The sequence below is a fragment of the Kitasatospora sp. NPDC054768 genome, from assembly GCF_053612025.1.
In genome coordinates this window covers 1-55,917 of sequence record NZ_JBSHBN010000039.1, presented here as the reverse complement: position 1 = coordinate 55,917, position 55,917 = coordinate 1, and the positions used below count along the sequence as shown (strand labels likewise).

The 55,917-nt window shown below is 73.0% G+C and carries 53 protein-coding genes and 3 riboswitches; of the genes, 33 read left to right on the top strand and 20 right to left on the bottom strand.

From position 1 onward, the window contains the following. The first annotated feature begins 26 nt into the window (after positions 1–26). From ctaC to ACWGKU_RS14785, 4 genes are all read left to right on the top strand, one after another. Positions 27–881 carry an aa3-type cytochrome oxidase subunit II gene (ctaC, locus tag ACWGKU_RS14800; RefSeq protein ID WP_452179425.1) on the top strand — a complete coding sequence of 285 codons (855 nt, stop codon included), beginning with the start codon at positions 27–29 and terminating at the stop codon, positions 879–881. Further along, the gene (ctaD, locus tag ACWGKU_RS14795; protein WP_380545989.1) at positions 878–2,653 is read left to right on the top strand and encodes an aa3-type cytochrome oxidase subunit I; all 1,776 of its coding nucleotides are present in this window, start codon (positions 878–880) and stop codon (positions 2,651–2,653) included. The genes ctaC and ctaD overlap by 4 nt, the downstream gene beginning before the upstream one ends. Beyond that, on the top strand, positions 2,653–3,069 hold the full coding sequence (locus ACWGKU_RS14790; protein ID WP_359897049.1) for a cytochrome c oxidase subunit 4: 417 nt from the start codon (positions 2,653–2,655) through the stop codon (positions 3,067–3,069). Before ctaD ends, ACWGKU_RS14790 begins: the two co-directional genes overlap by 1 nt. A 206-nt stretch (positions 3,070–3,275) precedes the next feature. Then, complete coding sequence (locus ACWGKU_RS14785) at positions 3,276–4,532, top strand: L,D-transpeptidase (protein WP_401056290.1); 1,257 nt, start codon at positions 3,276–3,278, stop codon at positions 4,530–4,532. A 19-nt stretch (positions 4,533–4,551) separates the two neighbouring features. Here ACWGKU_RS14785 and ACWGKU_RS14780 read toward each other — a convergent pair whose 3' ends face one another. The 5 genes from ACWGKU_RS14780 to ctaE form a co-directional block, all read right to left on the bottom strand. Further along, positions 4,552–4,923: a GntR family transcriptional regulator gene (locus tag ACWGKU_RS14780; RefSeq protein ID WP_401052947.1), complete on the bottom strand. Its 372-nt coding sequence runs from the start codon at positions 4,921–4,923 to the stop codon at positions 4,552–4,554. Positions 4,924–5,041: 118 nt separating this feature from the next. Then, on the bottom strand, positions 5,042–6,703 hold the full coding sequence (gene qcrB / locus ACWGKU_RS14775) for a cytochrome bc1 complex cytochrome b subunit (RefSeq protein WP_359897054.1): 1,662 nt from the start codon (positions 6,701–6,703) through the stop codon (positions 5,042–5,044). Beyond that, positions 6,700–7,752: a cytochrome bc1 complex Rieske iron-sulfur subunit gene (gene qcrA, locus ACWGKU_RS14770; protein WP_380545985.1), complete on the bottom strand. Its 1,053-nt coding sequence runs from the start codon at positions 7,750–7,752 to the stop codon at positions 6,700–6,702. The genes qcrB and qcrA overlap by 4 nt, the downstream gene beginning before the upstream one ends. Before the next feature lie 8 nt (positions 7,753–7,760). Next, the gene (qcrC, locus tag ACWGKU_RS14765; RefSeq protein WP_359897057.1) at positions 7,761–8,570 is read right to left on the bottom strand and encodes a cytochrome bc1 complex diheme cytochrome c subunit; all 810 of its coding nucleotides are present in this window, start codon (positions 8,568–8,570) and stop codon (positions 7,761–7,763) included. Between the two features lie 187 nt (positions 8,571–8,757). Continuing rightward, on the bottom strand, positions 8,758–9,378 hold the full coding sequence (gene ctaE, locus ACWGKU_RS14760) for an aa3-type cytochrome oxidase subunit III (protein WP_049651835.1): 621 nt from the start codon (positions 9,376–9,378) through the stop codon (positions 8,758–8,760). A 396-nt stretch (positions 9,379–9,774) separates the two neighbouring features. On the opposite strand from ctaE, the gene ACWGKU_RS14755 reads away from it, so the two are divergent. From ACWGKU_RS14755 to ACWGKU_RS14745, 3 genes are all read left to right on the top strand, one after another. Then, a complete protein-coding gene (locus ACWGKU_RS14755; RefSeq protein WP_359897059.1) occupies positions 9,775–10,200 on the top strand; it encodes a response regulator in 426 nt (141 codons plus the stop codon). A 119-nt stretch (positions 10,201–10,319) separates the two neighbouring features. Further along, the gene (gene trpD / locus ACWGKU_RS14750) at positions 10,320–11,396 is read left to right on the top strand and encodes an anthranilate phosphoribosyltransferase (RefSeq protein ID WP_401055594.1); all 1,077 of its coding nucleotides are present in this window, start codon (positions 10,320–10,322) and stop codon (positions 11,394–11,396) included. Positions 11,397–11,504: 108 nt separating this feature from the next. Further along, positions 11,505–11,623: riboswitch (SAM riboswitch) on the top strand. A gap of 51 nt (positions 11,624–11,674) precedes the next feature. After that, the gene (locus ACWGKU_RS14745) at positions 11,675–13,060 is read left to right on the top strand and encodes an aminotransferase class V-fold PLP-dependent enzyme (protein WP_452179424.1); all 1,386 of its coding nucleotides are present in this window, start codon (positions 11,675–11,677) and stop codon (positions 13,058–13,060) included. 3 nt (positions 13,061–13,063) lie between these two features. On the opposite strand, the gene ACWGKU_RS14740 is transcribed toward ACWGKU_RS14745, so the two are convergent. Both ACWGKU_RS14740 and ACWGKU_RS14735 read right to left on the bottom strand, forming a co-directional pair. After that, a complete protein-coding gene (locus ACWGKU_RS14740) occupies positions 13,064–13,345 on the bottom strand; it encodes an Lrp/AsnC family transcriptional regulator (protein WP_049651832.1) in 282 nt (93 codons plus the stop codon). Continuing rightward, positions 13,342–14,169: a rhomboid family intramembrane serine protease gene (locus ACWGKU_RS14735; RefSeq protein ID WP_387689195.1), complete on the bottom strand. Its 828-nt coding sequence runs from the start codon at positions 14,167–14,169 to the stop codon at positions 13,342–13,344. The genes ACWGKU_RS14740 and ACWGKU_RS14735 overlap by 4 nt, the downstream gene beginning before the upstream one ends. Positions 14,170–14,370: 201 nt before the next feature. Here ACWGKU_RS14735 and ACWGKU_RS14730 point away from each other — a divergent pair, with 201 nt between their 5' ends. From ACWGKU_RS14730 to ACWGKU_RS14705, 6 genes are all read left to right on the top strand, one after another. After that, positions 14,371–14,634: a hypothetical protein gene (locus tag ACWGKU_RS14730; protein ID WP_380545977.1), complete on the top strand. Its 264-nt coding sequence runs from the start codon at positions 14,371–14,373 to the stop codon at positions 14,632–14,634. 105 nt (positions 14,635–14,739) lie between these two features. After that, on the top strand, positions 14,740–16,206 hold the full coding sequence (locus ACWGKU_RS14725) for an NYN domain-containing protein (RefSeq protein ID WP_452179423.1): 1,467 nt from the start codon (positions 14,740–14,742) through the stop codon (positions 16,204–16,206). A gap of 198 nt (positions 16,207–16,404) precedes the next feature. Beyond that, entirely contained in the window at positions 16,405–17,442 is a 1,038-nt protein-coding gene (locus tag ACWGKU_RS14720; protein ID WP_359897070.1) for a C40 family peptidase, read from the top strand. 338 nt (positions 17,443–17,780) lie between these two features. Next, positions 17,781–17,934: riboswitch (cyclic di-AMP (ydaO/yuaA leader) on the top strand. A 10-nt stretch (positions 17,935–17,944) separates the two neighbouring features. Next, a complete protein-coding gene (locus ACWGKU_RS14715) occupies positions 17,945–19,081 on the top strand; it encodes a C40 family peptidase (protein WP_401045190.1) in 1,137 nt (378 codons plus the stop codon). Between the two features lie 239 nt (positions 19,082–19,320). Beyond that, positions 19,321–20,367 (top strand): C40 family peptidase, encoded by a 1,047-nt coding sequence (locus ACWGKU_RS14710; protein WP_401045193.1) that lies wholly within the window; start codon positions 19,321–19,323, stop codon positions 20,365–20,367. Positions 20,368–20,549: 182 nt separating this feature from the next. After that, the gene (locus tag ACWGKU_RS14705) at positions 20,550–21,581 is read left to right on the top strand and encodes a hypothetical protein (protein ID WP_380545971.1); all 1,032 of its coding nucleotides are present in this window, start codon (positions 20,550–20,552) and stop codon (positions 21,579–21,581) included. Here the strand turns inward: ACWGKU_RS14705 and ACWGKU_RS14700 are convergent, their stop codons facing one another. Further along, on the bottom strand, positions 21,582–22,952 hold the full coding sequence (locus ACWGKU_RS14700; RefSeq protein ID WP_359897078.1) for a glycosyltransferase 87 family protein: 1,371 nt from the start codon (positions 22,950–22,952) through the stop codon (positions 21,582–21,584). Between the two features lie 214 nt (positions 22,953–23,166). On the opposite strand from ACWGKU_RS14700, the gene ACWGKU_RS14695 reads away from it, so the two are divergent. Continuing rightward, complete coding sequence (locus tag ACWGKU_RS14695; RefSeq protein ID WP_359897079.1) at positions 23,167–24,303, top strand: glycosyltransferase family 4 protein; 1,137 nt, start codon at positions 23,167–23,169, stop codon at positions 24,301–24,303. A gap of 85 nt (positions 24,304–24,388) precedes the next feature. On the opposite strand, the gene ACWGKU_RS14690 is transcribed toward ACWGKU_RS14695, so the two are convergent. After that, positions 24,389–26,182 (bottom strand): AMP-dependent synthetase/ligase, encoded by a 1,794-nt coding sequence (locus ACWGKU_RS14690; RefSeq protein WP_452179422.1) that lies wholly within the window; start codon positions 26,180–26,182, stop codon positions 24,389–24,391. Between the two features lie 336 nt (positions 26,183–26,518). Between ACWGKU_RS14690 and ACWGKU_RS14685 the strand changes: the two genes are divergently transcribed. The 5 genes from ACWGKU_RS14685 to ACWGKU_RS14665 all read left to right on the top strand — a co-directional run bounded on the left by ACWGKU_RS14685 (position 26,519) and on the right by ACWGKU_RS14665 (position 30,821). After that, positions 26,519–26,953 (top strand): SRPBCC family protein, encoded by a 435-nt coding sequence (locus ACWGKU_RS14685; RefSeq protein WP_359897082.1) that lies wholly within the window; start codon positions 26,519–26,521, stop codon positions 26,951–26,953. A 26-nt stretch (positions 26,954–26,979) separates the two neighbouring features. Continuing rightward, the gene (locus ACWGKU_RS14680; RefSeq protein ID WP_452179421.1) at positions 26,980–28,152 is read left to right on the top strand and encodes an ArsA family ATPase; all 1,173 of its coding nucleotides are present in this window, start codon (positions 26,980–26,982) and stop codon (positions 28,150–28,152) included. A gap of 140 nt (positions 28,153–28,292) precedes the next feature. Then, the gene (locus ACWGKU_RS14675) at positions 28,293–28,733 is read left to right on the top strand and encodes a DUF5304 family protein (RefSeq protein ID WP_401053724.1); all 441 of its coding nucleotides are present in this window, start codon (positions 28,293–28,295) and stop codon (positions 28,731–28,733) included. Between the two features lie 191 nt (positions 28,734–28,924). Beyond that, entirely contained in the window at positions 28,925–29,869 is a 945-nt protein-coding gene (locus ACWGKU_RS14670) for an ROK family glucokinase (RefSeq protein WP_401053723.1), read from the top strand. 127 nt (positions 29,870–29,996) lie between these two features. Further along, positions 29,997–30,821: an endonuclease/exonuclease/phosphatase family protein gene (locus ACWGKU_RS14665; protein ID WP_401053722.1), complete on the top strand. Its 825-nt coding sequence runs from the start codon at positions 29,997–29,999 to the stop codon at positions 30,819–30,821. Here ACWGKU_RS14665 and ACWGKU_RS14660 read toward each other — a convergent pair. After that, positions 30,818–31,564 carry a hypothetical protein gene (locus tag ACWGKU_RS14660; protein ID WP_401053720.1) on the bottom strand — a complete coding sequence of 249 codons (747 nt, stop codon included), beginning with the start codon at positions 31,562–31,564 and terminating at the stop codon, positions 30,818–30,820. The genes ACWGKU_RS14665 and ACWGKU_RS14660 overlap by 4 nt on opposite strands. Before the next feature lie 10 nt (positions 31,565–31,574). Beyond that, positions 31,575–32,369 carry an alpha/beta hydrolase gene (locus ACWGKU_RS14655; RefSeq protein ID WP_359897094.1) on the bottom strand — a complete coding sequence of 265 codons (795 nt, stop codon included), beginning with the start codon at positions 32,367–32,369 and terminating at the stop codon, positions 31,575–31,577. Positions 32,370–32,570: 201 nt separating this feature from the next. Between ACWGKU_RS14655 and ACWGKU_RS14650 the strand changes: the two genes are divergently transcribed. The 3 genes from ACWGKU_RS14650 to ACWGKU_RS14640 are packed head-to-tail and all read left to right on the top strand — an operon-like array spanning position 32,571 to position 35,354. Further along, positions 32,571–33,386, top strand: a complete 816-nt coding sequence (locus ACWGKU_RS14650) for a lysophospholipid acyltransferase family protein (RefSeq protein WP_452179420.1) — start codon at positions 32,571–32,573, stop codon at positions 33,384–33,386. Positions 33,387–33,435: 49 nt separating this feature from the next. Continuing rightward, positions 33,436–34,662 (top strand): MacS family sensor histidine kinase, encoded by a 1,227-nt coding sequence (gene macS, locus ACWGKU_RS14645; RefSeq protein WP_359897098.1) that lies wholly within the window; start codon positions 33,436–33,438, stop codon positions 34,660–34,662. Continuing rightward, a complete protein-coding gene (locus ACWGKU_RS14640; RefSeq protein WP_401050011.1) occupies positions 34,659–35,354 on the top strand; it encodes a response regulator in 696 nt (231 codons plus the stop codon). Before macS ends, ACWGKU_RS14640 begins: the two co-directional genes overlap by 4 nt. Positions 35,355–35,418: 64 nt before the next feature. On the opposite strand, the gene ACWGKU_RS14635 is transcribed toward ACWGKU_RS14640, so the two are convergent. Next, positions 35,419–37,356 (bottom strand): anthranilate synthase family protein, encoded by a 1,938-nt coding sequence (locus ACWGKU_RS14635; protein ID WP_452181079.1) that lies wholly within the window; start codon positions 37,354–37,356, stop codon positions 35,419–35,421. A gap of 242 nt (positions 37,357–37,598) precedes the next feature. On the opposite strand from ACWGKU_RS14635, the gene ACWGKU_RS14630 reads away from it, so the two are divergent. Together ACWGKU_RS14630 and ACWGKU_RS14625 are read left to right on the top strand one after the other, a co-directional pair. Continuing rightward, positions 37,599–39,008 (top strand): class II 3-deoxy-7-phosphoheptulonate synthase, encoded by a 1,410-nt coding sequence (locus tag ACWGKU_RS14630; RefSeq protein ID WP_380357613.1) that lies wholly within the window; start codon positions 37,599–37,601, stop codon positions 39,006–39,008. A gap of 160 nt (positions 39,009–39,168) precedes the next feature. Further along, a complete protein-coding gene (locus tag ACWGKU_RS14625) occupies positions 39,169–39,447 on the top strand; it encodes a (2Fe-2S)-binding protein (RefSeq protein WP_452180507.1) in 279 nt (92 codons plus the stop codon). Positions 39,448–39,484: 37 nt separating this feature from the next. On the opposite strand, the gene bfr is transcribed toward ACWGKU_RS14625, so the two are convergent. Beyond that, on the bottom strand, positions 39,485–39,964 hold the full coding sequence (gene bfr, locus ACWGKU_RS14620; RefSeq protein WP_380551976.1) for a bacterioferritin: 480 nt from the start codon (positions 39,962–39,964) through the stop codon (positions 39,485–39,487). 241 nt (positions 39,965–40,205) lie between these two features. Here bfr and ACWGKU_RS14615 point away from each other — a divergent pair, with 241 nt between their 5' ends. After that, a complete protein-coding gene (locus tag ACWGKU_RS14615) occupies positions 40,206–40,835 on the top strand; it encodes a sulfite oxidase-like oxidoreductase (RefSeq protein ID WP_359897107.1) in 630 nt (209 codons plus the stop codon). Positions 40,836–40,869: 34 nt separating this feature from the next. Here ACWGKU_RS14615 and pknB read toward each other — a convergent pair whose 3' ends face one another. From pknB to thiO, 4 genes are all read right to left on the bottom strand, one after another. Next, entirely contained in the window at positions 40,870–42,651 is a 1,782-nt protein-coding gene (gene pknB / locus ACWGKU_RS14610) for a Stk1 family PASTA domain-containing Ser/Thr kinase (protein WP_452180513.1), read from the bottom strand. An 86-nt stretch (positions 42,652–42,737) separates the two neighbouring features. Beyond that, positions 42,738–43,535 carry a thiazole synthase gene (locus ACWGKU_RS14605; protein WP_452180508.1) on the bottom strand — a complete coding sequence of 266 codons (798 nt, stop codon included), beginning with the start codon at positions 43,533–43,535 and terminating at the stop codon, positions 42,738–42,740. Positions 43,536–43,538: 3 nt separating this feature from the next. Continuing rightward, a complete protein-coding gene (gene thiS, locus ACWGKU_RS14600) occupies positions 43,539–43,778 on the bottom strand; it encodes a sulfur carrier protein ThiS (RefSeq protein WP_380551970.1) in 240 nt (79 codons plus the stop codon). After that, positions 43,775–44,950 (bottom strand): glycine oxidase ThiO, encoded by a 1,176-nt coding sequence (gene thiO / locus ACWGKU_RS14595; protein ID WP_452180509.1) that lies wholly within the window; start codon positions 44,948–44,950, stop codon positions 43,775–43,777. Before thiO ends, thiS begins: the two co-directional genes overlap by 4 nt. Positions 44,951–44,953: 3 nt before the next feature. Continuing rightward, positions 44,954–45,066, bottom strand: a riboswitch (TPP riboswitch). A gap of 83 nt (positions 45,067–45,149) precedes the next feature. On the opposite strand from thiO, the gene ACWGKU_RS14590 reads away from it, so the two are divergent. Genes ACWGKU_RS14590 through thiE form a run of 3 tightly spaced genes read left to right on the top strand, consistent with a single transcriptional unit; the run spans position 45,150 to position 47,419 of the window. Beyond that, entirely contained in the window at positions 45,150–46,358 is a 1,209-nt protein-coding gene (locus tag ACWGKU_RS14590) for an NAD(P)/FAD-dependent oxidoreductase (protein ID WP_452180510.1), read from the top strand. 42 nt (positions 46,359–46,400) lie between these two features. Further along, on the top strand, positions 46,401–46,766 hold the full coding sequence (locus tag ACWGKU_RS14585) for an Rv2175c family DNA-binding protein (protein WP_189915099.1): 366 nt from the start codon (positions 46,401–46,403) through the stop codon (positions 46,764–46,766). Then, positions 46,766–47,419, top strand: a complete 654-nt coding sequence (thiE, locus tag ACWGKU_RS14580) for a thiamine phosphate synthase (RefSeq protein ID WP_359897114.1) — start codon at positions 46,766–46,768, stop codon at positions 47,417–47,419. Before ACWGKU_RS14585 ends, thiE begins: the two co-directional genes overlap by 1 nt. A 57-nt stretch (positions 47,420–47,476) precedes the next feature. Here thiE and ACWGKU_RS14575 read toward each other — a convergent pair whose 3' ends face one another. Beyond that, positions 47,477–48,607, bottom strand: a complete 1,131-nt coding sequence (locus tag ACWGKU_RS14575; protein WP_359897116.1) for a polyprenyl synthetase family protein — start codon at positions 48,605–48,607, stop codon at positions 47,477–47,479. Between the two features lie 196 nt (positions 48,608–48,803). Here ACWGKU_RS14575 and metF point away from each other — a divergent pair, with 196 nt between their 5' ends. Together metF and ACWGKU_RS14565 are read left to right on the top strand one after the other, a co-directional pair. After that, positions 48,804–49,718 carry a methylenetetrahydrofolate reductase [NAD(P)H] gene (gene metF, locus ACWGKU_RS14570; protein ID WP_359897118.1) on the top strand — a complete coding sequence of 305 codons (915 nt, stop codon included), beginning with the start codon at positions 48,804–48,806 and terminating at the stop codon, positions 49,716–49,718. A gap of 204 nt (positions 49,719–49,922) precedes the next feature. Then, positions 49,923–50,798 (top strand): hypothetical protein, encoded by an 876-nt coding sequence (locus ACWGKU_RS14565; protein WP_452180511.1) that lies wholly within the window; start codon positions 49,923–49,925, stop codon positions 50,796–50,798. A 49-nt stretch (positions 50,799–50,847) separates the two neighbouring features. On the opposite strand, the gene ACWGKU_RS14560 is transcribed toward ACWGKU_RS14565, so the two are convergent. Both ACWGKU_RS14560 and ACWGKU_RS14555 read right to left on the bottom strand, forming a co-directional pair. Beyond that, positions 50,848–52,365, bottom strand: coding sequence for a phytoene desaturase family protein (locus tag ACWGKU_RS14560; protein WP_401051457.1), 1,518 nt, complete (start codon positions 52,363–52,365; stop codon positions 50,848–50,850). Positions 52,366–52,387: 22 nt separating this feature from the next. After that, positions 52,388–52,996, bottom strand: coding sequence for a DUF4126 domain-containing protein (locus ACWGKU_RS14555; protein ID WP_387694812.1), 609 nt, complete (start codon positions 52,994–52,996; stop codon positions 52,388–52,390). A 616-nt stretch (positions 52,997–53,612) separates the two neighbouring features. Between ACWGKU_RS14555 and ACWGKU_RS14550 the strand changes: the two genes are divergently transcribed. From ACWGKU_RS14550 to ACWGKU_RS14540, 3 genes are all read left to right on the top strand, one after another. Beyond that, a complete protein-coding gene (locus ACWGKU_RS14550; protein WP_401055113.1) occupies positions 53,613–54,161 on the top strand; it encodes an SAV_6107 family HEPN domain-containing protein in 549 nt (182 codons plus the stop codon). A gap of 67 nt (positions 54,162–54,228) precedes the next feature. Then, positions 54,229–54,981: a methyltransferase domain-containing protein gene (locus ACWGKU_RS14545; protein ID WP_359897125.1), complete on the top strand. Its 753-nt coding sequence runs from the start codon at positions 54,229–54,231 to the stop codon at positions 54,979–54,981. A gap of 498 nt (positions 54,982–55,479) precedes the next feature. Continuing rightward, a complete protein-coding gene (locus tag ACWGKU_RS14540) occupies positions 55,480–55,869 on the top strand; it encodes a DUF3040 domain-containing protein (protein WP_452180512.1) in 390 nt (129 codons plus the stop codon). The last annotated feature ends 48 nt before the right edge of the window (positions 55,870–55,917 follow it).

Here is a 55,917-nt window from a genome sequence, read left to right as displayed (position 1 = left end):
CGGGCGAGACTTCGGGAAGGCGCTACGTGAGTCCCAACGGCTCCGACCGCTCGCCGCGGCGCACGATGCGGCGGAAGCTGCCTCAGGCGCTGGCACTGGGCCTCGTCATCGCGACCGCCACCGGCTGCTCGGCCAACGACCTCCCCAGGCTTGGCCTCCCGAGTCCCGTCACCCAGGAAGGGCCCTTGGTCCTCCAGATGTGGCAGGGCTCCTGGATCGCGGCGCTGGTGGTCGGCGTACTGATGTGGGGTCTGATCATCTGGAGTGTGATCTTCCACCGGCGCAAGCGCACCGGTGTGGAGATCCCTCCGCAGACCCGGTACAACGTGCCCATCGAGGCGCTCTACACCGCGGTCCCCATCATCATCGTCTCGGTCCTCTTCTACTTCGTCGCCCGCGACGAGGCGAAGCTGACCTCCACCTCCGAGAAGCCGCAGCACTACGTCAACGTGGTCGGTTTCCAGTGGAGCTGGGCGTTCAACTACGAGAACACCGAGGCCCCCGACCCGGCCAACCGGGACGCCGCGTACGAGGTCGGTACGCCCAAGGACGCCCCGACGCTCTGGCTGCCGGTCAACGAGTCGGTTCAGTTCCGCCTCACCTCGCGTGACGTCATCCACGACTTCTGGCCCGTCAACTTCTTGATGAAGATGGACGTCGTGCCGGGCGTGGTGAACAAGTTCGAGGTCACGCCGACCGTCAAGGGCGAGTACATGGGCAAGTGCGCCGAGCTCTGCGGCGTCGACCACTCGCGCATGCTGTTCAACGTCAAGGTCGTCGACCGCGCCGACTACGACAAGCACCTGGCCGAGCTTCGCGCCAAGGGCCAGAACGGTGCGGTGCCCTCCGGCCTGATCACCATGGGAAGTGAAGAGAAGTGACAATCCTCAACGAGCCCGCCGCGGCCGGCGGGGGCGCCGAGGCCGTCACGGTCGGGGCGCAGCGGACCCGCAAGCCGGGTTCGACCATCATCAAGTGGTTGACCACCACTGACCACAAGACGATCGGCACGCTGTACCTGGGCACGTCGTTCGCCTTCTTCCTGATCGGTGGCATCCTCGCCCTGGTCATGCGTGCCGAGCTGGCTCGTCCCGGGACCCAGATCCTGTCGAACGAGCAGTTCAACCAGGCGTTCACGATGCACGGCACGATCATGCTGCTGATGTTCGCGACGCCGCTCTTCGCCGGCTTCGCGAACTGGATCATGCCGCTCCAGATCGGCGCCCCGGACGTGGCGTTCCCGCGTCTGAACATGTTCGCGTACTGGCTGTACCTCTTCGGCTCGACCATCGCGGTGGCGGGCTTCCTGACCCCGAACGGCGCCGCCAACTTCGGTTGGTTCGCCTACTCCCCGCTGTCCGACGCGGTGCACTCGCCCGGCATCGGCGGCGACATGTGGATCATGGGTCTGGCCTTCTCCGGCTTCGGCACGATCCTCGGCGCGGTCAACTTCATCACCACGATCATCTGCATGCGCGCTCCGGGCATGACGATGTTCCGGATGTCGATCTTCGTCTGGAACGTCCTGCTGACCTCGGTGCTGGTCCTGCTGGCCTTCCCGGTGCTGGCCGCCGCGCTGTTCGCCCTGGAGGCGGACCGCAAGTTCGGTGCCCACGTCTTCGACCCGGCCAACGGCGGGGCCCTGCTGTGGCAGCACCTCTTCTGGTTCTTCGGCCACCCCGAGGTGTACATCATCGCGCTGCCGTTCTTCGGCATCGTGTCGGAGATCATCCCGGTCTTCAGCCGCAAGCCGATGTTCGGTTACTCCGGTCTGGTCGCGGCCACCATCGCGATCGCCGGTCTGTCCGTGACGGTGTGGGCGCACCACATGTACGTCACCGGGCAGGTGTTGCTGCCGTTCTTCTCGTTCATGACCTTCCTGATCGCGGTCCCGACCGGTGTGAAGTTCTTCAACTGGGTCGGCACCATGTGGAAGGGCTCGCTGAGCTTCGAGACCCCGATGCTCTGGACGGTCGGCTTCCTGGTCACCTTCCTCTTCGGTGGTCTGACCGGTGTTCTGCTGGCCTCCCCGCCGATCGACTTCCACGTCTCGGACTCGTACTTCGTCGTCGCCCACTTCCACTACGTGGTCTTCGGCACCGTCGTGTTCGCGATGTTCGCCGGCTTCCACTTCTGGTGGCCGAAGATGACCGGCAAGATGCTGGACGAGCGCCTCGGCAGGATCACCTTCTGGACGCTGTTCTTCGGCTTCCACACCACCTTCCTGGTGCAGCACTGGCTCGGCGCGGAGGGCATGCCCCGCCGCTACGCCGACTACCTGAGCTCGGACGGCTTCACCACCCTGAACACCGTCTCGACCATCGGCTCCTTCGTGCTCGGCCTGTCGATCCTGCCGTTCCTCTACAACGTCTGGAAGACCGCCAAGTACGGCGAGAAGGTCACCGTGGACGACCCGTGGGGCTTCGGCCGCTCGCTGGAGTGGGCGACGTCCTGCCCGCCGCCGCGGCACAACTTCCTCACCCTCCCGCGGATCCGCTCCGAATCCCCGGCCTTCGACCTCCACCACCCGGAGATCGCCGCGCTGGACTACCTGGAGAACCACGGCGAGCCGGCCAAGCACCTCGCCGGTGTGACCCCGGCGAAGTACGACGCCCCGAAGCTGGGCAAGGGCAACAAGGAGGGTGACGCCTGATGAAGGAACAGGGAAAGATCTTCCTGGGCCTGTCGGTCTTCGTGCTGGCCATGGCCGTGACCTACGGCCTGTGGACCAACCACTCGGACAAGGGCATCGAGGCGGCCGGTACCACCGCGCTGTTCCTGGCCTTCGGCCTGTGCGCCTTCATCGGGTACTACCTCGCCTTCACCGCCCGCCGGGTGGACAGCGGTGCGGGTGACAACCCCGAGGCCGAGGTCGCGGACGACTCCGGCGAGCTGGGCTTCTTCGCCCCGCACAGCTGGCAGCCGCTCTCGCTGGCGCTCGGTGGCGCGCTCGCCTTCCTGGGCGTGATCTTCGGCTGGTGGCTGATGTTCTGGGCCGCCCCGATCATCATGATCGGCATCTTCGGATGGGTCTTCGAGTTCTACCGGGGCGAGAACCAGAACCAGTAGGTTCCCGCCTCCGGCACCAGGGCCGGTCCTCCCGCACGGGGGGACCGGCCCTGCTGCGTCCCCCGGCGTTGCCGCGTTCCCCGGTCCTGCTGCGTCCCCGGGATGACGGCCTCACTCCGGTGGGTGAACGGGAAGTCCCTCGAATGTCGCTTCACCGGGGGGCGTTCCTACGATCTGATCAATCGTGCGAACCCTCGGAGGCGGTCATGGCCGACAGGCGTGGAATCGCAGCTCTAGGCGGCATCTCGCTGGCCCTCGCAGTGCTGGCCCCGCTGGCCGCCTGCACGGCCGGGGGCGACGAGCCCGCCGGGCCGCACCGGATCGACGCGGCCCCGCTGGTCCACCTCTCGGCGGACGGCAAGGCCGATCCCGCCCAGCCGGTCACCGTGAGCGCCGTCCAGGGCAGCACGCTCACCGACGTCACCGTGGTCGGCCCGGACGGCCGGGTGGTCGCCGGGAAGCTCGCGGAGGACCAGCGCAGCTGGCAGACCACCGGCCGGCTGAAGGCCTCGACCGCGTACACGGTGCGGATCTCCGCCGACGACGGCAGGGGCGGCCGCGGCGACACCACCGCGAGCTTCAGCACCGTCGCCGCCCAGCGCGTGCTGACCGCCAAGCTCGGCCCGGACTCCTCCGGCACCGGCGTCTACGGGGTGGGCCAGCCGCTCACCGTGCAGCTCTCCGAGGCGGTGACGGACCCGCAGGCCCGCCAGGAGGTCGAGCGGGCCCTGACGGTCGGCTCCCAGCCCGTCGTCACCGGGGCCTGGTACTGGGTGGACGACAAGAACCTGCACTTCCGCCCGGAGGCCTACTGGCCGGCCGGCACGGCCGTCTCGCTGGCCTTCGACGGCACCGGCACCCGGATCGCGGACGGCCTCTACGGCGGTGACCGCAGCTCGCTGAAGCTGCGGATCGGCGAGCGGGTGGAGTCGGTGATCGACGCGGCCGCCCACGAGCTCACCCTGAAGCGCGACGGCGAGGTGCTGAAGACCATCCCGGTCACCACCGGCAAGCCCGGCTTCGACACCCGCAACGGCGTCAAGGTGGTGCTCGGCCAGGAGCGGTCGGTCCGGATGAACGGCGAGACCATCGGCATAGCCGCTGGCAGCACGGAGTCGTACGACCTCGACGTGAAGTGGGCCACCCGGGTGACCTGGAGCGGCGAGTACGTCCACGCGGCGCCCTGGTCGGTCGGCTCGCAGGGCATCGAGAACGTCAGCCACGGCTGCACCGGCATGAGCACCGGCAACGCCGAGTGGTTCTACCAGCACACCCGGGTCGGGGACCTGGTGACGGTGGTGAACAGCCGGGGCGGCGCGATGGAGTCCTTCGGCAACGGCTTCGGGGACTGGAACGTCGACTGGAAGGAGTGGGTCAAGCACAGCGCCTCAGGACAGCCCGTCAGCACCACCGCACCGCCCTCCCAGGCCCCCGCCGCGGGGATGATCCGCCCCGACCTCTGACGGGCCCCTCCCGGGCCCGTCAGCCCTCCGGGAAGGCCAGCCGCAGAGCGGTGTCCACGGCGGCCAGGGCGTCCGAGCGGGAGACGCCCAGGCGGCTCGCCCGGGCGGCGAACTCGGCGGCGGCCTCGGCGGTCAGCCGGTGGGCGGCGTCCCCGGTGGCGGCGATCAGCGTGCCGCGCCGGCCGTGGGTCTCCACCACGCCGTCCGCCTCCAGCTCGCGGTAGGCCCGGGCGACGGTGCCGGCGGCCAGCCCCAGCTCCTCGGCCAGGGCCCGGACGGTGGGCAGCCGCAGCCCGGTCGGCAGCTCGCCGGAGCGGGCCCGGTCGGCGATCTGGGTGCGGATCTGCTCGTACGGGGGAGTGGCCGAGGCGGGGTCGACGGACAGCTGCACAGGGGCTCCTGGTGGCGCGGCGGGCGGGTACGGGAAAGCCGCCGGACACGCCCGAGGGCCGCCGACCAGAAGAACTCTGGTCAGCGGCCCTCGGGGTGGCGCGGTGGCGCTTACGGGATCAGTGGTGGCCGTGGCCGCTGGTGATCTCGTGGTGCTCCTCGGCGGTCGGCTTGGGGATCTGGCTGCCCTCGCCGTAGAAGCCGCGGGAGAGCTTGGCCCGGGTGCGGGTGAGGACGCCGGCCTTGCGGGCCACGCCGTTCTCGTCCGTCTGGGCCGGCAGCTCGACCGGCTGGTTCTGGTCGTGCGCGGTGAGCTTGAACAGGTCCTTCTGCGGCAGCTGGGCGTGCACCTCGATGAACTCGCCGTGCGGCAGGCGCTTGATGACGCCCGTCTCGCGGCCGTGCAGCACCTTCTCCTTGTCACGGCGCTGGAGGCCGAGGCACCAGCGCTTGGTGATGATGAAGACGACGACCGGGACGACGAAGAAGCCGACGCGGACGAAGTAGGTGATCGAGTTGATCGACAGGTGCAGGTGGGTGGCGAACAGGTCGTTGCCACCACCCATCAGCAGCACCAGGTAGAGGCTGATCCAGGCGGCACCCAGGGCGGTGCGGACCGGAGCGTTGCGCGGGCGGTCCAGGATGTGGTGCTCGCGCTTGTCGCCGGTGATCCAGCTCTCGATGAACGGGTAGACCGCGATCGAGACCAGGACCAGCGGGAAGATCGCCAGCGGGATCATGACACCCAGGTTGAGGGTGTGACCGCCCCAGACGCTGATCTCCCAGCCCGGCATGACACGGATCAGACCCTCGGAGAAGCCCATGTACCAGTCGGGCTGGGCGTCCGTGGAGACCTGGTCCGGACGGTACGGGCCGTACGCCCAGATCGGGTTGATCGTGGCGATCGCCGAGACGACGGCGATGAGGCCGAACACCAGGAAGAAGAAGCCACCGGCCTTGGCCATGTAGACCGGCATCAGCGGCATGCCGACGACGTTCTTCTCGGTCTTGCCCGGGCCCGCCCACTGGGTGTGCTTGTGGTAGAAGACCAGGATCAGGTGCGCCACCAGCAGGCCGAGCATGATGCCCGGGATCAGCAGCACGTGGATGGTGAAGAAGCGCGGCACGATGTCGTGGCCGGGGAACTCGCCCCCGAACAGGAACATCTGGACGTAGGTGCCGATCAGCGGGACGGCGAGGATCGCGCCTTCCATGAAGCGGATACCGGTGCCCGACAGCAGGTCGTCCGGCAGGGAGTAGCCGAAGAAGCCGTCGAACATGCCCAGGACCAGCAGCAGGAAGCCGAAGACCCAGTTGATCTCACGCGGCTTGCGGAACGCGCCGGTGAAGAACACGCGCATCATGTGCACGAGCATCGCGGCCACGAAGACCAGGGCGGCCCAGTGGTGGATCTGACGGATCAGCAGACCGCCGCGGACCTCGAAGCTGATGTCCACCGTGGAGGCGTAGGCCTCCGACATCGGGATGCCCTTGAGCGGCACGTACGAGCCGTCGTAGACGACCTCGGCCATCGAGGGCTTGAAGAACAGCGTCAGGTAGACGCCGGTCAGGATGATGATGACGAACGTGTAGAGGCAGATCTCGCCCAGCATGAAGGACCAGTGGTCCGGGAAGATCTTCCGCAGGTTGGCCTTGGCGAGGGAGTAGATCCCCAGCCGGCCGTCCGTCCAGTCAGCCGCGGCTTCCCACTTGTTGGCGGGCTTTTCACGCGTGCTGGAGGGCTTGGCGGCACCGGTCGTGGTGCTGCTCGCGCTACTCATCGAGCACGCTCCCAGTAGCTCGGGCCGACGGGCTCCGCGAAGTCGCCGGTGGCGACCAGGTTGCCCTTCTCGTCAGTGATGATCTTCAGCTGCGGCAGCGGGTGACCGGCCGGGCCGAAGATGACGCGGGCGCCGTCCGCCAGGTCGAAGGTCGACTGGTGGCAGGGGCAGAGCGCGTGGTGGGTCTGCTGCTCGTACAGGCTGATCGGGCAGCCGACGTGGGTGCAGATCTTGGAGTAGGCGAGGATGCCCTCGAAGCCGAGCTCCTTGGACTTCTCGTCCTTGATGTCCTCGGGCGCGATGCGGACCAGCATCAGGGCGTCCTTGGCGATCCGCTGCTGGAAGTCCTCGCTGTGCGTGGACAGGCCCTCCGGCATGGCGAAGGTGAGCGAGCCGATGACGATGTCCTCGGGCTTCATCGGCTGCAGCGTGTTCATGTTGATCAGCGGCAGCGGCTTGGCCTCGGTCGCCTCCTTCCAACCGGTCTCCTTGAGCTTCTTCTCGGGAAGCGGGCCAAGGTCACGGAGCAGGACCACGCCGGAGAGCGGGACCAGCGCCATGGAGCCGATCAGGGTGTTGCGGATCATCTTGCGGCGGCCGAAGCCGGACTCGGCGGCGCCGGTCTTGAACTGCTCGATGACGTCCGCGCGGACCTCGTCGGACGCCTCGATCGGGTGACGCTCGGCCGGCAGCTCGACGTCCGACATCAGGGTGCGGGCCCAGTGGACCGCGCCCGCGCCGATCATGAACAGCGCGATACCCAGGGTCAGGCCGAGCGCGAAGTTCAGCGCGCTGACGTGACCGAGCGGGAAGATGTAGACGATCTTGTCCGGGTCGATGGCCACGTACGAGGCGATGAAGCCCACGGTGGCGAGCATCGAGATCACGAACATCAGCGAGACCTGGCGCTCGGCGCGCTGGGCGGCCCGCTCGTCGATGTCGGTGCGCCGGGGCTCGTGGGCCGGCAGGCCCGGGTCGGCGAACGGGCTGCCGTGGTCGGCCACCTCGCCGGCGGAGCCGTGCGGCTCCGGGAGCTTCTCTTCTGACATGTCGTGGCTCATGACTTCTTGGCCTTGGTGGTGTGGGCGGCGACCCAGATCGCGACCGCGATGAGCGTGCCGAGGCCGAAGATCCAGCCGAACAGACCCTCGGTCACCGGACCGAGGCTGCCCAGGGTGAGACCGCCGGGGTTGGGCTCATCGTTGGTGGTGTGGCGGACGAAGGCCACGATCTGCTTCTTCTGCTCCTCGGGCATGGTGGTGTCCGGGAACGACGGCATGTTCTGCGGGCCGGTCTGCATGGCCTCGTAGATGTGCTTGGCGTCCACGCCCTCGAGCGACGGGGCGTACTTGCCCTTGGTCAGGGCACCACCCTGGCCGGCGAAGTTGTGGCACTGGGCGCAGTTGGTGCGGAACAGCTCGCCACCCTTGGAGATGTCCTCGGGGTTGGTCGAGGTGAACTGCTCCTCCGTCGGGGTCACCGGGCCGGGACCGAGGGAGGCGACGTAGGCGGCGAGCTGGTCGATCTCGGCCTGCGAGTAGATGTTCTTCTTGCGCGGGACCTGGGCGCCGGGCTGCTGGGCGGGCATGCGGCCGGTGCCGACCTGGAAGTCGACGGCGGCGGAGCCGACGCCGACCAGGCTCGGACCGTCACTGCTGCCCTGGCCGTTCATGCCGTGGCAGGAGGAGCAGCCGACGGCGAAGAGCTTCTTGCCCTCATCGATCGCGAGCGACTGCGCGGCGACGTCGGCCTGCGCCTTGTCGGCGGGCGCGAACGCGGCGTACAGCCCCCCGGTTGCCGCCAGGGCGAGAAGTAGGACGACCAGCGCCGCCAATGGGTGGCGCCGTCGTGCGGAGAGCTTTTTCACGGAATAACCCCGGTGTCAGGATCTGGTCGACTGGTGGGTGCACCCGGCGGCCGGTCTGGCCGGCACGAGGCTGCCTGTCTAGGGCTGCGCGCGCGGTCGGTCGGTGGGAGCGTCGGCACCGGCAGAAGCGGCCCGTCGCCGGTGAGGGCGGGGGCCGCAGCCGGTGGCCAGCGACCTGATCAGCTGGTTACTTGATCAGGTAGATGGTCGCGAACAGGCCGATCCACACGACGTCGACGAAGTGCCAGTAGTACGACACGACGATCGCCGCGGTGGCCTGCTCGTGCGTGAAGCGCTTGGCTGCGTACGTCCGTCCCAGGACCAGCAGGAAGGCGATCAGACCACCCGTCACGTGCAGCCCGTGGAAGCCGGTGGTCAGGTAGAACACCGTGCCGTACGGGTCGGAGGACAGCGACAGGCCGTCCTTCTTGACCAGCTCGGTGTACTCGAAGACCTGGCCGCCGATGAAGACCGCGCCCATGGCGAACGTGAGGATGAACCACGCCCGGAGCTTCTTCACGTCACCGCGCTCGGCAGCGAACACGCCGAGCTGGCAGGTGAGCGAGGAGAGCACCAGGATCGTGGTGTTGACCGAGGAGAAGGGCACGTTGAGGGCGTGGGCCTTCTCGGTCCAGAACTCCGGCCCCTTGACGGAGCGGAGCGTGAAGTACATCGCGAAGAGGGCCGCGAAGAACATCAACTCGGAACTGAGCCAGACGATCGTTCCGACGCTGACCATGTTCGGCCGGTTGACCGATCCGTGCGCGTGCCCGGTTTCTACTGCTGTTGCTGTCGCCACGACGGACATTATGTCGGTCCCTTATTCCGTCTTCACGTCGGGGGGTGTCCCTCGGAGTGTCCGGTGCGTGCGGTATGCCCCCTTGGGGGGTGCCGGGGTGCCCGGACGGGGGTTGAGCAGCGGCGTGTCCCTTTTCTGATGGTTCCTCGGAGGGGCCTGCGACCCCGTTGCCCGGCGCGTCGCTGCACGGTCGGACCAGCCGTGGGAGGTAAGGGGACGGGCCCGGGGTCGGCCGTACGGGTGGACTGGACGGGATCGGGTGACGGGCCGTCCTCCGGGCGGGTGAGCCCGGGGCGCGGCGGCTCGGGACGGATCGTGCGCGAGGGGGACTCGGCGGAGGGTGATCGGGAGTAGCATCCGGATCAGGCGAACGTGGTCCGGATCACACTTGAGGGAGCAGGGCCCATGGCGTACACGACCGATGAGACGCTCACCGTCCTCGTCTACAGCGACGACCGCAACACCCGCGAGCAGGTGCTGACGGCGCTCGGCCGTCGGCCCGCCGAGGATCTTCCGGAACTGTCCTACCTGGAGTGCGCGACCACCCCCGCGGTGCTCAAGGCACTGGAGAAGGGGGGCGTGGACCTCTGCGTGCTGGACGGCGAGGCCGTTCCGGCCGGGGGGCTGGGGCTCGGGCGCCAGCTCAAGGACGAGATCTACGGCTGCCCGCCGGTGCTGGTGCTGATCGGCCGGCCGCAGGACTCCTGGCTCGCCGCCTGGAGCCGGGCGGACGCCGCCATCTCCCGCCCGGTGGAGCCGGTGGCGCTGGCCGGGGCGGTCGCCACCCTGCTGCGGGCGCGGCTGGCGAAGCGGACTCCGGTCGTCCGCTGAATTCCCCCCCGGCAACTGGAAAAGAGAGGGGTAGAAGCGGCCGCTTCGCTCGATAGGCTGGCTCCATCCGCACGGACGTCCCCCCGGAGCGGGGAACCGACAAACAGCTGGAGTCAGCCATGGTGAACGTGAACCCTGCGAACGGCGGTAGCGACCCCGCGCAGGTGATCCGCACCTGGCCGGACCTCCTGGCCGCGCTGTTGCAGGGGGAGGACCTCGACCGCGCGTCCACCGCGTGGGCGATGGACCGGATCATGAGCGGCGAGGCGTCCCCCGTGCAGGTGGCCGGGTTCATGATCGCGCTGCGGGCCAAGGGCGAGTCGGTCGAGGAGATCGCCGGCCTGGTCGACGCGATGTACGAGCACGCCGAGCCGCTGGAGATCCCCGGACCGGCGGTGGACATCGTCGGCACCGGCGGGGACCGGGCGAAGACCGTCAACATCTCCACCATGTCGGCGATCGTCGCGGCGGCCGCCGGCGCCAAGGTGGTCAAGCACGGCAACCGGTCGGCCTCCTCCAGCAGCGGCTCCTCGGACGTGCTGGAGAAGCTCGGGGTGGCGCTGGACCTCTCCTCGCAGCGGGTCGCCGAGGTGGCCGAGGAGGTCGGTCTCACCTTCTGCTTCGCGGCCAAGTTCCACCCCTCGATGCGGCACGCCGCCACCGCGCGGCGCGACCTCGGGGTGCCGACCTCCTTCAACATCCTCGGCCCGCTCACCAACCCGGCCAGGGTCACCGCGCACGCCATCGGCTGCTTCGACACCCGGCTGGCCGGGCTGATCGCCGGGGTGCTGGCCGAACGGGGCGCGACGGCGCTGGTCTTCCGCGGTGACGACGGGCTGGACGAGCTGACCATCACCACCACCTCGCAGGTCTGGCTGGTGCGCGACGGGGTGGTCACCGAGACCACCTTCGACCCGCGGGACGTCGGTATCGAGCTGGTCGGCATCGAGGCGCTGCGCGGGGCGGACGCCTCGTACAACGCCGAGGTCGCGCGGCGGCTGCTGGCGGGGGAGCACGGGCCGGTGCGGGACGCCGTCCTGCTGAACACGGCGGCGGCACTGGTCGCGCTGGACCTCGGCGAGGCGCCGCTCGCCGAGCAGCTTGCGGCCGGCATGGAGCGGGCCGCGGAGGCGATCGACTCCGGTGCCGCGCAGGACCTGCTGCGGCGCTGGTCGGAGGCCACCAGCCGGATCTGAGGCGGTAGTTGGGGAGCCCGTGCCGGAACGCCGGCACGGGCTCCCGCGCTGTCCGGATGCTGGATGCCCGTTTGACCACCCGATGGACGCGGCCTAGAGTCTTGGCCAGGTCATGAGTGACAGTGCGAAGCCCCAGCTGGCTGTCCGGCAACCCTCCGTCCGTGGCGGGGTGCCCTGGGTGAGGACCGGGTCGTCACGGCAAGCCGTCCGTGCGACAAGCGCGGACGCCCGACGACTAGCACTCCCGGGGTCCCTCACCCCTGAAGGAGTGCATCCTCATGTCCCCTCTCGCCACCACCGAGACCTGCGCCCCGCTCGCCGTCCTCGGCGCCGACGTCCAGGTCCCGCTCGCCAACGGTGAGAAGGTCGGCTACGCGGCGCTGGACTACGCGGCCAGCTCCCCGGCGCTTCAGCGGGTGTGGGACGACGTCGCCGCCTACGCGCCGTACTACGGCAGCGTCCACCGCGGGGCCGGGTACCTCTCCCAGCTGTCCACCGACCTGTTCGAGCAGAGCCGGCGCACCGTCGGCGAGTTCCTCGACCTGCGCGAGGGCGACCAGGTGGTCTTCACCCGGGCCACCACCGACTCGCTCAACCTGCTGGCCGCGGCCGTTCCGGCCGGCACCCGGGTGTTCGCCTTCGAGACCGAGCACCACGCCTCGCTGCTGCCCTGGGCGCACGCCGGACTGGGCGTCACCTACCTGCGGGCGCCTCGCTCCCGGGCCGAGGCGGTGGCCGCGCTGGACGCCGCCCTCGCCGGGGCGCCCGAGGGCCCCAAGCTGCTCTGCGTCACCGGCGCCTCCAACGTGACCGGCGAGCTGTGGCCGGTCGCCGAGCTGACCCGGACCGCGCACCGGCACGGCGCCCGGGTGGTGCTGGACGCCGCCCAGCTGGCGCCGCACCAGCGGGTCTCGGTCCGTGAGCTGGACGTCGACTGGATCGCCTTCTCCGGCCACAAGATCTACGCGCCGTTCGGCGCCGGGGTGCTGGCCGGCCGGGCGGACTGGCTGGACGCGGCCGAGCCGTACCTGGCCGGCGGCGGGGCGACCCGGACGGTGGCCCGGGAGAGCGACGGCTCGGTGGCCGTGCAGTGGCACACCGGCCCGGCCCGGCACGAGGCCGGCTCGCCGAACGTCATCGGCGCCTACGCGATCGCCTCGGCCTGCCGGGCCCTGACCGAGGCCGGCTTCGACGCGCTGGAGGCCCGCGAGCAGCAGCTGATCGCCCGGCTGACGGCCGGGCTGGCGCAGATCCCGCAGGTCAAGGTGCTGAACCTGTTCGGCTCCGACTCCGCCCGGGTCGGCGTGCTGTCCTTCGTCGTCCGGGGCTGGAACAGCTCGCACTTCTCGGCCGCGCTGTCCGCCGAGTACGGCATCGGGGTGCGCGACGGCCTGTTCTGTGCCCACCCGCTGGTGCGCACGCTGCTCGGGGACGAGGACGTCGCCCCGTCCGAGTGCGGCGCGCCGGAGCCCTCGCTGCCGGGCGAGCGCAGCCTGAACGCGATCCGGGTGAGCTTCGGCGCCGGGACGCCGGACGAGCACGTCGACCGCTTCCTGACCGCCGTCCGGGAGCTGGTCACGGACGGGGCGGCCTGGAACTACCGTAACGAGGGCGGTCGCTGCGTCGCGACCGTGCAGATCGACCGGGGCCGGCGCGAGGGCTGAGCGCTACTCGTCCAGGCCCAGGGCGAAGGCGGCTTCCAGGTCGTGCTGGGAGTAGGTGCGGAAGGCGATCTGGGTCTCGGTGTGGGCCACGCCCGGGACCTTGTTGAGCCGGCCCGGGATGACCTCGGCCAGGTCGTCGTGCCGGCGCACCCGCACCATCGCCACCAGGTTGTAGCCCCCGGTCACCGAGTAGACCTCGCTGACGCCGTCGATGGCGGCGATGGATTCGGCGATCTCCGGGATGCGGTCGACACTGGTCTTGATCAGGACGATGGCGGTGATCACAGTTCGGGCTCCTTTGTGGGGTGCCGCCAGCGTATCGGGCGTCGGCCGGGTCGTCGCGGGGGGTGGCGAACCACGGTGCAGGCGTAGAGGAACCCGGCCGAGAAGCCGATCACGTGGACCAGGTACGCCACCCCGGGCCCGGCCGAGTGCACCGACCACCACTGCAGGGCGAACCAGAGGCCGAGCACCAGCCAGGCGGGGAACCGCAGCGGCAGGAAGAGCAGCAGCGGGACGAGGGTGGTGACCCGGGCCCGGGGGTGGAGGCGCAGATAGGCGCCGAGCGCGGCGGCGATCGCCCCGGAGGCCCCGATGAGCACCCGGGTGGAGTTCGGCGAGTGCGCCTCGGCGAGCGCGAAGCCGTACGTGGTCAGGCTGCCGGCGGCCAGGTAGAAGACGGCGTACCGGGCCCGGCCCAGCCGCCGTTCGACGGTGGGGCCGAAGACCTGGAGGAAGAGCAGGTTCCCCAGCAGGTGCAGCCAGCCGGCGTGCAGGAAGAGGCCGGTGAGGACGGACAGGGCCGGGTGCTTGCCCGGGGTCGGGGCGGCCGGGCAGCCGGGGACCGGGTCGGGGGCCTCGGCCAGCTGCGCGGCGGTCAGCGGCCGCCCGGCCAGCACCTCGGCCGGGACGGCGCCCCAGCGCTGCTCGTACCGCTGCTCCGCACAGACCCGGGCCCGGCCGGTGCCGTACAGCGGGTTGAGCCCGGCGGCCGGGCCGAGCAGGAAGACCAGGGTGTTGAGTGCGATCAGGGCGTAGCTGACCGCCGGGACGGTCGCGGCCGGGCGGCCGCCCCGGGCGGCGGTGTCGTCGGGGACCGCGAGCGCCATGCGGCCAAGCATCCCTCCGGGCGCCGCAGGTGACACGGCGGTTTACGGCAGGTGGACCAGTCCGGGTGTTCGGGCAACCGGTGGCCGCGATGGTTGCCCCAGGCAATAGGCTTGGGGCGGGCATTCCCGCCTCCCGCCGCCGATGCCGGGGCTCCGGGGGGAGCGCCTAGCCCACGAAGGGACCACCCGAGAGGACCCCCGATGACCGTCCCCGCCCTGACCGCCGAGACGCGCTGGCGCTGCACCCTGTGCGGCAACCTCACCCGCTTCGACGTGACCCGCACCGCGCGGGTGACCGAGTTCCTGCACTTCGACCTGGCCGGCGAGTCCAGGGTCGAGGAGACCGAGGTGCTGAGCGAGACCATCGAGTCGGTGCGCTGCCGCTGGTGCAACGCGGTGGACCAGGTCGAGCTGGTGGCCCGCCCGGGTGCCGAGGGGGCGCAGGCCCCCACCGAGCAGGGCTGACCCCACCCGCCGCGGCGGGTGGGTGCGCGGCGCACCCGCCCGCGCCGCACGGGACAATGCAGAAACAAGACGCACGGAGCGTGACGACAGGGGGAGGTCGCGGCCGTGCCCCGCTGGACCAGGATCGGAGCCGAGGACGTGGTGGACGCAGCGAAGGAGCCCGGCGAAGCCCAGGGGCTTCAGCCCGCTGCGGCCGAGGCCCGGGCCGGGGCGGCGGCCGAGGCGGCGAACGACTCCTCCGAGCCCGCGGCGGAGCACGCCGTCGAGAAGCTCGACCGGCCGCTGCCCGAGGGCGTGCGCCGGCGCGTGGTCGGGCTGGCCTCGGACGCGCTCGGCGGGCTGCCGGCGGGCGAGCTCCCGCAGAGCCTGCGTCAGTACGTGAAGTTCACGCCGGCGCGGCGGGCCAAGTACGCGGCCACCGCGCTGGCGGCGGCCCTGGAGGCGGAGCCGGCCTTCCGGGTACGGATAGCGGAGCGGCTGCGCCTCGGGCAGCCGGACCTGGTGAAGGCGCTGGAGTCGGGCACCGTCCCGAGCGCCGCCGATCCGATGGACGTCGCGGCCGCCGCCTACCTGGTGCGTTCGGCGGGCTGGAGCCGGCTGGTGGCCGAGGCCGGCGAGGAGGCCGAGCGGGCCGGCGCCGAGGACGCGGCCGCGGAGTCGGCCCGGCTGGTGGAGAAGCTGCACGCCGAGCTGGCCGAGGTGCGGGCCTCCGCGCGGGCGGACGTGGACCGGCAGCGGGCCGAGTCGGACGGCGTCCGCAAGGAGGCCGAGTCGCTGCGCAAGAAGGTGCGGTCGCTGGAGAGCGACACCCGCCGGGCGCAGGCCGAGACCCGCCGGGTGGCCGGCGAGCTGGAAGCCCTGAAGGCGCAGACCGCGGCCGAGCGCGGTGCGGCCGAGACCGAGGCGCGCAGGCTCAGGCACCGGGTCTCGGAGCTGGAGAACGCGGTCGAGCAGGGCCGCCGGTCGGCCCGTGAGGGGCGCAGCGTCGAGGACATGCGGCTGCGGCTGCTGCTGGACACCGTGCTGCAGTCGGCCCAGGGGCTCCAGCGGGAGCTGGCGCTGCCGGTCTCCCAGATCCGCCCGGCGGACCTGGTGGAGGCGGTGGTGCCGGGGGCGGCCTCGCCCCACGACGTGGCCCGGCGCGGGCTGGCCGAGGACGATCCGGCGCTGCTGGACCAGCTGCTGGCGATCCCCCAGGTGCACCTGGTGGTGGACGGCTACAACGTGACCAAGACCGGTTATCCGACGCTGCCGCTGGAGCAGCAGCGGATCCGGTTGCTGGGCGGGCTGGCGATGCTGGCGCAGCGCACCCAGGCGGAGGTCACCTGCGTGTTCGACGGGCAGGACCTGGACGTCCCGGTGATCATGGCGCCGCCGCGCGGGGTCCGGGTGCGGTTCAGCCGGACCGGGGAGACGGCCGACGAGCTGATCCGCCGTCTGGTGCGGGCCGAGCCGCAGGGCCGTCCGGTGGTGGTGGTGTCGACCGACCGGGAGGTCGCGGACGGCGTGCGGAAGGCGGGCGCGCGCCCCGTGGCCTCGGTGCTGCTGCTGAACCGGCTGGCGCGCCCCTGACCCCGACCGGACGTGCGATGCCTGGTCAGGAGTGGTTCCGGGGTGGTGTGCGGGTCCCGTGTCGTCAGTGTGCGGACCGGAGTTCACACCTACGGGGGAGTGGCAAAACGGATAGATCTTCACTAGGGTCTGGCGTCAAACCTATTTTCCGGAATCTCATCCCATCAGGTGAGTCCGTTGGAAGAAGGAGCAGGACCCTTGGCCTCCCACCGCCGTCCCAAGCAGCCGAGCCGCGCGCGGATCTCCGTGCTCACCGCTGCTGCTGCGACCGCGGTCGCCCTCTCCGCGCAGGTGGCCGCGCACGCCGCGCCGCAGCCGAACAAAACGGACGTCAAAGCGCAGATCGACCAGCTCCAGGAGGAGCAGGAGCAGGCGGCGGAGAAGTACAACGGCGCCAAGGAGCGGGCCGACCAGCTGCGCAAGCAGGCCGACCAGCTGCAGGACCAGGTGGCCCGCAGCCAGGAGCAGATGACCCAGCTCCAGGGCGGTCTCGCCGAGGTGGCGGGCGAGCAGTACCGCACCGGCGGCATCGACCCGTCCGTCCAGCTGATGCTCACCTCCGACCCGTCCGGCTACCTGGAGAAGGCCTCCACCGTCCAGCAGGCCAGCAGCAGCCAGGCCGAGGCGCTCAAGGGGCTGCTGGACCAGCAGCGCCGGCTGGACCAGGAGAAGGTCGAGGCCTCCGCCGTGCTCGCCTCGCTGGACACCACCACCAAGGACCTGAACCAGGCCAAGGCGGACGTCAACACCAAGCTGAAGGCCGCCCAGGACCTGCTGAACTCGCTGAGCGCCACCGACCGCGCCGCGCTGAAGGCCCAGCAGGCGCAGGACGACCGCGCCTCCCGCGGCAGCGACCGGGTCGACCTCAGCAGCCTGCCGCCGGCCAGCGGCTACGCGGCCGTGGCGATGGCCAAGGCGATGAGCAAGCAGGGCTCGCCGTACGTGTGGGGCGCCACCGGCTCGACCACCTTCGACTGCTCGGGCCTGATGGTCTGGGCGTACGGGCAGGCGGGCGTCTCGCTGCCGCGCACCTCGCAGGAGCAGGGCCACTACGGCACCCGGGTGCCCTCGCTGGACCAGGCCCAGCCGGGCGACCTGGTGGTCTACGGCAACGACATGCACCACGTCGGGATGTACATCGGCAACGGCATGGTGGTCCACGCGCCGCACACCGGTGACGTGGTGAAGGTGATGAAGGCCGACGCGATGTCGATCAACACCATCCGCCGGGTCTGACGGCCCGACACGCCCGCGAGGCCCCTCCGGGGGCTGTGAAAAGCGCCACCCCTCGCGCGGGGGTGGCGTTCGGCTTTCCGCCCCTTCGCGGCCACATGCTGAGAACTGATCAGCCTTCTGTGTGCCAGTGGTCACCATCGGTCATTTTCACAGAAGAACTTGGGAAATCTTCGGTCTTTTTTCTGACAAGGATTTGAACGGATCACGGTTCAGTTACTAGGGTCGTGCCCTGAACCACCGCACTGTCGATCGCCCAGCCAGGGTGGCGGCGGTGGTTACCGTCGAGTTCGTGAGGCAGCGGGGCAGGTCGAAGCGACTGCCCGACAGGGGAGCCCAGTGGTTTGGGGGCGCTGCGGAGCGGAGCCGGGGAACCACGTTCCTCCGGGGTGAATCGACGCCAGGTCGGCCGATGGAACGGCCGTGAGGCGTCGTAGGGCATGCTTCCGGCCCGAACCCGTCAGCTCACCCGGTAGGCGGACGTAGGAAGAAGGAGTCCGCCTTCGTGGCGTCCCATCGTCGTCCCAAGCCCGCAGGCCGCGCCCGGGTCTCGATCCTGACCGGTGTCGCCGCGGCAGCCGTCGTCCTCTCCGCTCAAGGTGCCCACGCCGACCCGCAGCCGACCAAGGAACAGGTCAAGGGGCAGGTCGACCAGCTCAACGAGCAGGCCGAGATCGCGACCGAGAACTACAACGCGGCCCAGGCCAAGCAGCAGGAGCTGGAGAAGCAGGTCTCCGGCATGCAGGACCAGGTGGCCCGTCAGCAGGCCCAGGTCACCGAGCTCCAGGGCGGCCTGGCCGAGATCGCCGGCGAGCAGTACCGCAACGGGGGCATATCCCCGACCGTCCAGCTGATGTTCTCCTCCAGCCCGGACACCTTCCTCAGCCAGGCCGACGCGCTGAACCAGGCCGGCAGCACCCAGAAGGGTCAGCTGAAGGAGCTCCAGGAGCAGCAGCGCAAGCTCGACCAGGACCGCAACGAGGCCCAGGGCAAGCTCGCCGAGCTGGAGTCGACCACCCAGCAGCTGAAGGCCTCCAAGGAGGAGGTCCAGGGCAAGCTGAAGGCGGCCCAGGACCTGCTCAACACGCTGACCGAGCAGGAGCGCCAGGCGCTGCGCCAGGCCGAGGAGAAGGCCGCGGCCGACGCCAAGGCCAAGGCCGACGCCGCCCAGGCCCAGCAGCAGCAGGCCGACCGCGCCTCCCGCGACAACAGCCGCGGCGACCTCGCGACCGGCTCGTCCGGCTCGTCCGCCTCGACCGCCTCCTCCCCGGTGAAGGTGGCCCCGGGCAGCTCGCGCGGTGCCGCCGCGCTCTCGGCCGCCGCCTCCAAGATCGGCAGCCCGTACGTCTGGGGCGCCACCGGCCCGGGCTCCTTCGACTGCTCCGGCCTGATGGTCTGGGCGTTCAACCAGGCGGGCGTGTCGCTGCCGCGCACCTCGCAGGCGCAGGCCTCGGCCGGCACCCGGATCGGCTCGGACATCTCCCAGGCCCAGCCCGGCGACCTGCTGATCTTCTACACCGACGCCCACCACGTCGGCATCTACGCGGGCAACGGCCAGGTGCTGCACGCGCCCAAGCCGGGCGCGTCGGTGCGCTACGAGGCCGTCACCAACATGCCGCTGGCCTCCATCGTGCGGGTCTGATCACCGCTCGGACGCTTCCAGGCCCGGCCTCCCCCAGGGGAGGCCGGGCCTGCGGTTTTTCCTGCGGCTTTTCCCGAGGGCCGATCAAATGTCCGACAACAGCCTGAATATTCGGGTTGGCAGGGGTTTGGACTCGCTTGCCCTGACTCGCTAACGTCTGCCACCGGACTCCCGCTCGACGGCCGCCCGTCCCGGTGCGGCGGCGGGAGCCGCGCCGCAGGATTGGAGCCGCTGCCGCCATGCCCGTGCACCGCCGTTCCCAACTGCTCGCCCGGGCGCTGGTGCTGACCGCGGCCGCCGCCACCGCCCTGGGTGTGGCTGCCGGAGGCAGCGCCCAGGCCGCCCCCGGCAGCCCCGACCCGGGCGACCGCCAGGACGTCAAGACGCAGGTGGAACAGCTGTACGATGAGGCCGAGCAGGCGTCCGAGAAGGCCAACGCGGCGCAGGAGGCCCAGCGGCGGCTCCAGGGCGAGACCACGATCCTCCAGGGCGAGATCGCCGTGGCCCAGGACCAGCTCAACGGGCTGCGGGGCGACCTCGCGACGGTGGCCGGGGCCGAGTACCGCGGCGGCGGGATGACCCAGACCGCCCAGCTCATCCTCTCGCCCGACCCGGAGGGCTACCTGTCCCGCGCCCGCGCCCTGGGCCAGGCCGCCGCGCGCCAGCAGGAGACCCTGCACGAGCTGGTCGCCCGGCAGCGCCGGCTCGACCAGCGCCGGACCGAGGCGGCCGGCAAGCTCGACGAGCTGGACCGGACCCGCCGCTCGCTCGCCGACAGCAAGCAGCAGATCCAGCAGCGGCTGGCCAGCGCGCAGAAGCTGCTGAACGGTCTGGGCGCCGCCGAGCGGGCCCGGCTGACGGTCCAGGACGCCCGGGACGCCGAGCAGCGCGCCACCCGGGGCACCGACCGGCTGGACCTCGGCACCGCCCCGCCCGCCTCCGAGCGCGGGGCCGCCGCGCTGGCCGCCGCGGTGCGGATGATCGGCTCCCCGTACGTCTACGGGGCCACCGGCCCGCACGCGTTCGACTGCTCCGGTCTGATGTACTACAGCTGGCGGCAGGCCGGAGTGACCCTGCCGCGCACCTCGCAGGCCCAGGCGTACGCCGGGCAGCGGGTCAGCCTGTCCGAAGCGCGACCGGGAGACCTGGTGATCTTCTACCGGGACATGCACCACGTCGGCATGTACGCCGGCGGCGGCGTGATCGTGCACGCCCCCCGCCCGGGCGCCAAGGTCCGCTACGAGAGCGTCACCGCCATGCCGGTCTCCGGGGTGGTCCGGCTCTGAACGCCCCGCCGTCCGGCCCCGCCGACCCCACTGGCCCCGCCGGTACATCCGGCTCCCGCCCCCGCCGGACGCTGTCCCGGCGGGGCGCGCTGCTGCTCGCGGCCGGTGGGCTGGCCCAGCTGTCGCTGCCTCCGGCCGCCCCGGCGGCGCCCGCGGCCCGCTCGGCGGACCGGCACGCCGAGGTGGCCGCCGCGCTGGCGGAGCGGGCGCGTTCGGCGCCGCCGTGGGCCGGGCTGCCGGTGGCCGGGGCGGGGTACCGCAACCTGGTGCTCGCCGCCTCCGGCGGGCCGGAGCGGCTGACCGCCGCCGCCGAACTGGCGGTGCGGATCGCCGGGTACGACGAGTACCCGGTGGTGTACCCGCGCCGGATCGAGCTGGTCCGGGCCGGCGACGGCTGGCGGGTCGAGCGCGAGGAGAGCGCGGGCGGCCCGCCGGCGCCGTGGGACTTCGGGCCGCTCCGGTCGGCTCCGGGAGCGAACTGCCTGGTGGTCGGGCCGGCCGCCGGGCCCGACCCGGCCGAGCTGGCCGCGGTGGGGGACCGGGCGGTGCCCGCCGTCACCGAGGTCTGGGGCGGCGCCTGGCCGGAGCGGCTGCTGCTGGAGCGGCCCGCCACCGAGGAGCAGTTCGCCCGGCTGCTGGAGGGCGACCCGGACGGCTGGACGGGCATGGCGGCGGTCACCGTGGCCGCCCCCGGCGCACCGTGGCACACCCCGGCGGACCGGGTGCTGGTCAACCCGGAGGTGTACGGGCGGCTCAGCGACTTCGGCCGCCAGGTGGTGATCACCCACGAGGCCACCCACGTCGCGACCAGGGCCGACACCCGGGCCTGGACCCCGCTGTGGCTCTCCGAGGGCGTCGCCGACTGGACGGCGTACCGCGACTCGGGCCGCAGCCCGCAGCAGGTCGCCCCCGAGCTGGCCCGGGACGTCGCCGCCGGGAGGACGCCCACCGCGCTGCCCGCCGACCGGGACTTCGCCGCCGGGGCCACCGGCATCGCCCAGGCCTACGAGCAGTCCTGGCTGGCCTGCGAGCTGATCGCCCGCACCCACGGGCCGCAGCGGCTGGTCGCCTTCTACCGCGCGATCGGCGCGGCCGACGGGCAGGGCGAGGACCGGGAGCGCCGCACCGACCGGCTGATGCGCCGCGAGCTGGGCGTCGGGCTGGAGGAGTTCACCCGGCAGTGGCTGGCGCGGATGGCGGAGCTGAGGGGCTGATCAGCGGCGCTGCTCGGCCGGGGCGCCCGGGTGGTCGATGCCGTCCAGCAGGTCCTGCTCGTAGGCGATGCCCGGGCGCACCGGGTAGCCGGCGGACGGCAGCGCGGCGGGCTCGCGGTCCAGCACCACGGTCGGCGGCAGCGGCGCCTCGCCGCGGGTCGAGCGCCAGAGCCGGACGCAGGAGAGCACGGCCGCGGCCAGCAGCAGCAGGTTGCGCGCGGCCAGCACGGTGACCGCCACCGGGTCGCTGGCCAGCACCTGGGTGAACATGGTCGGGAACTCGACCAGGGTCAGCGGGCAGGCGAGCAGGATCAGTACCGCCACCGGCCGCTGGCTGCTGTTGCGCACGGTCAGGCAGACCGCCGCGACGCCGACCAGCCAGACCAGGTACTGCGGGCTGATCACCCGGCTGGTCACCACGAAGATCAGCAGCGCGCAGAGCGCCGCGTCGTACATGGTGGCCGCGCTGCGGCGCTTGGAGGTGTAGCGCCACAGCAGCAGCCAGGCGAAGCCCAGCACGGTGCCGGCCATCATCACCTTGCTGATCACGCTCACCCACGGCCCGAGCATCTCGGGGGAGCCGTAGTTCATCGTGACCCTGCCGTCCCAGCCGCCGGCGAGCCGGGCGAAGTGCAGCGGCAGCGCGCCGAGCGACTCGACCTCGATGCCGCGGTCCTTCTGGAAGGCCAGGAAGTCGAAGGCGCCGTTCATCCCGGCGGCCAGCAGGAAGCCGATCGAGACGGCGGTGGCGCCGGCCAGCGTCCAGGAACGGCGGGTGCGGCGGCCGGAGGGGGTGCCGATCAGGCCGAGCAGCGGCCAGATCTTGACGATGCCGCCCAGGCCCAGCAGCAGCCCGCCGACCGCAGGGCGGCGGATCAGCGCCAGCAGACCGGCCAGGGCGACCGCGGTGACGATGACGTCGAAGCGGTTGTAGATCATCGGGCCGAGCAGCGGGACGCCCACCACCCACATCCAGGCGCCGGTCAGCGCCCGGCCCCGGCGCAGGCCGGTGCGCACCAGCAGCGCGGCCGCGGCGGCGTCGGCGATCCCGCAGATCACCCAGAACGAGACCAGGTACGACCAGGGCAGCAGGCCCGGCAGCAGGATCACCAGGGCGGCGCCCGGCGGGTACTGCCAGGTCACGTCGTCGAAGGGGAAGGTGCCGGTCTGGAGCACGCCGTACCAGGCGTGGTAGATCATCCAGACGTCTGCCGTGACGTCGCCGCCGGGCGCCTTCAGCACGCCCGTCGCCAGCAGCACCAGCAGCGCGCGGGTGGCGATCCAGGTGGCGCCGAGCGCGGCGAGCGCCCCGAGCGGGCGGCCGAGGCGGCCGCGTGAAGAACCGGGCTCGGTGGCCGGGGCCAATTCCACTGCGCTCCCTCGTTCGTCTCGGACGTCCCCACCGGAGGCGTCGTGGAGACGGACGCCCGGGCCGCGTCGCACTGCGGCCTAGGTACTAGGACTGACCCGGGGGTCAAACGGTTGCCGTGCGCGGTTCCGTTCCCGGCGGGTCATGGTGTTGACCTATCGTACGGATCACCCAGCGGTACACCGCGCACCCCCCGACCGAGCGAGCCGTGGCCTGATGCACAGAACCTTGATCGTCACCAATGACTTCCCGCCGCGCCCCGGTGGCATCCAGGCCTTCGTGCACAACATGGCCGTCCGTCAGCCCGCAGGCAGTGTCGTGGTGTACGCCTCGACCTGGCGGGACGGCAGCGAGGTGGCCCGCTTCGACGCCGAGCAGCCGTTCCCGGTGATCCGGGACCGGACGAAGGTGATGGTTCCCACACCGCGGGTCACCCGGCGGGCCGCCGAGATCCTGCGCGCGGAGAAGTGCGACTCGGTCTGGTTCGGCGCCGCCGCGCCGCTCGGGCTGATGGCGCCCACGCTGCGCCGGGCCGGGGCCGGGCGGCTGCTCGGCATGACCCACGGCCACGAGGCCGCCTGGGCCCAGCTGCCGGTCTCCCGGCAGCTGCTGCGCCGGATCGGCGCCGGCACCGACGTGCTGACCTACCTGGGCGAGTACACCCGCTCCCGGATCGCCGCCGCGGTCGGGCCGCAGGCGGCGGCCCGGATGGTCCAGCTGCCGCCGGGCGTGGACGAGACGACCTTCCACCCGGGCTCCGGGGGCGCCGAGGTGCGCCGCCGGCTCGGGCTGGCGGACCGGCCGGTGGTGGTCTGCGTCTCCCGGCTGGTGCCGCGCAAGGGCCAGGACACCCTGATCGAGGCGATGCCGCAGATCCTCGCCGACGTGCCGGACGCGGTGCTGCTGATCGTCGGCGGCGGCCCGTACCGGGCGGACCTGGAGAAGCTCGCCGACGCCACGGGCGTGCGGGACTCGGTGCGGTTCACCGGCTCGGTGCCGTGGGAGGAGCTGCCCGCCCACTACGGGGCCGGGGACGTCTTCGCGATGCCGTGCCGCACCCGGCGCGGGGGGCTGGACGTCGAGGGCCTGGGCATCGTCTACCTGGAGGCCTCGGCGACCGGCCTGCCGGTGGTCGCGGGGGACTCCGGCGGCGCGCCGGACGCGGTGCTGGAGGGCGAGACCGGGTACGTGGTGCCCGGCGGCTCGGCCCCGGCGGCGGCCGAGCGGATCGTGCGGCTGCTGCGCGACGAGGAGCTGCGGCGGCGGATGGGCGAGGCCGGGAGGCGCTGGGTGGAGCGCTCCTGGCGCTGGGACCTGCTGGCCGGGCGGCTGACCTCGCTGCTGGCCGGGTGACGCCGACGGGCCCCGCCACTTCCTGGAGTGGCGGGGCCCGTCCGGCGCCCGCGGTCGGGCCGCGTCGGGCGGCCGCTTCCGGCGGCTACTTCCGGTAGAGCGCCTCGATGTCGGCCGCGTAGTCCTTCAGCACGACGTTGCGCTTGAGCTTGAGCGAGGGCGTCAGGTGGCCGCTCTCCTCGGAGAACTCGGTGTCCAGCAGCCGGAACTTCTTGACCGCCTCGGCGTGCGAGACGGCGGCGTTGCCGTCGTCCACCGCGCTCTGGAGGGCGGCCAGCAGGTCCGGGTCGTCGGCGAGGTCGGCGACGGTGGCGCCGGCGGGCTTGCCGTTGAGCTCCTTCCACTTCGGGAAGAAGTCCGGGTCGACGGTGATCAGGCAGGCGATGAAGGGCTTGCGGTCGCCGACCACCATGACCTCGCCGACCAGGGCGTGGGCCCGGATTCGGTCCTCGATCACGGCGGGGGCGACGTTCTTGCCGCCGGCCGTGACGATGATCTCCTTCTTGCGGCCGGTGATGGTCAGGTAGCCGTCGGAGTCGAGCGAGCCGAGGTCGCCGGTGGCGATCCAGCCGTCCTTGAGGGTGTCGGCGGTGGCCTTCGGGTTGTTCCAGTAGCCGGTGAAGACGTGCGGGCCCTTGAAGAAGACCTCGCCGTCCTCGGCGATCCGCACGGAGGAGCCGGGCACCGGCTGGCCGACCGTACCGATCTTCTGCTTGTCCCACGGGTTGAAGGCGGTGGCCGCGCAGGTCTCCGTCAGGCCGTAGCCCTCCAGCACGGTGAAGCCGATGCCCCGGTAGAAGTGGCCCAGGCGCTCGCCGAGCGGGGCGCCGCCCGAGATGGCGTAGCGGGCCCGGCCGCCGAGGGCGGCGCGCAGCTTGCCGTAGACCAGCTTGTCGAAGACCGCGTGCTTGAGCCGCAGCAGCAGACCGGGGCCACCGGCGTCCAGCGCCCGACTGTAGGCGATCGCGGTGTCGGAGGCCTTGTCGAAGATCTTGCCCTTGCCGTCGGCCTGGGCCTTGGAGCGGGCGGTGTTGTAGACCTTCTCGAACACTCTGGGCACGCCCAGGATCAGGGTCGGCTTGAAGGAGGCCAGCTCGGCGGTGACGTCCCGGATGTCGGAGACGTGGCCGAGCTTGATCGGGGCCATCGCCGGGGCGATCTCGACGAGCCGGGCGAAGACGTGGGCCAGCGGCAGGAAGAGCAGGACCGAACTCTCGCCGGTGTTGAACATCGGGGCCAGGCGCTCGACGACGTTGCCGCACTCGGCCAGGAAGTTGCCGTGGGTCAGCTGACAGCCCTTCGGGCGGCCGGTGGTGCCCGAGGTGTAGACGATGGTGGCGATGTCGTCGGGGCCGGCGATCCGGCGGCGCTCCTCGATCGTCGCGTCCGGGACGTCCTGCCCGGCCTCGGCCAGGGCGGCGATCGCCCCGCCCTCGATCTGCCAGGTGTGCTTCAGCTCCGGCAGCCGCTCGCGGACCGCGCCGACCACCCGGACGTGCTGGTCGGTCTCGGTGATCACGGCGACCGCGCCGGAGTCGCCGAGGATCCACTCGACCTGCTCGGCGGAGGAGGTCTCGTACACCGGCACGGTGATCGCGCCGGCCGTCCAGATCGCGAAGTCCAGCAGCGTCCACTCGTACCGGGTACGGGACATGATGGCGACCCGGTCACCCGCCTCGACACCGGCGGCGATCAGGCCCTTGGCGGTGGCGTGCACCTCGGCCAGGAACTGGACCGACGTCAACTCCTGCCACTGGCCGTCCACCTTCCGGCTGAGCACGGCGAGATCCGGGTGCATCTCGGCGTTCCGGTGCACCGGGTCGGCGAGGTTGCCGTTGCTCGGTACCTGGTAGAGGGCCGGAAGGCTGAAGTCGAGCAAGACTGCTCCTCGTACGCGACGCTGCGGGACGGCAGGACGTTACTGCCCGGTAGGCAGCTTCGACCAGAGGGGTCGGCTCCGGTGTTCGAAGTGTCACACCCGGCCGGGTCGGACCAGGCCGTGACCGGGTCGTTCGAATGGCACCCTATGACAGAGCAGGGCGACCGGCCGGTAACATGCCCGGCCGCCCGGCGCCCGCCCGCGCCACGGCAGCCCGCCGGGCACGGCCCGCCCCGCCGCGCCGCCCGCCGGGCGCGATAGCCTGCTCCGGGCGGACCGGGCCGAGCGCGCCCCGGCCGGACCGGCAGGCAGAGGGACGAGGCGGAGGGCCATTCCATGGCGGAGCACACCAGGTCGAGCATCACCATCGACGCGACCCCGGCCACGGTCATGGCCGTGATCGCCGACTTCGCCGCCTACCCGGCCTGGACCGGGGAGGTCAAGGAGATCGAGGTCCTCAAGGCTGGCGAGGACGGCCGCGCCGCCGAGGTCCGGCTGCTGCTCGACGCCGGCGCCATCCGCGACGAGCACGTCCTCGCCTACACCTGGGACGGCGACCGCGAGGTCTCCTGGACCCTCGTCCGCAGCCAGATGCTCCGCTCGCTGGACGGCTCCTACACCCTCGCCCCGCTGGCCGGCGGCCGCACCGAGGTGACGTACCAGCTCGCCGTGGACGTCAAGATCCCGATGCTCGGCATGATCAAGCGCAAGGCCGAGAAGGTCATCATCGACCGCGCCCTGGCCGGTCTGAAGAAGCGCGTCGAAGGCTGACACGACCGAACGGGGGGCCGGACGGCATGACGGCGACACGCACCATCCTGATCAGCGGTGACTCGGGGGCTCCCACGGTGGCCGCCGCCACCGCCCTGCACGCCGCCCGGCGCGGCCACCGCACCTGGCTGCTGGCCGCCGACGACCCGCACCGCGCCCTGGACTCCGCCCTCGGCACCCGGCTGGAGCCCGAACCGCTCCTCCACGCACCGGGCCTGACCGTCTCCCGGATCGACGAGCAGGCCGCCTTCCGCTACGCCGTCGGCGAGCTCACCGGCCGGCTCAAGCCCGCCCTCGACCTGCTCGGCGCCGAACAGCTCGACCCCGAGGAGCTCACCGCCCTCCCCGGCATCGCCCGGCTCGCCCTGCTGCGCGCCCTGCCCGCCGCCGACCAGGACGTCCTGGTCGTGCTCGCCCCGCCGCCCGCCGAGCTGATCGCCACCCTCGCCCTGCCCGAACAGCTCGCCCGCTACCTGGACCGGCTCGTCCCCGAGCAGCGGCAGGCCGCCCGGGCGCTGCGCCCGCTGCTGGCCGGACTGGCCGGCGTCCCGATGCCCGCCGACTGGCTGTACGAGGGGCGCACCAAGGCCGTCGCGGCGCTCGCCGAGTCCCGCGCCGCGATCACCGGCCCCGGCACCAGCGTCCGGCTGGTCGTCCCGGCCGACGGCCACCCGTACCGCGAGCTGCGCCGGATCCGGGCCGGACTCGCGCTGCACGGGCACCGGCCGGACGCCGTGGTGGTGCACGGCGCGCTGCCCGGGGCCGCCGCCTCCTCGCCCGACCCCTGGCTGGCCGCCCTGGCCCGCCGCCGGCAGGAGGAGCTGACCGCGCTCGCCGCCGAGACCGACGCCCCGGTGCTGGTCACCGGCCTGGCCGACGCCACCCTGGAAGCCGTCGCCGACCGGCTCTACGGGGACGGGGACGGGCCCGAGCGGCTCACCCCCGGGCCCTGGCCGGTCGAGGACCGGCTCGCCGAGGAGGGCCTGCTGGTCTGGCACCTCGACCTGCCCGGCGCCGACCGCTCCGAACTGGACCTGGTCCGCCGGGGTGACGAACTGGTGGTCGGAATCGGCACCCACCGCCGGGTGCTCACCCTCCCGTCCGCGCTGCGCCGCTGCACGGTGGCCGGGGCGGGGCTGCACGACGGGGTGCTCTCGGTGCGGTTCGCGCCCGACCCGGCGCTCTGGCCCCGGGGCTGACGGGGGTTCGGCGGCGCTTCAGTGGCGCTTCGGCGGGGGTCCGGCGGGGGGTCCGGCGGCTTTTCGGGCCGCCCGGCCGGTCGGGTAGCGTCGGGCCCAAGGGGCCGCGGGGTGCGGCCACGGCTGAGGAGGCGCCCGCGATGACCAGCACCGACGACCGCACCGAGCCCGGAGGCCGGCCGGACGGCGAGCAGGACGGCGAGCAGGGCGGCCAGGGGCACCCGTTCGGGCCGGAGCTGGGCCCGCTGGTGGACGAGGTGCGCCGGTTCGCCGGTGCGCTCGGCGACAAGGCCCAGGAGGCGAGCGCCACCACCCTGATCACCCTGTCCGGGCTGGCCGACCGGCTGCGCACCCAGCAGCCGGAGGTCTACTCCCACCTCGCCGCGGCCGGCACCGGGCTCGCCGCCGCGGGCGCAGAACTGCTGGCCGCCTACCGCGCCGCCGTGGCCGGGCACGAGAGCCGCTGGACCGCCGGGGAGGGCGCGCCGACCGAGAAGATCGACCTCGACCTCGACGGCGATGGCGGCGGCGACCTCGGCGGCGATGTTGACGAGGCTGACGGGTCGTCCGTCAAGCAGTGAAACCGTGACTTTCGGAGGGTGATCGGGTTGCTCTCGTACGTCACGAAGAAGGAGATTAGATACGACTTTTGAAGCATCACGGCCAGGCTGGCCCAGGATTGTCTTCGGATAATGTATGCGAGGCTGTGTACGGGGGCCGGGTTGGACGGTAGCGTTCCGTCCAGCGGAACGAGTGAATAGCTGAGGGACACATGGCTCTGACCATCGGCGTCGATGTCGGCGGGACCAAGATCGCGGCAGGCGTGGTCGACGAGGCGGGCGCCATCCTGGCCCGGACCAGGGTGCCCACCCCGGCCGACCCGCAGTGGGCGGTCGACGCCATCGCGCAGGCCGTGCGCGAGCTCAAGGAGGAGCACCCCGGTGTCACGGCGGTGGGCGTCGGTGCCCCCGGGTTCGTCGACAGCAACCGCTCGACCGTGATCTTCGCTCCCAACATCGACTGGGAGAACGAGCCGCTGCGCGGCCGGATCGAGGAGCTCACCGGCCTGTCCACCGTCGTCGAGAACGACGCCAACTGCGCGGCCTGGGCCGAGTTCCGCTTCGGCGCGGCCGCCGACCACCGCGACATGGTGCTGATCACCGTCGGCACCGGCATCGGCGGCGGTATCGTCCTGGACAACCGGCTGCACCGCGGCCGCTTCGGCGTGGCCGGCGAGATCGGCCACCTCAACATGGTCCCCGACGGCCTGCTCTGCGGCTGCGGCGGCAAGGGCTGCTGGGAACAGTACGGCTCCGGGCGCGCGCTGCGCCGCTACGGCCGGGAGAAGGCGGCCGCCGACCCGCAGCGCGGCCACCGGATGCTGGAACTCAACGACGGCGTGGCCGAGACCATCCGCGGCATCCACATCACCCAGGCCGCGGCGGAGGGCGACCCGCTCGCCCTGGAGTGCTACGCGGAACTGGCCGACTGGCTGGGCCGCGGCATGGCCGACCTCGCCGCGCTGTTCGACCCGGGCGTCTTCGTGCTCGGCGGCGGCGTCTCCGACTCCGGCCGGCTGCTGCTCGACCCGGTCGCCAAGGCGTTCGAGCACTACCTGACCGGTGGGGTGCACCGCCCGCGCGCCGAGGTCGTGCTGGCCTCGATGGGCTCCGCCGCCGGCATCGTCGGCGCGGCGGACCTCGCCCGCACCGCCTGACCCCCTCCGAGCCCGCCGGCGGCGGTGCGACCGGGCCCCGACCGATCCCGGACGCACCGCCGCCGTCGCACGTCCCGGCCCGGCCGCGTACGGTCGGATCGATCCGGTGACCGCCCAGGGGAGGACCATGAGCGCCGCGACCACGACCACCGCCATGACCGGGACCGCCGCCGCGACCGGGACCGCCGCGCGGGCCGAACCGCTGCCGCCGCCCGGCCCGGGCCGGCTGCGGCTGCTCAGCTACAACATCCGCTCGCTGCGCGACGACCGGCGGGCGCTGGCCCGGGTGATCCGGGCCTGCGAGCCGGACGTGGTCTGCGTCCAGGAGTCCCCGCGCTACTGGCGGCCCGAGGGCCAGGCCGCCTGGCTGGCCCGGAGCACCGGCACGGCCGTGCTGGCCGGCGGCGGCCGCACCGCCGCCGGCCCGCTGCTGCTCGGCCGGCCCGGCGCGGTGGAACTGCTGGAGGTGCACGACCGGCTGCTGCCCAAGACCCGCGGCCTGCACGCCCGGGGCTTCGCCGGCGCGCTGCTGCGGCTGCCCGGCACGGCGCCGTTCAGCGTCACCAGCTGCCACCTCAGCCTGGACCAGGAGGAGCGGTACGGGCAGTTCGAGCTGCTCCTCGACCAGCTCGCAATCGCCGAACTCGGCGTCGTGGCAGGGGACTTCAACGAGCACCCGGACGGGCCGGGCTGGCGGCTGCTGGCCTCGCGGCTCCAGGACGGGTACCCGACCGCGCCCTGGGGAGGCGAGTTCACCTCCGTACCGGAGCGCCCCTACCAGCGGATCGACGCCGTCTTCGCCACACCCGGGATCACCGTCCTCGGCTGCGGGGTGCCGCACGGGCTGCCCGGTGTCAGCGAGGCCGACCTGCGGGCCGCGACCGACCACCTGCCGGTGCTCGCCGTCCTCGAACTGCCGACGAGCCGGCCGGGTGGTCAGCAGGTCCGCTAGACGACCGCGCCGTGGTCCGGGTCCTCCGGCTCGTCCTCGTCGCGGTCCTTCATCCGCGCGACCAGGGTCACGAAGCCGCCGAGGAAAGCGGTGATCCCGACCCAGGCGGGCCAGCCGGAGATCTCCCGCCAGACCACCGCGTCGACCAGCAGCAGCGCCGGGCCGCCGAGCACCGCCAGCCAGGCGAACTTGGCGGTCACGTCGGCGGCCGGCAGCGGCGGGGGCTCCGGCGGGACGAAGTGCCCCTCGTCGGTCTCCTCGGCCAGTTCGAAGTCGCGCGGGCCCGCGCCGCCCGCCGGCATCACCGGCCGGCCGGAGCGGGGGCGGGGCTGCGGGGCGAGGTCGGCCAGGTCGTCCTGGTCGCCGCGGCCGCCGGCACCGCCTTCCTTGTAGCCGCCCTTGAGCTCGTTCTGCGCCCGGAGGTTCTCGACCTCGGGCCAGTTCGGGTTGTTGAGGTCGACCGGGTCGTCGAACTGTGCCACCAGGGCGGCGAAGATCGCGTCCTGCTCGGCCTGGCTGCGCTCGGGCGCACGGCGCGGACGGCGTTCGGCGGTGTCGCCCGCGGCCTCTCCCGCGGAGCCGGTGGCGGCGTCCCGGCCGGGTGGGGGCGTCGCCGTGCCCTCCGGGCCGGTACGGTCCGTCGGCGCACCGCCCGGGGTGGCGGCGTCCGTCCCGCCGTCCTTGGTCGCGCCGTCCTCGCGGGGAGTCTCGTCCCCGCCGCCCGCCGTGCTGCTCTCGTGCACTTCCGGCCCTTCAGCCATGGTGATCGTCGGATTCGACCCGGGTGACGCCCGCCGCGTGCGCGGGGGCCAGCCGTTGGATGAAGTCCTGGCCGGCCGCGAATATTTCCGCCGCGTCGTGGTCCAGCGTCGCGACGTGGAAACTGCGCTGGCACAGCCGCTCCGTCACGTCCGTCGAGGATATCCGGGCCAGTACCAGTTCCGAGTTGGCCGGCGAGACGACGTGGTCCTGCGGGCTGTGGAAGAGCAGCACCGGCTGGGTCACCTCCGGCAGCAGCCGCTGGACCTCCCGCCACAACCGGCTCAGCGACCAGGCGGCGTGCAGCGGGGTGCGGTCGTAGCCGACCTCGACCGCACCGGCCCGGGCGATGTCGTTGGCGACCCCGGGCAGGCTGGGCAGCAGGTGGCGCAGCACCGGCAGCAGCACGCTCGCGGGGGTGTCCGAGCGCACCGACGGGTTGACCAGCACCAGCCCGGAGACCGTCGGCCCGTGCAGCGCGGCGAGCCGCAGCGCCAGCGCGCCGCCCATCGACAGGGCGCAGACGAAGACCTGCTCGCACTCGTCGGCGAGCGCCAGCAGTTCGCGCTCGACCTCCGCGTACCAGTCCTCCCAGCGGGTGAGCTGCATGTCCTGCCAGCGGGTGCCGTGCCCGGGCAGCAGCGGCAGCGAGACGGTGAAGCCGGCCGCAGCCAGTTCGTCGGCCCACGGCCGCAGCGACTGCGGCGACCCGGTGAAGCCGTGGCAGAGCAGCACTCCCACCGGCCCGCCGGTGTGGCGGTACGGCTCGGCACCGGGCAGCAACGGCATGGCGGACTCCTTCGCGGGCGGGTGGCGCTGGGGGAGAGGACGCTGGAGGGGGAAGTGCTGCGAAATCGCATCGTCCCACGCTCCGCGCCGGGTCGTACACCCCCTGCGAAGGGGCCGGGCGCGGTCCGTACGGCGGGGGCGGGCACAGCGGACGGCCGCGGGGCATTAGGATCGACCGGTCCGCATAACAGGAGGCCCGGGTTGTTCTACCGACTGATGAAGATGATCGTCGCGCCACTGCTTCGGATCTTCTTCCGGCCCTGGATCGAGGGCGAGGAGAACATCCCCACCGAGGGTGCGGCGATCATCGCGAGCAACCACCTGTCCTTCTCGGACTCGTTCTTCTTCCCCGCCCTGATCAGGCGCCGGGTCACCTTCATCGCGAAGGCCGAGTACTTCAACACCCCGGGCCTCAAGGGCCGGTTGACCGCCGCGTTCTTCAAGGGCGTCGGCCAGCTGCCGGTGGACCGCTCGGGCGTGCGCGGCGCCGGCGAGGCCGCGATCCGCAGCGCCATCGCGGTGCTGGACAGCGGCGAGCTGTTCGGCGTCTACCCGGAGGGCACCCGGTCGCCCGACGGCAAGCTGTACCGCGGCAAGGTCGGCGGCCTGGCCCGCGTCGCGCTGGCCACCGGCGCCCCGGTGATCCCGGTCGCCATGATCGACACCGAGAAGGTGCAGCCGCCCGGCCAGGTGATCCCCAACTTCGGCATCCGCCCCGGCATCCGGATCGGCCGCCCGCTGGACTTCTCCCGCTACCACGGCATGGAGAACGACCGCTTCATCCTCCGTTCGGTGACGGACGAGGTGATGTACGAGATCATGCGGCTCTCCGGCCAGGAGTACGTGGACATCTACGCGACCGCCGCCAAGCGGCAGATCGCGGACGACAAGAAGAAGGCCGACGCCGAGCGCCGGGCCGCCGCCAAGGCGGAGAAGGCGGAGGCCGCCGAGGCCGAGAAGGCGGAGAAGGCCGCCGAGGCGGGCACCTCGGAGAAGCAGCAGGAGAAGCCGGAGTAGGCGTCCGGACGGCCGCTCGGCCGCCCGGACGGGCCCAGGGGAGGGGCGGATGACGGACGACGGGGGCAGAGCCGGCGCGGTCGGCGGCACGGTGGCGGCCGGCGGCATGTCCGTCGAACTCCCGCTGTGGAAGGCGATCTCCTACTTCCGGGTGCTGGCCCTGTGCTACGCCCTGCTGCGGTACTTCAACTCGTACCTGCACTTCCTGCACCCGGTGGCCGGCTGGATCTTCCTAGGCGCGCTGACCCTGTGGACCCTGGCCAGCACCCGGGCCTTCGCCAACCCGCAGCGCTGCACCTGGTACGTCCTGGGCGCCGACCTCACCCTCGCCGTCACCGGCATCGTGATGAGCGGCATGACCGACTCCCCGGCCCGGATCAGCCACGGCGCGCCCACCCTGCCGACGATCTGGGCGGCCGGCACGGTGCTGGGCTTCGCCGCGAAGGGCGGCTGGCGCCCGGCGGCGGCCTCGGGCTCGGTGATCGGCGTCGCCAACATCCTCGGCCACGGCGGGCCGACCGGCGACAACATCCACAACATCGTGCTGCTGATGGTGGCCGGCTGCGCGATCGGCTACGTGATCGAGCTGGCCCGGGCCAGCGAGGCCACCCTCACCCGGGCGCTCCAGGTCGAGGCGGCCACCCGGGAGCGCGAGCGGCTCTCCCGCGACATCCACGACGGCGTGCTCCAGGTGCTCGCCCTGGTCCAGCGGCGCGGCGCGGAGCTGAGCGAGCGGACGGCCTCCGGCGCGGACTTCGCCGAGCTCGGCCGGCTGGCCGGTGAACAGGAGCGCGCGCTGCGGGCGCTGATGACGGGCGGTCCGCTGCCGGCGCGGCGCGCGTCGCGGTCCGACGCCGCCGAGCCGCCGGACCCGCACGCGCCGTGCGACCTGACCGTGCTGCTGCGCCCGTACGCGGACGAGCGGATCACGCTCTCCGCCCCCGGCACCCCGGTGCTGCTGCCCGGTCAGGCGGCGGGCGAGCTCGCGGCGGCCGTCGGCGCGGCCGTCGACAACGTGCGCAAGCACGCGGGGGAGCGGGCCCGGGCCTGGATCCTGGTCGAGGACGAGCCGGAGGCCGTCACGGTCGGCATCCGCGACGACGGGCCCGGCTACGCCCCGGGCCGGTTGGGCGAGGCCGAGCAGGCGGGCCGGCTCGGCGTCTCCCAGTCCATCCGCGGCCGGCTGCTGGACCTCGGCGGCACGGCCGAGCTGTACTCGGCGCCCGGGGAGGGCGTCGAGGTCGAACTGCGCGTCCCGAGGAAGGCCACTCAATGACCAGCCAGCCGATGACCGATCAGCCGACCGCCGACCGGCCGGTGCGGGTGATGGTGGTGGACGACCACCCGATGTGGCGGGACGCCGTCTCGCGTGACCTCGCCGAGGCCGGACTGGACGTGGTGGCCACCGCGGGCGACGGCGAGGAGGCCGTGCGCCGGGCCCGCGCCTGCACGCCGCAGGTGGTCGTGCTGGACCTCAACCTGCCCGGCCTGCCCGGTGCCGAGGTGTGCCGCCAGGTGGTCGCGCACGACCCGGCGGTGCGGGTGCTGGTGCTGTCGGCCAGCGGAGAGCACCAGGACGTGCTGGAGGCGGTGAAGTCCGGCGCGACCGGCTACCTGGTGAAGTCGGCCGGGCGGGAGGAGCTGCTGGACGCGGTGCGCCGTACGGCCGTCGGCGACGCGGTGTTCACCCCGGGCCTGGCCGGCCTGGTGCTCGGCGAGTTCCGCCGGCTGGCCGCCGAGCCGGCCCCGGCCTCGGCGCCGGCCGCCCCGCGGCTGACCGCCCGGGAGACCGAGGTGCTGCGGCTGGTGGCCAAGGGGCTGTCGTACCGGCAGATCGCCGACCGGCTGGTGCTGTCCCACCGGACGGTGCAGAACCACGTGCAGAACACGCTCGGGAAGCTGCAGTTGCACAACCGGGTGGAGCTGGTCCGGTACGCCATCGAGCAGGGCCTGGACGACGAGGTCTGAGGGTCCGGCAGCGGCTGCGGCGCGGCCCCGGGCGGGTACGTCCGCCCGGGGCCGCGCCGTCGGCTCAGCGCAGTGCGGCCGTCGCCCCGCGCAGCAGGCCCGCCACGATGCCGACCCCGTCGCGGGTGAGCACCGACTCCGGGTGGAACTGGAGCCCCGCGAAGCCGTGCCCGCGCAGCGCGTGCACGTCGCCGGTGACGGCGTCCCGGGAGACCTCGACGCCCTCGGTGGCGAGCCGTGCCGCGTCGGCCTCCGAGCAGCGCGCGGTGAAGGTGTTGTAGAAGCCGACCGTCTGCTTGCCGCCGAACAGGTCGATGCGCTCCTGCGCCCCCTGGTAGGGGACGGCCTTGCGGCCCAGCGCGAGCCCGAGTTCGGCGGCCAGCAGCTGGTGGCTCAGGCAGACCGCGAGCAGCGGCGAGGTGCGGGCGCCGGAGCGGACGGCGGCCAGCGCGTCCGCGACGATCGGCCGCAGCAGCATCATCTTGGGGTCGTCCGCGAGCGCCGGGTCGCCCGGGCCGGGGCCGAGCACCAGTGCGCCCCGGTGCGCCGCGACCCGCTCGCGCAGCCCCGGCTCGTCGTACCGGGCCACCGTCACCCGGTGGCCGAGCGAGCCGAGCAGGTGGGAGAGCATCGAGGTGAAGGTGTCCTCGCCGTCCACGACCAGGGCCGGCTCGGTCTCGGTGATCTCGGCGGGCTGCTGCATCCGCAGCCAGAACGGCGCGAGGTCGGCCCGGCGGGAGTCCAGGGCGGCCTGCACCCGGTGGTCGTCGGCGAGCCGGGGCCCGACCGGGTGGGGCAGCCGGGCGGGCGTGGGCCGGGCGCCGATCGCGGTGAGTACTCCGGCGGCCTTGGCGTGGGTCTCGGCGACCTCGGACTCCGGGACGGAGTGGCGCACCAGGGTGGCGCCGACCCGGACGACCAGCCGGCCGGTGGCCGGGTCGATGTCGGCGGTGCGGATGCAGATCGGCGAGTCCAGCAGCTGCCCGCCGCTGGCGGAACGGCCGATCAGGGCGAGCGCGCCGGAGTAGTAGCCGCGCCCGGTGGTCTCGTAGCGCTTGATCACCCGGGTGGCGTTCTCGACCGGGCTGCCCGTGACGGTCGCGGCGAACATCGTCTCGCGGAGCACCTCGCGGACGTCCAGCGAGGTGCGTCCGCGCAGCTCGTACTCGGTGTGGGCGAGGTGGGCCATCTCCTTGAGCCGGGGCCCGAGCACCTGGCCGCCGAGGTCGCCGACCGTGCACATCATCTTGAGCTCCTCGTCCACGACCATGGTGAGCTCCTCCAGCTCCTTGGGGTCGTGCAGGAACTGGAGCAGCGAGTCGAGGTCGGAGCCGCCGGCCGGGTAGCGGTAGGTGCCGGAGATCGGGTTCATCACGACGGTGCCGCCGCTCTGCCGGACGTGCACCTCGGGGGAGGCGCCGACCAGCACCCGGTCACCGGTGTGCACCAGGAAGGTCCAGTACGCGCCGCGCTCCTGCTCCAGCAGCCGGCGGAAGAGCGTCAGCGCGAGCTCCGGCGAGAAGTCTTCCAGCGTCGCGTGGAAGTCGCGCCGGATCACGAAGTTGGCGCCCTCGCCGTTGCCGATCTCGTCCCGGATGACCTTGCGGACGATCGACGCGTACGAATCGTCGTCCACATCGAACCCGCCACCGGCAAGTGAGACCGGCAATTTCGGTAGGGCATAGGTGAATTCGGCCAACGGCAGGGTGTGCTGCTCGGTCACCGAGAGGGCCTGCAGGGGGGTGTCGTCGTCGTGCGCCTCGAAGCCGCGCTCGCGGATCTGGCGGTACGGGACGAGCGCGAGCAGATCGTGCACCGGGCCGCCGCCGGCCGGCGGGCCGCTGCGCACGGGCAGGTCGGCGAGGTGCTCGTAGCGGTCGACGGTGCCCAGCAGCACCTCGACGGTGTCCGGGCTGAGCCGGGGGGTGCGGCGGTGCAGCAGGGCGAACGCGGGGGCGTCCGGGCCGGTGAGGCGGGTGAGCAGGTCGACGGCGGTGGTCACGGGAACGGCTTCCTTCCGGGTGGGCTGGTGAGAGGCGGTGCAAGGTCCGCTCCCGGAGGGCCGTCTGCGCAGGCGCCGACGGCCGCCCCGAGGGGCGGCCGTCGTGTTCGTCTAGGAACGCGTCGTTCGTGGGCCACCCTTGGGGGAGGCCCACCACCAGGAGTGGGTGTGGGGCGCGTGCATGGTTCGACCCTAGCGGATGCGCCGGGGCGGGTGAGGGCCGTCACGTCTTTGTCCGAGATATGTCTCATCCCTCGGGCAATAGTCACGAGTCACTCCTGTCACCCCGTAGCCTTGGCGATGTGACCGCTACGACTGAGACTTCGAGGGCTGCCCACTCCTGGCAGTCCCTGCCCGCGGCGCAGCAGCCTGAATGGCCGGACCAAGAGGCTCTGCGCAAGACCCTTGCCGAGCTCGCCTCCTATCCGCCGCTCGTCTTCGCCGGCGAGTGCGACCAGCTGCGCGCCCGGCTCGGGGCCGTGGCGCGCGGGGAGGCCTTCCTCCTCCAGGGTGGTGACTGTGCCGAGGCCTTCGACGGCGTCTCGGCGGAGCACATCCGCAACAAGCTGAAGACGCTGCTCCAGATGGCCGCCGTGCTGACGTACGCGGCCTCGGTGCCGGTGGTGAAGGTCGGCCGCATCGCCGGCCAGTACTCCAAGCCGCGCTCCAAGTCGACCGAGACCCGCGACGGCGTGACCCTGCCGGTCTACCGCGGCGACTCGGTGAACGGCTTCGAGTTCACCCCCGAGTCCCGCATCCCGGACCCGGAGCGCCTGAAGCGGATGTACAACGCGTCCGCCGCGACGCTCAACCTGGTGCGCGCGTTCACCACCGGTGGTTACGCGGACCTGCGCCAGGTGCACGCCTGGAACCAGGACTTCGTCCGCAACTCGCCGGCCGGCCAGCGCTACGAGCAGCTCGCCCGGGAGATCGACAACGCCCTGGCGTTCATGAGCGCCTGCGGCGTGGTGCCGGAGGAGTTCAAGGCGGTCGAGTTCTTCTCCTCGCACGAGGCGCTGGTCCTCGACTACGAGACCGCGCTGACCCGCGTGGACTCGCGCACCGGCGAGCTGTACGACGTCTCCGGCCACATGGTGTGGATCGGCGAGCGCACCCGGCAGCTGGATCACGCGCACATCGAGTTCGCCTCCAAGATCCGCAACCCGATCGGCGTCAAGCTCGGCCCGACCACCTCGGTGGACGACGCGCTGGCCCTGATCGAGAAGCTGGACCCGGAGCGCGAGCCCGGCCGCCTGACCTTCATCACCCGGATGGGCGCGGGCAAGATCCGCGAGCACCTTCCCACCCTGGTGGAGAAGGTCACCGCCTCCGGCGCCAAGCCGGTGTGGATCTGCGACCCGATGCACGGCAACACCTTCGAGGCCTCCAGCGGGCACAAGACCCGCCGCTTCGACGACGTCCTGGACGAGGTCAAGGGCTTCTTCGAGGTGCACCGCGCGCTCGGCACCCACCCGGGCGGCATCCACGTGGAGCTGACCGGCGACGACGTCACCGAGTGCGTCGGCGGCGGCGACGAGGTCCTGGTGGACGACCTGCACCAGCGCTACGAGACGGCCTGCGACCCGCGCCTCAACCGCAGCCAGTCGCTGGACCTGGCGTTCCTGGTGGCGGAGATGTACCGCGGCCAGTAGGTCCGGCGTCCGTCGGATGTGACGAAGGCCCCTCCGGATTCGGTGTTCCCGAGCCCGGAGGGGCTTTTTCGTACCCGTTTGCCCGGGTAAGGTAAGCCTCAGTGAACTAAGGCGAACCTTAGTCAAGATCCATTCCGCTCCATCCCCGGGAGAGACCGCGATGTACGTGTGCATGTGCCATGCGGTCACCGAGGACCAGGTGAAGAAGGCGATCGACGGCGGCGCCGGCACCCCGCGCCAGATAGCGAAGGGCTGCCGGGCCGGCACCGACTGCGGGTCCTGCGTGCGCCGCATCCAGGCGCTGCTCGGCGAGCACGGCGCCCGCCCCTGCCCGACCGCCCGGCTGGCCGCGAAGCTCGGCCTCGCGGACCCGGAGGCCCCGGCCGCCCCGGCCCCCGCCCCGAAGGCCGCACCGGTGGTCCCACTGCGGGCGGCCTGAACGGCCCGGGCCGTCCGGGCCGCCCGGGAGGACCGCCTCAGGACTCCGGCTGCTCGATGACCTGAGCGAGGTAGAGCGCCTCGCCGAGCTTGTCCAGCAGCTCCAGCTGGGTGTCGAGGTAGTCGATGTGCTGCTCCTCGTCGGCCAGGATGTCCTCGAAGATGTTCGCCGAGGTGACGTCGTTCTTGGCCCGCATCACCACGATCCCGCGCTTGAGCCGGTCGATCGCCTCGACCTCGACCTGGCGGTCCGCCTCGAACATCTCCTTGACCGTCTGGCCGATCCGGACGTGGAACAGCCGCTGGTAGTTGGGCAGCCCATCCAGGAACAGGATCCGGTCGGTGAGCGTCTCGGCGTGCTTCATCTCGTCGAAGGACTCGTGCCGGGTGTACTTGGCGAGCTTCGTCCAGCCGAAGTTCTCCTGCATCTTGGCATGCAGGAAGTACTGGTTGATCGCGGTCAGCTCGGCGGTGAGCTGCTCGTTGAGGAACTCGATGACCTCGGGATCGCCCTGCATGGTGATGCCTCCTGCGTGAGTCCTGTCCTGCGTCCTGTGCTGGGTCCTGCGCTGCGCATCCTGGCACCGCTTCGGGAGGAAATTCCAGTAAGTTCACACTCACTAGGAGATGTGGCGGAATATCCGATTCATCACGGAACGTGCTGGTGAGGGCTCGACCGTTGCTCCGTACGGGCCGGGGCGCGAATCCGCGCAAAGGGGCGCGCGCCGAGGCTCGTCCGCCGTCTGTCACCATGGATCCATGGGTCAGTCGAAACACGAACCGCTTCCGCCGTCTGACCCGAGGCTCCCCCCGGGCCAGCGCGCGCAGCGCGGCTGGCCCGCCCTGCACTACGGGCCGGTGCCCCGCTTCAAGCCCCTGACCTGGGACCTCCAGGTGTTCGGCGCCACCGCCTCGGCGGAGAAGCACAGCTGGGACTTCGAGGCCTTCTGCGCCCTCCCGCGCACCACCGTCGTCGGGGACATGCACTGCGTGACCAAGTTCTCGGTGCTCGGCAACGAATGGACGGGCGTGTCGGCCGCCGCCGTGCTCGACCTGGTGCCCCCGGCACCGGGCGTCACCCACGTCATGGTCTGGGCCGAGTACGGCTACAGCGCCAACCTGCGGCTGGCCGACTTCGCCGACCCCCGCACCCTGCTCGCCACCCACCGCAACGGCGAGGCGCTCACCGCCGAGCACGGCTTCCCGGTGCGGCTGGTGGTGCCGCGGCTGTACGCCTGGAAGGGCCCCAAGTGGGTGCGCGCGGTGGAGTACATGCGGGCCGACCGGCGCGGCTTCTGGGAGGAGCGCGGCTACCACAACCTCGCCGACCCCTGGCGCGAGCAGCGCTACTCCTACCAGGAGGAGCCCGGCGACGGGCCGCTGCGCTGAACCCCTCGCGGCGGCCGAGCGGGTCGGACGCGCCCTAGAACAGCGAGAACTTGACCGTCACCACGCTGCGCTGCGGGCGCCGCTCGCCCGCCGCCGGGCTCTGGCCGGAGGAGGTGACCGCGCCGAACACGTCCCAGCCGCTGGTCTGCATGGTGAAGCCCGCCGCCTGGAGCGCCTTCTGCGCCTCGTCCTTGCCCATCCCCGTGACGTTCGGGACCGGCACCATGCCCTTGCTGACCACCAGCGAGACCGCGGAGTTCTCCTGCAGCAGCTGCCCGGCCGCCGGCGAGCTGCTGATCACCGAGCCCTCGGGCACGGTGTCGTCGTAGGTCTCGGTCACACCGCCCCTGGTCAGCTGGGCGCCGGCCAGGGCCGAGGCGGCGTCGGCGGAGCTCTTGCCGGCGAGGTCCGGCACCGCGATCCGCTTGGGGCCCCGGGAGACGGTGACGGTGACGCTGTCGCTCTTGCGGGTGCGCGCACCCACCCCCGGATCCACGGAGATCACCTGCCCGGACGGCACGGACTCGCTGAACACCTCGACGAACCTGCCGTGCAGGCCCTCCTTGTCCAGGACCCGCTGCGCCTCGGCCCGGTCCTTGCCGAGCACGCCCGGCACCGCGCCGTACAGCCCCTCGGAGATCCCGTAGGTGGCGCCGCCGATCGCCAGGACCAGGGCGGCCACCGCGGCCGTCCAGATCAGCGGCCCACGGGGGAGACGGCGGCGCGGCGTGGCCGGCCGGCGCCGCTGCACCGGGGTCGGCTCGTCGTACGGGCGGGGCTCGGCGAGCAGCTCGTCCATCAGCTCCGGCGGCATGTCCAGCACGCTGGTGCGCTCGGTCGGCGGGGCGTCGGCGGGCCGCGGCAGCGGCTGGACCACCGAGGTCGGCTCGGTGGTCGGGTAGCGCGGGCCGGGCCGGGTGGAGGCCGGCGGCTCGGCGTCCAGCTCGGCCGGGGTGAGGGTGCGGCGCACCCGCTGGAGGGCGGCGAGCAGCTCGACCGCGTCGTACGGGCGCGCGTCGGCGGACCGGGCGCAGGCGCCGGCCACTATCGCGTCCAGTTCGGGGCCGACGGCGGGGGCGACCAGGGAGGGGGCCGGGACGTCCTCGTGCAGGTGCTTGTACATGACCTGGACGGGATTGTCGCCGGTGTGCGGGCGGCGGCCGGTGAGCATCTCGTACAGCAGGATGCCGGCCGCGTAGACGTCCACCCGCTGGTCGGTCGGGGCGTCCGGGCGGATCTGCTCGGGGGCCAGGTAGGAGACGGTGCCCATGACCGTGCCGCCGGTGGCGGTGGTGGTCGAGGTGGGCGCGCCGTCGGCGGTGCCGAGCACCCGGACCAGGCCGAAGTCGGCGACCTTGACCAGGCCGCCGTCGGTGATCAGCACGTTCTCGGGCTTGACGTCGCGGTGGACCAGCCCGGCCCGGTGGGCGGCGCCGAGCGCGGCCAGCACAGGCTCCAGCACGTCCAGAGCGGCCCGGACGGACAGCGCGCCGCGGTCGCGCAGCAGGTCGCGCAGGGTGCGGCCGGGCACGTACTCCATGGCGAGGAAGACGTGACCGCCGTCCGCGCCCTGGTCGAAGACGGTGACCACGTTGGGGTGGGTGAGCTTGGCGACGGCCTTGGCCTCGCGGATGAAGCGGGCGGTGAAACCCGCGTCGCCGGCCAGCGAAGGGTGCATCACCTTGAGTGCGACCACGCGGTCCAGACGGGTGTCGGTGCCCTTGTAGACGGTGGACATCCCGCCGGTCGCGACGCGCTGCTCGACCCGGTACCGGTTGTCGAGCAGGGCGCCGATCAAGGGGTCGTGCAGTGCCATGTCCACTCGGAGAGTCTAGAGCCGCCCGGGACGGCCGGTCCCGGAGGACACCGCCTCCGGGACCGGCTTGTGACATGCGCGACGGTTCAGAACGCGGGGCGCTCGCGGCTGTCCAGGTCGGCCCGGCCGGCCATCGCGGAGGAGGCCTCGGCGTGGAAGCGGCGCGGGATCCGGCCGGCCCGGTGGGCGAGCCGGCCCGCCTCGGCGGCGTGCCGCATCGCCTCGGCCATCAGCACCGGGTCCTGAGCCCTGGTCACCGCGGAGGCGAGCATCACCGCGGCGCAGCCCAGCTCCATCGCCAGCGCCACGTCGGAGGCGGTGCCGGCGCCCGCGTCCAGGATCACCGGGACGCCCGCACCCTCCACGATCAGCTGGAAGTTGTGCGGGTTGCGGATGCCCAGGCCCGAACCGATCGGCGAGCCCAGCGGCATGATGGCCGCGCAGCCGACGTCCTCCAGCTTGCGGGCCAGCACCGGGTCGTCGTTGGTGTACGGCAGGACGGTGAAGCCGTCGTCGACCAGCGTCTCGGCGGCGTCCAGCAGCTCGATCGGGTCGGGCAGCAGGGTGCGCTCGTCGGCGATCACCTCCAGCTTGACCCAGTCGGTGCCGAGCGCCTCGCGGGCCAGTCGGGCGGTCAGCACGGCCTCGCCGGCGGTGAAGCAGCCGGCCGTGTTGGGCAGCACCCGGATGCCGTTGCGGGTCAGCACGTCGAGCACGGAGCCCTGGGTGGTGGCGTCGACCCGGCGCATGGCGACGGTGGTCAGCTCGGTGCCGGAGGCGAGCAGCGCGCGCTCCAGGACCGCCAGGCTGGGGGCGCCCCCGGTACCCATGATCAGCCGGGAGGAGAAGGCCGTCCCGGCGATGGTCAGAAGGTCGTCGGCCATGGTTCAGCCTCCCTGCACGGCGGTGAGGATCTCGATCCGGTCGCCGCCGGCCAGCGCCGTCCCGGGCCACGAACCGCGGGGCACCACGGCCTCGTTGAGCGCGGCGGCGACACCGGTGTTGGCGGCGCTGACGGCGGCCACCACCTCGGCGAGGGTGGTCGTGGCGGACACCCGGCGGGGCTCGCCGTTGACGGTCAGGGCGATCTCGTTCGGGGTGATCTCGTTCGGGGCGATCTCGGTCATGCGGAGGCCTTCGCAGCGGGGGGTTCGGGGGAGAAGCGCAGGGGCGTGAACGGCCTTGCCGTTTCGGGGACTTCACCGGTGGCCAGGTACTCGGAGACCAGGTCGGCGGTCACCGGGGTGAGCAGCACGCCGTTGCGGTAGTGGCCGGTGGCGGCGACCAGCCCGGGCAGTGACGTCGGGCCGAGCAGCGGGGCGTTGTCCGGCGATCCGGGGCGCAGCCCGGCGGAGGTCTCCAGCAGCGGGAGTTCGGTGATTCCCGGGACCAACTCGTGGGCGTCGCGCAGGAGTTCGTACACCCCGCCGGCGGTGACGGTGGTGTCGTAGCCCTGCTCCTCGGTGGTCGCGCCGACCACCAGCTCGCCGTTCTCCCGGGGCACCAGGTACAGGTGCCGGCCGCGGACGACGGCGCGGACGTTGCGGGACAGGAACGGGTGGTAGGCGTCCGGGACGTGCAGCCGCAGCACCTGCCCCTTCACCGGGCGGATCGCGGGCAGCACACCGTCGGGCAGGCCGGGCAGCCGGTGGCTGTGCGGGCCGGCGGCGAGGACGACCTGCCCGGCGCCCACCCGTTCCCCGGTCGAGAGCCGGGCGCCGGTCGCGCGGCCGCCCTCGACCAGCAGCTCGACGGCCTCGGCGCGGTGCAGCAGGACGTTCGCGTTCTCGCAGGCGGCGGCCAGGGCGGTGAGCAGGCGCCGGGGGTCCACCTGGTGGTCGTCCGCGACGTGCAGGCCGCCGCGCACGCCGGGGGCGAGCATCGGCTCCAGCCTGCGGGCCTCCCGGCCGGTCAGCCAGGTCGAGTCCAGACCGAGCCGCTGGTGGAAGGCGTGCAGCTCGCGCAGTTCCTCGCGGTCGTCGGAGTCCAGCGCCACGGCGACGGTGCCGCAGCGGCGGTAGCCGGTGTCCCGGCCGCCGCTCGCCTCGGAGAGCTCGGCGGCGAAGGCCGCGTACCGCTCGTTCGAGGCCATCCCGAGGCGGAGCAGCGGCTCCTCGCCGTACTGCAGCTCGGTGACCGGGGCGAGCATCCCGGCCGCGACCCCGGCGGCCCCGCCGCCGGGGGAGGGGTCGACCACGATCACGTTCCGCAGCCCGCGCTGCGCGGCGCGCCAGGCGACGGCGAGGCCGATGACGCCCCCGCCGATCACCAGCACGTCGGCGTGGGCGCCTGATGGCAAGCGTGACAAAGCTGCTCTTCTCCCTTCGCCGGTATGACCCGGATCAGGTTCGGACGGTCGCAGGCCGTGCCAGCCCGCCTCTCAGCCCGGTGCGCCGGGCTCCCGTGTGGTGCCCCCACCTTAACGCCGGGGGTCGGCCCGGCCGAAGGCCCGTACAGCGGGCGGACGGCCCGCAGGCCGCCGCGTCGCGCTGAGTACAGTGACGGGCGTGGCAGAGCTGAGCGGAACGGATCAGGTGGTCGTCGTCGGAGCCGGGCTGGCCGGGGCGCAGTGCGCCCTCAAGCTGCGGCAGGGCGGCCGGCAGGGGCCGATCGTGCTGGTCGGCGAGGAGCCGCACGCGCCGTACGACCGGCCGCCGCTCTCCAAGGACGTGCTGCTCGGCAAGGCCGACTCCACCGCCCTGGACATCGACTACGGGCCGCTCGGCATCGAGCTGCTCACCGGCCGCCGGGCCACCGGCCTGACCCCCGGCGTGCTGCACACCGACGGCGGCGACCTCCCGTACGGCTCGCTGGTGATCGCCACCGGCGCCGTCCCGCGGGCCCTGCCCGGCGCCGAGCGCGCGCACCTGCTGCACACCCTGGACGACGCCCTGGCGCTGCGCGCGCTGCTGCGCCCCGGGCTGCGGCTGGTGCTGGTCGGCGCGGGCTGGATCGGCGCCGAGGTGTCCACCGCGGCCCGCGCGGCGGGCTGCGAGGTGACCGTGGTCGAGGCCGGCCCGGCGCCGCTGCCCGGCGCGCTGCCGACCGAGGTCGGCTCGGCGATGGCCGCCTGGTACGCCGGGGCCGGGGTCGACCTGCGCTGCGGGGTCGGCGTGGCCGCCGTCCAGCCCGGCGCGGTGCTGCTGGCGGACGGCTCGCACCTGCCCGCCGACGAGGTGGTGGTCGGCATCGGGGCCCGCCCCGCGACCGGCTGGCTGGCCGGATCCGGGGTCGAGCTGGACGCGGCCGGCGCCGTCGTGGTGGACGGGCGGCTGCGCACCTCGGTGCCCGGGGTGTTCGCGGCCGGCGACTGCGTCAGCTACCCCTCGGCCCGGGCCGGGGCCCGGCTGGCCGTCCAGCACTGGGACCACGCCCTGCAGTCCGGCGAGGCGGTGGCCGCAGCCGTCCTGGGCGCGGACGCGCCGGCCTACGACCCGGTGCCGTACTTCTGGTCCGAGCAGTTCGGCCGGATGGTCCAGTACGCCGGCCGGCACGCCGAGGGCGACGAGCTGCTGTGGCGCGGCTCCCCGAGGGACGGCGACTGGTCGGTGCTCTGGCTGCGCGACGGCGTGCCGAGCGCGTTGCTGGCCGTGGACCGGCCGCGCGACCTCACCCAGGGGCGGAGGCTGATCGAGCGCGGTACGGCCCTGGATCCGGCCCGGGCGGGCGACCCGGCGGTGCCGCTGAAGTCGGCCGTCGCGGGGTAGTGCCTGGTGCGCGGTGGGCCGCGGAGGTGGCAGTCTGGTGGCGTGAGTGAGATCGAAAGCAAGATTGAAGCCCTGGTCACCGACTGGATGTACCTGCCCGACATCTCGGAGCAGTGGGGGGTCCGGGTCACCGAGGTACGTGACCTGGTCAAGAACGGCGGCCTGATCGCCGTCCGGCGCGGGCCGAACAAGTCGCTGCAGGTCCCGGCGGCGTTCATCGACGGCCCGGGCCTGGTCAAGCACCTGTCCGGCACCCTGACCGTCCTGCGGGACTGCGGGTACAACGACGTGGAGATCCTGGAGTGGCTCTTCACCGAGGACCCGTCGCTGCCCGGTAGCCCGATCCAGGCGCTGCGGGAGAACCGCGGCACCGAGGTGAAGCGCCGCGCCCAGGCGATGCTGATCTGATGGCGGCGGACACGCTGCGTACCCGGCTGGCCGACGCCCGGCTCTACCTGTGCACCGACGCCCGCCGGGAGCAGGGCGACCTCGCCGAGTTCCTGGACGCGGCGCTGGCGGGCGGGGTGGACATCGTCCAGCTGCGGGACAAGGGCCTGGAGGCCAAGCAGGAGCTGGAGGCCCTGGAGGTCTTCGCCGACGCCTGCCGCCGGCACGGCAAGCTGCTGGCCGTCAACGACCGTGCCGACGTCGCCCACGCGGCCCGGCCGGACGTCCTGCACCTCGGCCAGGACGACCTGCCGGTGCAGGCCGCCAGGGCGATCCTCGGCGAGGACGTGCTGATCGGCCGTTCCTGCCACGCCGAGTCCGAGGTGGACGCGGCGATCGCCGAACCCGGTACGGACTACTTCTGCACCGGCCCGGTCTGGCCGACCCCGACCAAGCCGGGCCGCCCGGCCCCGGGCCTCGGCCTGGTCTCGTACGCGGCGAAGCAGGACACCGACCGGCCGTGGTTCGCGATCGGCGGGATCGACCTCGGCAACCTGGACGAGGTGCTGGCCGCCGGTGCCCGCAGGATCGTCGTGGTGCGGGCCGTCACCGCCGCGGCGGATCCGCGGGCGGCCGCCGCCGAGCTGTCCCGCCGGGTGCGCGCCGCGCTCTGACCGGCCCGGATCAGCGGGATCCGGGGGCCCGCAGGCCCCCGGGGCCGTCGCCGTCCGTCAGTACTTGCGGACGGTGGCGGCCTCGGCCAGGGCCAGCAGCACCGTACGGGCCCGGTCGTCGGCGAGCGGAGCGGCCTCCAGCGCGGCCAGCGACTGCCGCATCAGCTCCTCGATCCGGTGCTCCACCAGCTCGGGCGCGCCGCTGCGGGCGACCAGCGCGCGCAGCTCGGCGACCTCCGGGGCCGCCAGGTCCGGCGCGCCGAGCCGCTCGTCCAGGTGCCGGGCGTCGGCGGCCGGCAGGCCCCGCATCGCGTGCGCGACCAGCAGGGTGCGCTTGCCCTCGCGCAGGTCGTCCCCGGCCGGCTTGCCGGTGACGGCCGGGTCCCCGAAGACGCCGAGCAGGTCGTCGCGCAGCTGGAAGGCCTCGCCCAGCGGCAACCCGAACGCCCCGTAGGCCTCGACCAGTTCCGGCCCGGCACCGGCCAGCAGCGCACCCACCTGCAGCGGCCGCTCGATGGTGTACTTCGCGGACTTGTAGTGCAGCACCGTCCGCGCCCGGTCCAGCGCGCCCTCGTCGGTCGAGTCGCCGGCCACCGGCTCCAGGACGTCCAGGTACTGGCCGAGCATGACCTCGGTGCGCATCAGGTCGAACACCGGCTTGGCGGCGAGGACGGCGGCCGGCTCCAGGCCGGAGCGCAGGAACAGCTCGTCGCACCAGATCAGCAGCAGGTCGCCGAGCAGCACCGCGGCCGAGGTGCCGTACTGCTCGCGGTCGCCGCGCCAGCCGCTGTCCCGGTGCAGCGCCTCGAAGCGGCGGTGGACCGAGGGCAGGCCGCGGCGGGTGTCGCTGCGGTCCATCAGGTCGTCGTGCACCAGGGCGCTCGCCTGGAGCAGCTCCAGGGCGGCGGCGGCGTTGGCGATCGCCTCACCGGTGGCGCCCCCGGCCGGGCCGCCGGCGCCGCGCCAGCCCCAGTAGCAGAAGGCCGGGCGCAGGCGCTTGCCGCCGTCCAGCAGGAAGTCGCGCAGCGCGTCGGCGGCGGGGGCCAGCCGGGGCGAGATCTTGTCGAGCAGCACGGACTGGCCGTCCATGAACGCGGCGAGCGCCGCGTTGACGCGGGTGCGGACGTCCTCCACGTCAATGGGGTTGGCCGCACTGGGGTTGGCCGGCCGGGTGCTGGACGAGGTCACGATGGGGCTCCGCTGGTTCTCTGGGGTGCAGCAAGCGTAACGGTGCGGCTGGGAACGGGTGTGCGAGCGGCCCCGCGGGGGCTCGGAGGAGGCGCCGCGGGACGGGGTCGGGGCGAACCGGAACGTCTTCCATCTCTTGTCTCAATAGGTGGAATACGGTTGTCCGGCCCCTTCGAACGCCGGATAGCCTGCCAGCATGGCACTCGGTATCGCTTCCACGAGAACGGATCGCGCACTGACGGTGCGCGACCTCCTGGCGGCCGGAAAGCGCTCCTTCTCCTTCGAATTCATGCCGCCGCGCACCGAGGTCGGCGAGCAGAAACTCTGGGACGCCATCCGTCGGCTCGAACCGCTCGACCCGAACTTCGTCTGTATGACCTACGGCGCCGGCGGCTCCTCGCGCGAGCGCACCGTCAACATGGTCGGCCGGATCGCCACCGAGACCACCCTGACCCCGGTCGCCCACCTCACCGCGGTGGACCACTCGATCGCGGAGCTGCGCAACATCATCGGCCAGTACGCCGACCAGGGCGTGCGGAACGTCCTGGCGGTCCGGGGCGACCCGCCCGGCGACCCGATGGGCGAGTGGGTCAGCCACCCCGAGGGCGTCACCTACGCGTACGAGCTGGTGGAGCTGATCAAGGGCATCGGCGACTTCTGCGTCGGTGTCGCGGCCTCGCCGAACATGCACCCGCGCTCGACCGACTGGGACGAGGACATCCGGCACTTCGTGGCGAAGATCCGATCCGGGGCCGACTACGCGATCACCCAGATGTTCTTCGAGGTGGACGACTACCTGCGGCTGCGCGACCGGGTCACGGCCGCCGGCTGCGAGACGCCGATCATCCCGGAGATCATGCCGGTCACCAACGCCAAGCAGCTGGAGCGCTTCCCCCAGCTCAGCGGCTCGGCCTTCCCCGCCGACCTGGAGGCCCGCCTGCGGGCGGCCATCGACGACCCGGCGGCGCTGCGGGCCATCGGTATGGAGCACGCCACGGCGATGGCCGAGCGCCTCCTCGCCGAGGGCGCGCCCGGTCTGCACTTCATCACGCTGAACCACTCGACGGCGACGCTGGAGATCTACCAGAACCTGGGGCTGCACCAGCGCTGACCGGCGGGCCGGGCCCGCGCCCGCGCAGCGCCGACGCCGGGTGTTCACGAGCCCGTCACCGCACCGACGTTGACGGGCCCGGTCGTGTGCGGCCGTCGTCCGGGGCGGCGGGAACGCGATGCGGTACCCCGGCCGTTGAACCGGTACAGTCGCCGCACACGCGCGGCGCACGAGCGCGGGTACGCGACTGGAGGTAGCGGGCGGATGGGCATCGGATACCTGCTGCTGTACACCGCGTTGGCGGTGGTGGCGCTCTGGTTGGTCGCCGAGGTGCTGCTGCAGAACCGGGCGCCGCTGCACTGGCGGGCCCTGGCCCTGGCCGGCTTCGTGGGCGTGGCCGCCGGGATGGTCCTCGGCTCGGTCGTGGTGATCGGGGCCGGCGCCGCGCTGTTCGCGGTCGGCCAGACCTTCGTCACCCTCGCGGTCAAGCGCGGCCACCAGGCCGGCTGGTCCCTGCGGAAGGCCGACGGCAGCCTGCCCGGCCCGCTCGCCAAGGTGCCGCTGCTGGGCGCCCTGACCGGCGGCGCCGCCGCGGTGGCGGCCGTCGCCGTCGCCAGGAAGCGGGTCGGCGAGGTCAGCGCCGTCGAGGAGACCCGGGCCTCCGCGCCGGTCCCCGTCGAGGTGCCCGACGAGGTGCCCGAGGTCGAGCAGACCGCCGCCTTCGAGATGCAGGAACTCGCCCAGGACGGCGTCTACGCCCCCGGGTACTACGAGCAGCAGCAGCCGCAGGTCCAGCAGCAGCACCAGGACCCGTACGCCGCCGCCTACCAGTCCGGCTACGACCAGCAGCAGTGGCAGACCCAGCAGCAGCCCGCCTACGCCTACGACCAGCAGCAGTCCTACGGCGGCTACCCCCAGCAGCAGGACCCGTACGGCGGCTACCCGCAGCAGCAGGACCAGCAGCAGGACCCGTACGCGGGCTACCAGCAGCCGCAGCACCAGCAGACCTGGGACCCGAACGCCCAGCCCCAGCAGCAGTGGCAGCCGCAGCCCGACCCGCAGGCCCAGGGCATCCCGCAGCAGCCGGCGTACGACCAGAACTACGGCTACCAGCAGCAGAACACCTGGCACCAGGGCTGACCCGGCAGGGGCCCGGCAGTCGAGGCCGACCGGGCCGGGCCGCCGGGCCCTACGCCGGGCCGATCAGCCCGGCGGTGATGCAGGCCGACATGCCGACACGGGCGAGGCCGCCGCCGGGGTGGGCGTTGCCACCGACCAGGTAGAGGCCCGGGACGGGCGAATCGTTGGCGGCGTGCAGCCCCGCGTACGAACCCGCGAGCACCGGGCGGGCGACCGAGCCGAACAGCGCGCCGGTCTCCCGGCGGGTGTCCTCCGGGGTGCGCACGACCCGCCACAGCACCCGCTCGCGCAGTCCCAGGCCGGCCGCGTCGACGTGGGCGAGCAACTGGTCGGCGTAGCGGTCGGCGACACCGGGGGCGGTCCAGTCGACGTCCTCCTCCTGGGCCGGGACGGTCGCGGTCAGCACCACGGCCTCGTGGGCGTCGTCGGGGCGCAGCGCCGGGTCGTCCGGGCGGAGCACCTGCACGGTGGGACGCTCGCACAGCGGCGCGGACAGGGTGAGGGCGTTCTCCTCGGCGGCCGGGTCCACCGCGTGGACCACCGTCCGGTGCGCGGTGCCCTCGGGCCGGGGCCCGCGCAGGGCGAGCAGCACGCTGAACCGGCCGGGCACCTCGAACGGCTCCCAGTCCTCGGCCGGCACCCCCGGCCACTCGGCGATGCCGTGGCGGAACAGCGCGCGGGTGTCCATCGCGGAGATCACCAGGTCCGCGTCGATCCGGCCGTCCGCCGTCCCGACCCCGCACGCCCGGCCGTTCTCCACGACCACCCGGGTGACCGGGGTGTCGAAGCGGAACTCGACCCCGCGCAGCTCGCAGCGCCGGTACACGGCGTCCGCGAGCGCGCGCAGGCCGCCCCGGACGTACCAGACGCCGAAGGACTGCTCCATGTACGGCAGCACGGCGGCCCCCGCCGGGGCCTGCCCGGGCAGGAGGCCGTACCGCAGCGCGGGCTCGCCCAGCAGGGCGGTCAGGCCGGGGTGGCCGCCGAGCTGCCGCCGCGCCACGTCGGCGAGGCTCCACGGCTGCGGGCGGCGCAGCCGGGCCAGGCCGGTGCGCGGCGGCACGGGGTACGGGTCGGTGTCCACCCGGGCCCGGCCGGCCGGGGACAGGACACCGAGGTCGGCCGGGAGCGCCTCCTCCAGCAGCGGTCGGCGGGTGGCCTCCCAGACCGTCCGGCCGTGGTTCATCACCTCGCTCCAGCGGGCGCCGGAGCCGGCGCCGAAGGCGGCGTCCAGGGCCTGGCTGACACCGCCGCGGGAGGCGTTGGGCAGGGTGACGGCGGTGCCGTCGGGGAACAGGTGCCGGCTCTCCGGGTCGACCGGGGCCAGCTCGACCAGCTGCTCCAGCGGCTCCTTGCCGGTCTTCAGCGCGAGGTCGCGGTAGACGGCCGGGAGGGAGAGCAGGCCGGGGCCGGTGTCGAAGGCGAAGCCGTCGCGCTCGTACCGCCCGACCATGCCCCCGTACGTGCCGCCCGCCTCGCAGACCGTCACCCGGTGGCCGAGGGTCGCCAGCCGGGAGGCCGCCGCGAGCCCGCTCATTCCTGCGCCGATGACGACGATCTTTGCCATGGCCCCGATCCTAGGACGAGGTTTACGCCGTGCCCGCAGCGCCCGCCGCCCGGGCGGCCCTGCGCTCGCGGCGGCGGGCCCGGAAGGCGCGGATCTTCGTGATCGCGAGCCGGACCAGCAGCAGGCCGGCGACCAGGACCGCGGCGGCGACCGAGGCGGCCAGCCAGGGGTGGAAGATCGCCAGCGTGACCAGGCCGGCCACCGAGAGGTCCTCGGCCATGCTGACCACGATGTTGCTGACCGGTTCCGGGGAGGTGTTGACGGCCATCCGCAGCGAGGACTTCACCAGGTGGCTGACCAGCGCCGAGGTGCCGCCCATCGCGCCGGCCGCGACCTCGCTGAGTGAACCGGGGTCGTTGCTCGCGATCAGCACGCCGACGGTGGCACCGGCGATCGGCCGGATCACCGTGTGCACGACGTCCCAGACGCTGTCCACGTACGGGATCTTGTCGGCCACCGCCTCCAGCGCGAACAGCACGCCCGCCACCACCAGCACGTCCGTGCGCTCCAGCGCCTGCGGCACCGAGTCCGCGTCACCGAACCTGCCCAGCAGGCCGAGCAGCAGCACCACCGCGTAGGCGTTGATGCCGCTGGCCAGCCCGCTGGTGAAGATCAGCGGCAGGACCGTCATCGCGTCCCCCTCCTCGTCATCGCGTCCGCTCCTCGTCCGGCGGGGCCGGTTCCGCCCGGCCCCGCCGTACCGTACCGGCACCCGGGACGCCGTGGACGCATGTCGCGGTTCCGGCGGACGGCGGGCCGGGACGGACTGAGTACGGATACTCAGATTCGCGGTTGAGTACGTCAGCGGATGGCCGACGACCTGCGCGGACGGGAGAGTGGTGGCACCCGGGAGGGCGGCGCGTCGGGCGCCCGGCCCGCCCGGGCGGCGGATCCGTCCGTCTCCCGGCCGCGCAGGCCGGGGGAGGCGGCGGACGGACCGCCACGGGGCTGGTCGTGGTCCCCGCACCGCCGACACGGGGCGGCGGAGCGGGCCGGGGGGAGACCGGCCGCGAGGGGGAGTTCGCCGCCGCCGGCCAGGGGGTGGACCGGCGGAGCGACGACACGGCGGCGGCGCGGAACCGGGGGAGGGCCGCGCCCGCCGCCGCTACCCCGTTTCCGGACTCCCAACGGCACCTTCGCGCCGCAGGAGCGGCCTTCCGGGCCGGATTGTCAGTGGTGCCGTTCACGATGGAAGGGCACGGACCACCCGGTCCGCGCGCTGCCTCGGAACGGGGGAGACCATGACCATCAGTCGTCCTGAGCCCGTCACCGCCCGCCTCCACTCCGCCGCCCCGCCGCAGCTCCCGGGTCCGTCCGCCCGACGCCCCGCCGGAGCGGACGTCCACCCCGTGCTGCGCCGGACCGCCGCGCCGCCGGCCGCCCTCGACCTGCTCGCCGACGCCCACCGCACCCTCGTCCGGGCCGGCGCCCTGGAGGACCCGCTGGAGCGCTACGCCACCGCCCACCTGGCCGCGCTGCGCACGGTGGCGGCCGTCCTGGCGGTGCGCGGCCGCCCGGAGAAGAGTCCGCGCCGCCGCAAGGCCATCCGCAGCGCCTGGGAGGTGCTGCCCGAGGTGGCCCCGGAACTCGCCGAATGGGCGCTCTACTACGGCGCCGGCGCCCGCCGCCGGGCCGCCGCCGAGGCCGGGATCAGGGGCGCCGCCTCGGCCCGCGACGCCGACGACCTGATCCGCAACTCCGCCCTCTTCCTGCGCCTGGTCGAGCGGCTGCTCGGCCTGCCCGCCGCGCCGCCCCCGCCCCGGCTGCCACTGGAAGCCGACGAGCCGCCGGCCTAACAGGGTCCCCGCCAGGCTCTAAGGTGGAGGCATCCTGATCGAACTGCACGTGCCAAGGAGCCCCACCTTGTACCCGACGCGTCCCCGCAGTGCCCTGCGTACCGCCGTGGTGTGGGAGGTGGTCCGGGCAGCCCTGGAGAAGCGGGCGGCCGAGCTGGACCAGCCGGTGCTCGACGTGGTCGACACCGGCGGCGGCACCGGGAACTTCGCCGTGCCGGTCGCCAAGCTCGGCCACCGCGTCACCGTGGTCGACCCGAGCCCGGACGCCCTGTTCGCCCTGGAGCGCCGGGCCGCCGAGGCCGGGGTGACGGACCTGGTGCGGGCCGTCCAGGGCGACACCCAGACCCTGCCCGAGCTGGTCGCTCCCGGCAGCGTGGACGCGGTGCTCTGCCACGGCGTGCTGGAGGTCGTGGACGACCCGGCCGAGGCGCTCGGCAGCCTGGCCGGCACCCTGCGCGCGGGCGGTGTGGTCAGCCTGCTGGCGGCCAACCGCAACGGCGCCGTGCTGGCCCGCGCGCTGGCCGGCCACTTCAACGAGGCCCGCACCGTGCTCTCCGCCACGGACGGCCGCTGGGGCGCGCAGGACCCGATGCCGCGCCGCTTCACCGGCGAGGAGCTGGGCCGGCTGGCCGAGGCCGCCGGCCTGCGGGTGGAGTCGGTGCACGGCGTACGGGTCTTCGCCGACCTCGTCCCCGGGGTGCTGGTGGACGCCGAGCCGGGTGCCCTGGACGCGCTGCTGAAGCTGGAGGAGGCTGCCGCCGAGCAGCCCGCGTTCCACGCCGTGGCGACCCAGCTGCACCTGCTGGCCACCCTGGCCTGAGGCGTTCCGTCCGGCACGCGCTCCTCTCAGGGCGCGTGCGCCCCTTCACGAACCCTGCCACCGTCGTACGGTTTTTTCGCACACCGTACGGCGGCGGTTCGCGTCCCGGAGGCCTGGCGGTTCCCCGCCCGTAGCCCGTCAGTGAGCCGGTCGGCCCCCGGTTGCTCCGCGCCGCCCGGTGGCAAACCTGCCCAGGTCCGGGACGATTCCATCCGATCGGGCACTTGTCCGGGGCGTGGCGCGTTGACTCCGATGCGGCCGTCCCCGCTCGAAGTGGCCCGTCCCACGCGGCGCAGACCACTCCGTAACGGGCCCACGGACCGTATGATCTGGGTAAAGCCGGAAAGCATGACAGCCGGACGCGTGGGGCATATGGACGACACGGGCCGGGTCCCCCGCACGGGCGTCCGACCGTGTGCCCCAAGGCTGATTGGACTTGCCTCCCCGACCGGGGTGGGCGGACCGGTCGCACGCGCGACCGACGAGTAGGAGGACTCCGTGCCGCTCTCGGAGCACGAGCAGCGACTGCTCGACCAGATGGAGCGAGCGCTGTATGCCGAAGATCCCAAATTCGCGTCTGCGCTTGAGGGAACCGGGCTGCGCACCTACACCCGTCGGCGGGTCTACCTGGCCGTCGCCGGCTTCGTGGTGGGCATCGGCCTGCTGATGGGCGGCATGGTCGTGCCGGATCAGATCTGGGTCAGCGTCGTGGGCTTCCTGGTGATGCTCGGATGTGCGGTGTTCGCCGTGACCGGCTGGCGCCGGGGGCCCGCGGGCCAGGGCACCGGGGCCGGCCCGGCCGCCGCCCCGCGCCGCAAGGCCGGGATGATGGACCGGGTGGAGCAGCGCTGGCAGCGCCGTCGGGACGAGCAGACCGGGGGCTTCTGAGCCGCCCGGCCGATGGCCGGAGCCGATGGGCACGAAACAGACGAAGCC

Excerpts from the sequence above, each read along its gene's own strand:
- ACWGKU_RS14790 (WP_359897049.1), top strand. The coding sequence starts at position 2,653 with ATGAAGGAACAGGGAAAGATCTTCCTGGGCCTGTCGGTCTTCGTGCTG.
- ACWGKU_RS14785 (WP_401056290.1), top strand. The coding sequence starts at position 3,276 with ATGGCCGACAGGCGTGGAATCGCAGCTCTAGGCGGCATCTCGCTGGCC.
- qcrB (WP_359897054.1), bottom strand. The coding sequence starts at position 6,703 with ATGAGTAGCGCGAGCAGCACCACGACCGGTGCCGCCAAGCCCTCCAGC.
- qcrA (WP_380545985.1), bottom strand. The coding sequence starts at position 7,752 with ATGTCAGAAGAGAAGCTCCCGGAGCCGCACGGCTCCGCCGGCGAGGTG.
- ctaE (WP_049651835.1), bottom strand. The coding sequence starts at position 9,378 with ATGTCCGTCGTGGCGACAGCAACAGCAGTAGAAACCGGGCACGCGCAC.
- ACWGKU_RS14755 (WP_359897059.1), top strand. The coding sequence starts at position 9,775 with ATGGCGTACACGACCGATGAGACGCTCACCGTCCTCGTCTACAGCGAC.
- trpD (WP_401055594.1), top strand. The coding sequence starts at position 10,320 with ATGGTGAACGTGAACCCTGCGAACGGCGGTAGCGACCCCGCGCAGGTG.
- ACWGKU_RS14745 (WP_452179424.1), top strand. The coding sequence starts at position 11,675 with ATGTCCCCTCTCGCCACCACCGAGACCTGCGCCCCGCTCGCCGTCCTC.
- ACWGKU_RS14735 (WP_387689195.1), bottom strand. The coding sequence starts at position 14,169 with ATGGCGCTCGCGGTCCCCGACGACACCGCCGCCCGGGGCGGCCGCCCG.
- ACWGKU_RS14730 (WP_380545977.1), top strand. The coding sequence starts at position 14,371 with ATGACCGTCCCCGCCCTGACCGCCGAGACGCGCTGGCGCTGCACCCTG.
- ACWGKU_RS14710 (WP_401045193.1), top strand. The coding sequence starts at position 19,321 with ATGCCCGTGCACCGCCGTTCCCAACTGCTCGCCCGGGCGCTGGTGCTG.
- ACWGKU_RS14695 (WP_359897079.1), top strand. The coding sequence starts at position 23,167 with ATGCACAGAACCTTGATCGTCACCAATGACTTCCCGCCGCGCCCCGGT.
- ACWGKU_RS14685 (WP_359897082.1), top strand. The coding sequence starts at position 26,519 with ATGGCGGAGCACACCAGGTCGAGCATCACCATCGACGCGACCCCGGCC.
- ACWGKU_RS14680 (WP_452179421.1), top strand. The coding sequence starts at position 26,980 with ATGACGGCGACACGCACCATCCTGATCAGCGGTGACTCGGGGGCTCCC.
- ACWGKU_RS14675 (WP_401053724.1), top strand. The coding sequence starts at position 28,293 with ATGACCAGCACCGACGACCGCACCGAGCCCGGAGGCCGGCCGGACGGC.
- ACWGKU_RS14670 (WP_401053723.1), top strand. The coding sequence starts at position 28,925 with ATGGCTCTGACCATCGGCGTCGATGTCGGCGGGACCAAGATCGCGGCA.
- ACWGKU_RS14665 (WP_401053722.1), top strand. The coding sequence starts at position 29,997 with ATGAGCGCCGCGACCACGACCACCGCCATGACCGGGACCGCCGCCGCG.
- ACWGKU_RS14655 (WP_359897094.1), bottom strand. The coding sequence starts at position 32,369 with ATGCCGTTGCTGCCCGGTGCCGAGCCGTACCGCCACACCGGCGGGCCG.
- macS (WP_359897098.1), top strand. The coding sequence starts at position 33,436 with ATGACGGACGACGGGGGCAGAGCCGGCGCGGTCGGCGGCACGGTGGCG.
- ACWGKU_RS14640 (WP_401050011.1), top strand. The coding sequence starts at position 34,659 with ATGACCAGCCAGCCGATGACCGATCAGCCGACCGCCGACCGGCCGGTG.
- ACWGKU_RS14630 (WP_380357613.1), top strand. The coding sequence starts at position 37,599 with ATGTCTCATCCCTCGGGCAATAGTCACGAGTCACTCCTGTCACCCCGT.
- ACWGKU_RS14625 (WP_452180507.1), top strand. The coding sequence starts at position 39,169 with ATGTACGTGTGCATGTGCCATGCGGTCACCGAGGACCAGGTGAAGAAG.
- bfr (WP_380551976.1), bottom strand. The coding sequence starts at position 39,964 with ATGCAGGGCGATCCCGAGGTCATCGAGTTCCTCAACGAGCAGCTCACC.
- ACWGKU_RS14615 (WP_359897107.1), top strand. The coding sequence starts at position 40,206 with ATGGGTCAGTCGAAACACGAACCGCTTCCGCCGTCTGACCCGAGGCTC.
- pknB (WP_452180513.1), bottom strand. The coding sequence starts at position 42,651 with ATGGCACTGCACGACCCCTTGATCGGCGCCCTGCTCGACAACCGGTAC.
- ACWGKU_RS14605 (WP_452180508.1), bottom strand. The coding sequence starts at position 43,535 with ATGGCCGACGACCTTCTGACCATCGCCGGGACGGCCTTCTCCTCCCGG.
- thiS (WP_380551970.1), bottom strand. The coding sequence starts at position 43,778 with ATGACCGAGATCGCCCCGAACGAGATCACCCCGAACGAGATCGCCCTG.
- thiE (WP_359897114.1), top strand. The coding sequence starts at position 46,766 with ATGGCGGCGGACACGCTGCGTACCCGGCTGGCCGACGCCCGGCTCTAC.
- metF (WP_359897118.1), top strand. The coding sequence starts at position 48,804 with ATGGCACTCGGTATCGCTTCCACGAGAACGGATCGCGCACTGACGGTG.
- ACWGKU_RS14565 (WP_452180511.1), top strand. The coding sequence starts at position 49,923 with ATGGGCATCGGATACCTGCTGCTGTACACCGCGTTGGCGGTGGTGGCG.
- ACWGKU_RS14560 (WP_401051457.1), bottom strand. The coding sequence starts at position 52,365 with ATGGCAAAGATCGTCGTCATCGGCGCAGGAATGAGCGGGCTCGCGGCG.
- ACWGKU_RS14555 (WP_387694812.1), bottom strand. The coding sequence starts at position 52,996 with ATGACGGTCCTGCCGCTGATCTTCACCAGCGGGCTGGCCAGCGGCATC.